This is a genomic window from Sphingomonas crocodyli (assembly GCF_004005865.1).
Taxonomy (GTDB): domain Bacteria; phylum Pseudomonadota; class Alphaproteobacteria; order Sphingomonadales; family Sphingomonadaceae; genus Rhizorhabdus; species Rhizorhabdus crocodyli.
In genome coordinates this window covers 340,238-395,789 of the sequence record NZ_SACN01000003.1, presented here as the reverse complement: position 1 = coordinate 395,789, position 55,552 = coordinate 340,238, and the positions used below count along the sequence as shown (strand labels likewise).

The window sequence follows — 55,552 nt, the reverse complement described above, 5'->3', positions numbered from 1 at the left end:
AGTCTGTCGAGGGCTTGCTGGGCGGTCATCTGTCGATTGTCCGAAAGCTCGTGCAGGACCGATTGCGATATGGCAGCCAATACCCGCCCCAGGCCAGTCTCAACGACGAAGTATAATTGCTCGCTCACCCGACCGTTAAAGCGGGGTCGTACCGGATTGTCCTACACTCAGGTTTATGTGTCGAACGTCCAATTCTCTGCTCAGCGTCGCACACTGGACGGCCCGGCCCCAACGCGGCTGGCGCCGACGAGCGCGACAGTCGCCGGCGCCTCACCGACAATATCCTGAAGCAGATCGCGGCCGACGACGCTTGGGCGCGTGGCCCTCAGCGCGACGGCCCGGTCCACTATCCAAAGCTTTGGATGGATGTCGATGGTCGTGGGCAAAAGTCCCTTGAGGACGAGGGCGGGGGAGCGACCGCTAAGATGCCTGGATGTCGGGGACGAGCAGCGCACGCACCATGCCGAAGGTTCGCCTTATCACCCGTTGACGATCGTTCCGCCGTTGGGATGAAGCACCTGGCCCGACATGTAGCTGCTGTCCTCGCAGGCCAGGAACAGGAAGGCAGGTGCGACCTCATTGGGCTGTCCCGGCCGGCCCATGGGGGTGCTCTCGCCAAAATGCTCGAGCTTCTCCGGGCTGGCGCCGCCACAGGGATTGAGCGGGGTCCAGATCGGACCGGGCGCGACGGCATTGACGCGGATGCCTTCGCCGATGAGGTTCTCACTGAGCGACCGGGTGAAGGCCGTGATCGCGCCTTTTGTCGAGCTGTAGTCGAGCAGTTCCTTGCTGCCCTGATACATGGTCACGCTGGTGCAGTTGACGATCGCGGCACCCGATTTCAGATGCGGTCGCGCAGCCTGCACCAGAAAGAACATCGCAAAGATGTTGGTCTGGAATGTGCGGCGCAGTTGTTCCTCGGTGATATCGGTGATGTCTTTGTCGGGATGCTGCTCACCGGCATTGTTGACGAGGATGTCGATCCGCCCAAATGCCTCGATGGTCTCGGCGACGACGCGGTTCGCGGTTTCCGTCTCGCCGATATCGCCGCGGATCAAGATCGCATTGCGACCCTCGCTTTCGACGATGCGTTTCGTCTCGGCGGCATCATCGTCTTCGGATAGATAGCTGATCGCGATGTCGGCGCCTTCGCGGGCATAGAGCGCCGCGACGGCACGACCAATACCGCTGTCCGCGCCGGTGATGATCGCGACCTTGCCCGCCAGACGGTCCGAACCCTTATAGCGCGGCTGCCATTCGGGCTTGGGCTCAAGCTTGCTTTCATGGCCCGGCAATGCGTCCTCGTGGATCATCTCGACGGTCTCGGTCATCGCGTATCTCCTCGACCGTCAAAACCCGTTGATCTCTAAAGAGTTCTGGGATCGTCAAACGATTGGCCGCACCAATGCTTCGGTTAGTGCCGTCGGGAAGATGTCTTCGCCCGGAAGGTGATGACGCGGTAAATATAGATCAGCAGGATTGCGGCCATGATGGTCGTGCTGACCGGCCCCAGCCACCGCTCGACTGAGGAGAAGTTCCGGCCGAGCCACCAGCCCGCCATCGCGAGCGCGCCGGTCCAGATCCCGGAACCCAAGATCGTCAGCGCAGCGAACCGCAAGGGACGCATGGCAAAAACACCAGCGGGGATCGAGACCAGGGTGCGGATGCCGGGCAGGAGATGCCCCACCGGAATTGTCCATCCGCCATGTTTCTCGAACCAGCTATCGAGCCGTTCGATGTCATCGGGCGACAAGGTGATCCATCGGCCGTGGCGATACGCCCACTGCTTGAGGCGTTCTTCCCCCAGCCATCGCCCCAGACTATACCAGCAGCCAGCTCCCGCGCAGGTTCCGGCGACCCCTGCGGCGATGACGAGCGGTAGCGACGTCCGCCCGTCGGCTGCGGCATAGCCCGCCAGCGGCATGATCAGCTCGGACGGAATGGGCGGGAAGATGTTCTCGAGGAACATCAGCAGGGCGACGCCGGCAGCCCCGAGCGTCTCGATCAGCGAGTTGATCCAGTCATCCATAGCATGCGAAACCGAGATCGATCGCCCGAAATCCTCGGATGACCGAGATGAAGCCGTGTCGGTTCAACGGGTTGCCTCGACCAGTGCGAGGTTCCTCGTGCCGGACGAAACGTCCCACCGCACCCATGGTAGCGGGTCGTTCAGCCAGCGGCCTTTTTGCGGCGGGTCTCCCAACCTTTCTTCGCGGCGGCGGACCGTGACGCGTGGCTCTGGCTCGAACCGCTTTTCCGACCACCCTTGCGCGCTGCCTCATGCGTATCCGGCTTGCCCCGACCCGATGCCGATTTATTGCCGCCGCCGGATTCCTTGTTCACCGTGGCCCAGGCGCGCCGCTCGGCTTCGGCCTTGCCGACACCGCGATCCTCATATCCCTCCTCGATATGCGCGGCCTTGCGCTTCTGCTTGTCGGTGTAGCTCGATTTGTCACCGCGGGGCATATTGCCGTATCCTTCTTGCTTGCTGGCGAGGAATCGCTCGCATCACACGCACACTTTCAGACCGCTCGCTGAGATTGGCTGATCGATCGGGCGATCGGCCCAGTAGAGGTGGCAAGGTGGAATATTGAGCCATTCATAATCCTGATCGATACGCGCGAAATGACGCTCGATCAGGGGACGGATCGCGGTGCGCATCTGATAGGCGGCAAGCATACCTGAAGGTTGAAGCGCGATCGCGGTCTCTCGCATTATCGCTTCGGCTTGCTCGGGCGGCAGAGTCGAGAAGGGCAGGCCGGTCAGGATGCAGTCCGCATTTTCGAGGCCGTGGTCGGCCAGATGCCGATTGACGTCGCATGCATTACCTTCGATCACGATGAGGCGCGGATCGTCGTTTCTTGCGCGCAGGCTTTCCACAAAACCGGCGCCGGTATCGATCGCCAGCAAGGTGGCATCGCAACGCATGCGGTCGAGCGCGGCGAACGTGAAACGCCCGGTGCCGGGGCCATATTCGACCAGCACCGAAATGCTCGACCAGTCGAGCGGGGCGAGCATGCGATCGACCATCATCGTGCTTGCAGGAAAAGCCGAGCCGACCATCGCCGGATTGCGCAGAAACTCGCTGGCGCCGACCCAAAAGTCATTTCGTTGCACCTATTTCACCTCCGCCTATGCTGTTGGGCGCCGCAATGGCTTCACTGCTAGGCCACATGAGGTCCTCGCGAGCTTATCGCTGGAGCAAACACCCGACATCCGATCGAAACACTCGAAATCGTGCGTTCTGCGTGAAAGCTGGCCTGCCAACGCCCATCCCTTTTTATCTCCTCGTACAACCGATCGAGCGCGCGCGGGTTGCGGTGTCTTGGCGCTAACTGATTTACATCAATGCATTTTGTGATGTGTTCGGGGTGAGTTTCGCAACAAGCAACACGATTAGCGGCACGTCCGGCGCCACCGATAGCGATAGTTCCTCCGTCGGAACTCGGACCAAGACATCGCGGTGGACAGCCCCTGCAACCACATTGCGACATAGTTCGATCGTGCAGGATTGCCGATCCGGCTGGTGGCGGCGCGCTTCACGACACATCGATCGCGATGATCGAGCTTTATCGGTCCCTCGATCGACCGGATCGAGCGCGTTTCTTGTGTGTTAAGGCCGGAATGGCTATATCTTTTGACGGATCCCGATGGATATGCGGGCAGTGGACATGATGACAGGCAATATCGCGACCCAGGTTCTGACCACCGTCAACGCTCCTTATGGAGCGGACCTGTCCGCGCATCAACTTGCCGAGCTGGTCGCCGATGTCGAGGCTGCGGGCAATTTCAATGCTTCGGTGTTCGCCTTCTATTCGGAGGTCGACCCCGTCGTTCAGTCGCAGTTCCTGAAGGCGATGGGCGTCGACCTCGCCGCGGCGGGGAAGGTGGCGGGGCTCTTGTCGCAGCTTTCGGGATATCGGTTGCCGTTGGCTGCCTGACGGGTGTCGGTATCACGCGCGAGTGAGTGGCCCACGCTCTTCGGCCATGCGATGCGCATCTTCGAGCATTTTGAGCAGGCGAATGGCTTTGCGCCCGACTGGACATTCGGGGGCGGCACCGCGCTCATGCTGCAGATCGATCATCGTGAGAGCCACGACATCGACCTGTTCCTCGACGACCCGCAGATCCTGCCCTTTCTGAACCCCGATACACAGGGGATCGTGCTTGACCGTCAACCCGATGGCTATGACAGCGACGGGGCGGGGGTACTCAAGCTCGTCTATGCCGAATGGGGCGAGATCGACTTCATCTGCTGCGCCTCGATCACCGAACATCCTGCCGCCGCCCAGATGATCCACGGCTGGAGTACCGCCCTGGAGACGCCTGCAGAGATCATCGCGAAGAAGGTCTATTATCGCGGCTGGAATTTTCAGCCGCGCGATATGTTCGATCTGGCCGCCGTCGTGGAGCGGCTCGGTCGCGATTATGCGGCAGCGGCTCTGGAAGCTTGCGGGGCCGAGCGTCTGGCGACTGCCCTGGACGTGGTCCAGGCATCCAATCCGGCGTTTGTCGAAGCGATCAACGGCCAGTTGATGGTGCGGTCGGGAGCCGAGCATCTCGTGAATGCGGCTCGGGATATCACCTTGGACGTCTTGCGTAGATTATAAGCGGTCGCCCGCCCCCCCCAAGGGGCTCGAACCCGCATTTTCGCCTTCGAGAGCGATTGCAAAGCGATTGGCGCTTCACTGGAACGTCGACTTATGATGTTCGTCTGGAACTTAGCGGGCGCGGCGTCACACTGGCCGACGCTGGTATCGCTGTTCTTACAATTGGCAGGCCAATCATGACCACGAGCACCCAATATGCCGTCGACCGGATCGTGCTCATTCCCGATGATATCGATTTATCCCGGTCGCCTCTCGCCGGGGCGATTGAAGCCGAGACCTATGTCCTTGGCGCATTCAACCCAGGGCTGACCCGCCTCGATAACGGCAATCTGCTGATGATGGTCCGCATCGCCGAAGCGTTACGCGAACCGATATATGACGGCCAGGTCCACGCGATCCGCTGGGCGCAGGATGGCTATCATCTCGACGCATGGCCGCTGGAGCTCGCCGACACCGCCGATCCGCGCAAGTTCATGCTGCGCGGCGGGGGGTGGAAGATCATGGCGCTGACGTCCTTGTCCTGGCTGCTGCCCGTCGAGATGAGCTCAGACGGCTTGGAGGTCATCGCGATCCACTATGACCGTGCGATCGCGCCGCAGCGTGATTACCAATGCTATGGCGTGGAGGACGCGCGGATCACGAAGGTGGGCGGGCGCTATCTGATGACCACCTGCTCCGTCAGCCCCGAACGCCATTCAACCACGCTCTACAGCTCAGCCGACGCACTGGACTGGACCCTCGAGGGGATTGTCCTCGATCATCAGAACAAGGACATGCTGATCTTTGAAGGCACGATTGACGGCGAATATTGGGCGCAGACGCGACCGCTGGGTGATCTCTATTTCGCATATCCGCCGGAAAGCGAATGGCGGGCCGGACCCTCGATCAACCTCGCCCGCTCGCCCGACGCGCTGCACTGGAAGCCGCACGATCTTCCTGGCATCCGGCCGCATGCGGGCACGGTCGCGACGGCGCGGATCGGTGGCGGTACGCCGCCGGTGCTGACCAGCGATGGCTGGCTGACCCTCTGGCATGGGGTTGAGCCCAAGGAGATTGTCGGGATCTATCGGACTTACTGGTCGCTGCTCGACCGGGATGACCCATCCAAGGTGGTACGAACCGACCATAAGCCACTACTCGAAGCCAATCCGGCGCTGACCAGGCCGATCGAAGATCAGATGTATCTGCGGGACGTCGTGTTCACGACGGGCATTGCGGACCATGGCGATAGCTATGTGGTAGCGTCGGGCGAAGCTGATCTGGCCTGCCGCATCACGCATATCCCCAAGAGCCGTTTCGGCTGAGATCAGCTCATCGCCTTGAGCAACGATGCGATCGGGACGAAGCAGAAGGCGACCGAGCTGTCGGCCACGCCATAAGGCATGAACAACAGGTCGCCGTGACGGATTGCACCACACGTATAGACCACGTTGGGCACATAGCCTTCGCGATCCTCGTCGGCCGCGGTGAGGAGCGGGTGGACGGTGCGGCCGATGATCCGGGACGGGTCGTCCTTGTCGAGCAGGATCGCGCCAATCGAATATTTGCGCATGGCGCCAACGCCGTGGGTAAGGACCAGCCAGCCTTCATCGAGCTCGATCGGCGCACCGCAATTGCCGATCTGGACGAGTTCCCAGGGATATTTGGGCGCAAGAAGCAGTTCGCCCTCGCTCCACTCGTCGATTTCGCCGGACTTGATGAGGAACAGGTTCTCGCCGTCCTGCCGCCCGATCATCATATATTGGCCGCTGATCTTGCGCGGGAACAACGCCATCCCCTTGTTGCGTCCGGCGGATCCACGGATCGGCTGCATCCGGAAGCTGCGAAAATCCTCGGTCCGCAGAAACTCCGACCGGATGTGGCGGCCATCATAAGCGGTATAGGTGCCGATCCACTCGCGGCGGCCGTCGTCATGGTCAAATTCGAGCAGGCGCAGATCCTCAAGGCCATTCGATTGCGCCGAGGTGATCGGGAAGATCAGCGTGCCGGAGATCGTTGAGTCCTTGTCGCGATGGATCTCGATAATCTCGCCGACCGGCTGGGTGTGGCCGCGCAGCATGGCGGCCGTGGCGAAGGGCGGTTCGGGTGCGAGAGCGAAAAGGCTGCCGGGCGACAAGATGCCCTCTCGAAAAGCGATCGAGCTTATATGTCCCTCGCCCACCGCGCGCAGCGACATGATGATCCGCTGGGATCCCTTTGAGAGGCCGGACTGATCGGGATGCCGGACGATACTGGGGTTCATCAGCGCGGCCGCGGCATAGCTATATTCATGGCAGAAATAGGCGCCGATCAGCTGGTGTTTGATCGGAGAGATGCCACCGTTTAGTGCCAGCGCGTGTGCGATCTGGTCGTAACGCTGGTTGAAGACGCTGCGTGTTTGCCAATGGCGCGCCTCGAAATCGCGCAGGACGGCTTCGAGCTCACGCTCGGCGGCCCGTTCATCCAGCGCGAGAACCTGCTCGATGATCCGGCCCACGCGGCCCTTGGACGGATTGTCGGGGTCGAAAGGGATGTGGAAAGGACGCACCACCACCCGCGATGCGTCAGCCTGCAGCCGCAGCGGCGCATGTGTCACGTCCTCAAGAATTGCCCGGCCCTCCCGAAAGCGCAGCGTTAACCTGCAACCGTTTCGGTGTCGGATTGTTCCACTGCTCCAGCGGCCTGCACACGCGCGATCGAACAGCAGGCCAGCTGGAAGGCGAGTACCGATTCCGCCCCGGTATTGAGATTGGCCCGGTCGCTCATCAGCCCGTCAAAACAGATGCCCGCATCCAGCGAGGCCATGGGCTGTCCCAGATCATTGTCGCCCAGATACCAACGCCAGGCGCGCAGGGCGCAGGCATGCCAATGGCGATCGCCCGTGACGGCGGCGGCCGTCATCGCGGCGTCGATACTTGCCCACGCCTCCAGTGGCTGCTGATCATAGGGCAGGGGCGGCGCGAACCGACGACCGAAGCTTTCGGTGCCGACCGCGCGATAATAGCCGCTCTCAGACGTCTGAAGACGATCAAGCCAGCTCAACGCGTCCAGCGCATCGTCAACCATCGCTTCGTGGCCCACAATGTCACCCGCGATCAACAAGGCTTCGGGCAGTCGGGCATTGTCGTACCCAAGCACCGGCTCGAACCAGCGCCAGTCTTCGCGCCGGTAAGCCAGCAACTCGGCATGGAGACGCTTACCAAATTTCTCGACGATCAGCTTTGCGCCGGAATGGCCAGGTGAAACCCGCAACAGTGAGGCGGCCCCCAAAATGGCAAAGCCACACGCGCGGATGCTGCGCAATGTCAGGGCATGGGGTGCCACCTGATCGAAAAGGTGGATCGCCCAGCGCTTGAGATCTTGGCGCTGCGCCTCATGCGCGGTGACGCCCACTGACCATAAGGCGCGGCCGAAACTGTCTTCTGAGCCGACCTCCTCAAGCCAATGCCGATCATAACTCATGAAATTGCGGAAAGCCCCGCGCGCGCCGTTCCAGGCATGTTGGACGAACGAGGCGTAGATGGTGGCGAGCGCGTCACTGCGTTCGCTTCGCGCGTCACCCAGACGGTGCATGAGGATCAGCGCGCGGGCGTTGTCATCGACGCAATAGCCGTGGTTGCGATCGGGCACCGAGAAGATCGAATGCTGCATCATACCGCAATGGTCACTCAGCCGCTCGACCGCATCGAGACGCGGTACGGCTGCAACGTCGCGCACACCTACTGGAAGCCGCACCGTGCGATCGGACACGACATCGTCGAAGATCGCCAGATAGGCTTCCGCAAGGCGCTGCCAGATCATCGTCCGACCAAGCGCGTAGGCGTCGTTGCGCGCGGCATTGCGACGGTCATCGTCGGCCAGCAGGGCGCAGATTTCGCGTGAGAAGCCGGCATGGTCGCCAAAGGGGACCAGCGCGCCACGCGCGGGCGTGATGACCTCGACGGCGTGCCAGAAGGGCGCCGACACAACCGGCTTTCCCAACGCGACCGCGTAGGAGAGCGTGCCGCTCGTGATCTGAGCTTCATTAAGATAGGGCGTCACATAGATGTCGACGGCCTCAAGGTAGTCGAGCAGACGATCCGTCTCGGTATATTCATTGACGAAGCGGATGTGGTCCAGGACGCCGAGCTCATCGGCCAGCGCCACAAGACTTTCGCGATAAGCCTCTCCGTCGCGCGACACCAATGTGGGGTGCGTGGCTCCCAACACGACGTAAAGCGTGTTGGGATGCTCGGCGACGATCGTGGGCAATGCCCGGATGATCGTTTCGATACCTTTATTCGGCGACAGCAATCCAAAGGTGAGAAGGACGCGGTGCCCCTCATAGCCGAAGCGGCGCTTGGCCGCGTCAATGTCGGCGAGCGGGCGATCGGGAACACCATGGGGGATAACCATGATCTTTGCCGGTGCGATACCATGGACTTCTTCGAGGAATTGGCGGCCCTTTTCGGCCATGACCACCAGCTTCGATGCGCGGCGTGCAAGCCGTTCGATCACCAGACGCTGTTCGGGGCTGGGATTGTCGAGAACCGTGTGCAACGTCACCACGACCGGGCTGTGGGTGCGATCGAGAATCTGCAGGAGATGCGCGCCGGCAGGGCCGCCGAAAATGCCATATTCGTGCTGGACGAGAATGATCTGCGCCCCGCTCTCATTGATGCGGCGTGCAGCGGCGCGGTAATCGGCGAGATCCGACTGACCGATCTGACAGACCACCTCGGACGGATAGGCGTGCAGCCCGCCCGGCTCGTCCATCGCGTAAACATCGGCTTCCAGTTCGGGGCGAGCGTCCACGAGCGCCGCGCGTATATCTGCGGTGAAGGTGGCGATCCCGCACATTCGGGGCGGGTGATTGCCGATGATCGCGATATGGGTGGTGCGCCGACTTGCCATTTCCACTGATTGATCCCTCGCCGAGCGCCCACGCAACGGGCCTCCCACTAAATGTCCGCGGGCCGTAAAAGTTGCTTGGTCAGCAAGGAGAAACCACAGACTTTGCCGAGATTTAATCCAGATCAGTCAGTTTGACCGAAATGTCCGGCACCAGGTCTGGATGCGCCGCCGTGCGAATTGCATGGCCCACCAACAATAAGGCTTGTCGCGGCATTCCTTGCTGATCTCCACAATAAAGGGTGCAGGATCGTCAACTGACAATCGTCCTTGTCAGGATATTGTTCGACTGCTCCTGACGGAGGGCGACAGGCGCGCCCGGTCTCGCCGTCCCGACCGCGAATCCAACCACTCGCCATGAGCATGGCGATCGGCGGCTTTTGCAACATGCTATCCGCCAAAGGGTGGCGATGGGCGTCAGAACCGTCGGGCAATCGACCGGTGCGTCGCGCGTCAGACACCACGTCGGAGATTGTGAGCGCCATCCGCATATTCTGTTGCGCATGGGCGCATGTTCGACCGAGCAGCATCCATCGCGGACGGTCAAACGCGTTCGCCGGGGTTGAGCGCGACCGTTGCAACGACATTTCCGGCGGCCCGTCTCGCGCACTGACCAAGGTTATTGCGCCGCCGGCGTCAACCATCATTGTGGGATGCGAACATGTCCTGTTCTCGGGCTGGAGATCTTTATGGCGAGCAATGATCCGATTACGCGGACGCGCGAAGACCACCGGCGCGTAGAAGGCAGGCTGTGATGCCAGGTCGTGTCGAATGGACCCCGGCCGACCTCGATCTGATACAGAGCCTCGACAAGGCTGGCGAGCCCGTCGCGGTCATCTCCCGCCGTGTCGGACGCGCGGAGCATCTGGTCGAAGCGGCGTTGCCCGACGTGCGCAAGCGGCCGCAGAAACTGCCGACACCCGCGCGGCGCGAAGTCGATGACTGGCTCGGTCCCGACGAAGAGGGTGAGGTTCTCCCACCGAGCGGCCCGGTGGATGATGATCACGCGGCTTGGGTCCATGGAAAGCCAGGGACTTGACCGGTTTTCCGTGCCCATTGCGGCGGTACCGGGTCAGCTTGCGGCGACCAGATGCGCGGCGCTCGCCAAACTCGAAGTGGGCGAGGGTGGGACTTGCTCGACCTCGATGCTCTGAGACTGCAGCTGGGCCGTTCCGAAGATCGTCATAAAGGCGATATCGGTCGCGTCGCGTCCGACCGCGATTTTTACGAGGCCATCGAGGGGGGCCAGCCGTGTGGGATCGACGAGATGCCATTCGCCCCCGAGCCAGACCTCGACCACAGCGTGGAAATCCGACGGCTCCAGATCATATGCATAGGCTGAAACCAATCGCGCCGGTATGTCTGCCGCCCTTGCGAAGCTCGCCAGCAGATGCGCGAAATCACGGCATACGCCCTGACGCTTTACGAAGGCATCGACCGCGGTGGTAGCTCCGTCGCTCGTGCCGAGGCGATAGTCCACATTCCGATAAATCCATTCGGCCATCGCCAGGATCTTGCGACCGCCAGCGACAGCGGCGAACTCGCGCGCGACGAAGGCCTCGAACCGGTCGGCTTCGCAATAGCGGCTTGGCCAAAGATATGGGATGACGTGGGCGGGCAGTTCCGCAGGCCGACAGGCGCGCATGTCCGCCAGATCGACCGAAGCCCGCAGCAGGTCGACCTCGGCGGCGTAATGAACGTTGAATGGCCCATGGGCCCGAGTCCACACGCGACGGCCGAAATGGTCCTCTCCTGCAATCGGCCGCAAGGGGCCGGACCCGACGACGTCGAGACGATCGGCGAGCACGATCTGCTCTGCCGTTCGTGCCGCTTCGACTGTCAGCAGGATGTCCGCCTCATCGGGAATACAATAATCGAGGGTGGCATTGATACGCAGGCGCATCGCACCAGAACGCACATTGGCGCCGTCTGCTCCTTGACCGTCTCGCCGCTCGTCGCGTGGTCGTAGCCATCGGACATCAGGGGTCCGCCAACTGCTCGCCTCTGCGACCACAAAATAACGGCATCGATCGGCCATGATGACAAATCGAATGCCTGGTGGGAACGGACCTGTCTGCCCCCGGTTTTCGGAAGCATGAAAGAGGCTGGCTCCACATCGCCCGATGGCATCAGCGATCAGCATATCGAGGCGTCACACTGGGTTCAGCGACACGCCAACCCGACATCGTTGATCGTGATTGCGCTGCTGTTGGCAAGCACGTGGCTGGGCATCCTCGGGGGACGTCCAAATCCGGTGTCCGTCGTCGAAACCGGCGAAGCACAGCTTACGATCAAAAGTCCGGCGACATTGCGCAACGGCACCTTCTACGAAACACGCATAACGATCGAACCCAAGATATCGATAAAGCAACTCACCCTCGCCATTTCTCCCGCATTGTGGCGCGACATCACGATCAATTCGGGAATCCCCGCCGCCGAGAAGGAAGAGTTCAAGAATGGAATGTTCCGGATGAGCTTCGGCCCGGCAGAAGCGGGCAAGCCCGTCGAAATCAAGTTTGACGGGCAGGTCAACCCACCGCTCGTCGGACGCAATAGCGGCTCGATCGCAATTCTTGATGGCGAGGTGGAGATCGTCAGGACAAACCTGTCCATGCTGGTGCTGCCCTGATGGACATCGTTCTGCGCGCAAGTCTGATGTTCTTCATCCTCTACGTCCTGCTCAGGGTGCTGGGGAAACGTGAGCTCAGCCAGATGACCCCGTTCGAGCTCGTCACCCTCATCGTGCTTGGCGATCTCATCCAGCAAGGTGTGACCCACAATGATTTCAGCCTCACCGGCGCGCTGCTCGCGATCAGCACCTTCGCCTTTTGGGGACTTGCCATGAGCTGGGGGAGCTATTTGTCACCCAGGCTCGAGCGGCTCTTCGAAGGCCAGCCCCGCGTCATCGTGCGACATGGCGAGTTGCTCAGCGCCAATCTGCGGCGCGATCGTCTAACCCGCGCAGAGGTCGAAAGCGAAATGCGGCTGGCGGGCATCGCGCATATTTGCGACGTCGACTGGGCGATCCTCGAGACCAATGGCAAGATCAGCTTCATCGGCAGGGACAACCGGACCGAACACAGTCAGCGAGATGACCAGGATGTCGTATAAAAGAAATTGGTTCTGTTAGCGGGCGCGGGCTCCGCGAGCCGTTCGTCAGGGGAGACCGGTCGAGGGCCCAAGCGCGCGAGATCGCGGCCCTTAGGGACCCCGCCGAGAACGGGAAGCGGGGCGGGGTGAGGCTGCGGTGGTGCGCGACGCAACCTCTACCCAACGAACCGGCCGCGCAGCACCATCTTCCCGTTACAGACAGAGGTGAACGGTTCAGTCATCCAAGGCCCTATCGATCATCTCGAGCGCGACCCGGACCGCCGCCAGCCGGATCGGCCCACGACCAAGGTCGCCGAAATGCTCAACGCGATGGCGAACCGCGCCGGTGCGATCAGCACAGCCGAAATGGACGAGACCGGCCTCGTCTCCGGGTGCGCCCGCGCCCGCAAAACCGGTCACCGAGACCGCGATGTCCGCCTGCGACCGCGCGACCGCGCCGGTGGCCATGGCGCGCGCAACCTCGGCACTCACAGCGCCGCAACGGCGGATCAGATCGGGGCTGACACCGAGAAGGTCACATTTGGCCTCCTCGCTATAGACCACGAAGCCACGCTCGAAGGCGTGACTTGCACCCTCGATATCAGTCAGGAGCGAACTGAGCAGACCACCGGTGCAACTCTCGGCGGTCGCGAGCGACACACCACGATCGCAGGCGCGTTCAAGTAACCTTGCCGCCATGTCTTCGACATCCTTGGGTATAGCGGGAGAGAGGGTTTCGGCGGACATGGCATCTAGATCCGGGCGTGGTGGCGCACCAGGGCGGTGGCAGCTTGGCCCCGCGCGCCAGCACGTCATAGGGCTAACAGCCGCCTGAGGACGCCGTTCCAGAACTGGAGCAGGAACTTACATAGATCAGAACGATTCTCGATCGGCGCCTGGGTGGTGACCCCGCCCGGCTGCCGGTTGGACAGTCGACGGGTCTCGACCCGGTTTCGCGCGTTACGACTTGTTCCTGGCGCGCGAACCGCGCGACCAGAGGCGTCGGATGGGAGCGCGGCCATGACGGGAGAAAATGACGGAGGCTGTGCCTGTGGTGCGGTGCGGTTCGTGGCGATCGGAGCCCCGTTACGCGCCGGGCTCTGCCACTGCCGGACATGCCAGAAGGCGCATGCAGCCCCCTGTTATCCTTTCGCTGTTTTCCCGATCTCGAAGGTTCATCTGCGGGGGCCGGTCAGGAGCTGGTCGAGCAGTCCTGGCTATGATCGCCGCTTCTGCGCAATGTGCGGATCGCGCGTAGCGGGCGTGCTTGCCGAAGAGATCGAACTCAGTCTGGTTCAGTTTGATCAATCCGATCTCATCGAACCGCAATATGAAAGCTGGGCCGGCAAGCGCGCGCGCTGGATGCAAGCGCTCGACCTGCCGCAATATGATCAGAACCGCGAGGCGCCAGACCTTTGCGTCCTTCGACCGGCGCTCAGCGATCCGGCGCGGTGAAATCGATGCCGCGCCTGGTCATCTCCCGGGCCAGGTGATCAACGTCGGCATCACCGGCCACCTTGGCTTCGTAGCGTTTGATGAGGTCGACGTCGGTCATCTGACCAACGGCGGAGGCCTCCTCGCGCGCGCTGCGGGCATCGTCCGCAGCGCGCTTGTCGAATGGCTCAGCTTGCACGAACATTCCCGGCGGCAAACTCGTTGAAGGCTTCGCGCACCTGGTTCGCCTGGGCCTCGTCCTGAAGATCGACCGACAGGGTGATCGGTCCCGCGACACTGGCGTCCCCCCGCGCAGGCGGACTAGGATCGGCAGCCTGCGCGTCCGCGCCCGCGCGCCGCGTCCCGACGGTGTTCGCATCCTCGCCACTGATGAAGATGGCAGTGCGCTCGATGTCAAATTGCTGCACGAGGCGCTCGACCGTCATCTCGGCTTCGCGACGCGTGTCAAACTGGGCAGTCAGGGTGGCGCTCATGAAAAGCCTCACATGTGAAAGAGGTCGTAAAACACCGCGTAAGACCGAAAGATGCGTCTGTGTCAGTCCCGAACCGAACTCGGGCGCGCTCGCATCGCTAGCCAGATCGGCGAGGGTTTTCGGTCCTGGTGTTCCCAGCTCATCAAGCGCTGCGAAGCACCGCGAGCCAGGCGAGGGCGAGATAGCCGGGGCTGCTGCCCCGGCCGCTATCCGTCACTTCATCTTGGCGAGAATTTCGATGTGGTGCTGCACCACCGGCACGATCTCACCCGCCGCCGTCTTGAGCGGCACGGACGTTCCGGATTTGCCGTAGCTCTGATGCAGCGCCAGCGCCTCTTGATGAGCCGCCTTTTGCTGACTGATATAGAGTGCGTCGCGGGCGGGGCCTTTGGTGGCGCGCAGCGCAGCGATCATCGACTGCTGCTTGGGCTCGAGCACCGGCGGCTTGACGGTCAGCCCACTCTTGGCGGCGGCTGCCTTGACCTTGGCGCTCGACTGGCTGTGATCGCTGACCATCATCGTGGCAAAGCTCTTCACCCCCGGATTGGTCGTCGACTCCAGCGCGATCTGGCTGGCGGTCTTCTCGTACAAGTCGCTTGCGCCGGCTTTCATCACGTAAGTCTGTGCACTCACCATCTGCGCCGATGCCGGCGCAGTCGATCCCACTGCCACGATCAGGCAGGACAGTCTGACAATACTGTTCATGATGTTCTCCCGCGGGCCCTATCTGCCCAGCGGCTAAACCGCCGGAGGTTCCGTCCGTTGCGTGCTTACCGGCGCTGGCGGCTCGACTCTGATCCAGGTTAGAACGATTTACGTGGGGCATCATCAATGCCCTGACGCCGCATGGTTGCGTCGCACCGGGTCGATCATGTCTTTACCAGGTCTTGCGCATGGCGGCGGGCATCCGGTAAAATTGACTATTGGTGCACTCGGGTGGAGGCGATGCCGCACTATCAGCTCTATCGGTTCAGCGGATTATCGATTATCGACGAATCCGACATTGAGGCCGACAGCGACCAGGAGGCCATGGCTCTGGCCTGTCTCGGCCTGCGCGGTCGAACGTGCGATCTCGAAATCTGGTTGGGGCGGAGACTTGTCGCAACCCTGCCGCGGGGGCGCCCGCCAATCCTCGATGGTCCGCGTCGCTGGTGCGACAATGCCTCGATGGCAAAGCCGGCATAACTGGGGCAAGATTGATCGACTTGGCCGCGACATTTCCGATGCCCATCGCGCCCGATGATTGCACTCGCATCTGCCGCAGCCGGCTTTTGGTAGTTTGGCTGCAAACGATGCGGAACGTAGCCCGGGGCACACTTTCGGATCAGAAGAGAGCCTCCACAGGGGTGCGTGGGCCATCCGAATGATAATGGATCATGAAGCGTCCATGAACCGAATCGAGTGCCAGCCGCATGATCGGCAGGCCAAGATCGTCGCAAACTTCGAGCTTCCAGTGATAAGCAGCCGACCGCCATCCATCGCTGGCCGCAATCAGCTCTCCTGCATAGCGCATCGCCATCTGCCGGGCCGCCGCGATGTCGGCCAGATCGACTCCGCACAGGTCGGGACAGTCCGCACCATCGTGCACGTCAAAATAATATCGCGGCATAAGCAACTCCTGGATTCGAAATGGTCTGCAGGCCTGGCCTGACTGCGCCTCGCGTTGAACATCTGCCGAGCGTCGGTATTCGGTGCTGCCTTCGCTACTCTATCCAGCCGCTTGCCGAGCGATCTTTCGATCTTCATCGAATTGTCCTCAACCCCGGTCGCTGATGCGCGCGGTGATCAAGCGCTTCGTGGCCCGATAAGGTCCATATAAGTCGTTGAAATGTGGGAAACGGCTGCCGCGGGCGGCTCGTGCGACCTCAGCCGCGATAGCGGCGCAGCGGCCAACTGGCACCTTCCATGGAAGCGTTCTTCTCGCCATCCCTCCATGCCGACCGGCGGCGCCGCGTGCTAAGCGGCGGCAACAGAAAGGGCGGGCAGCCTGCGCTACCCGCCCTCCCTTTCGAGCTTTCGCTGCGATCAGAAGCGGTAGCTGACCGTCGCGAGGAGCTGGTGGAAGGCGAACTTCGAGAAGGTCCGACGGAAGTCGGTGCCCTGCGGGTTGGTCGCCGTGAAGGGCGCAGCGCCCGTCTGGCGAACGACGAAGTCGTCATTGTCCATCACGGTGAACAGATAGAGCGCGCCGACCGAGAACTTGCCGACCTTCTGCTCGATGCCGCCGCCATAGTTCCAGCCCCACTGCCACTTGCTGCGGTCGTTGACCGAGAAGGGCAGGTTGTTGGCGTTGCGATAGCGGTTACGGATCTTGCCGTAGGTCGCGCCGCCGGTGCCGTAGATCATCGTGCCGGTGCTGGCCGCATAGCCCGCGCGGCCGCGCAGGGCATAGTTTTCGGTCAGACGCGAGCCGATCGTGTAGGCGTTCGGGGTGGTGCTGAACGCGGTGACATAGTCGTACAGGTACGACACGCCGCCTTCGGCGACCGCACCGACGACGAAGCCCGACGGGCCGGCGCCGAACTGATAGTCGTAACCGGCGTGGAGCTTCCACGCGGTCGCGTCATTGTCCTTGCGGCAGCCGCCGGCGCGGGTGCCATTGTTGTAACGGCCGCCGCAGAAGCCCGGCGAGAAGGCGTTGGCGCCGGTACCGGTGACGACGGTGTCGCCGAAGGTGCCGTCGAGGCCGCGATCGAACGTGATGGTCTCGTCGCCATCCGAAGGCTGCCACGAATAGCCAAGCTGACCGCCGACATAGGGGCCGGTCCAGCTGGTCGAAGCAGTGTCCTGCGCCGCCGCGGAGGTCGCTCCGAAAGCGAGGACGGCAAGCGCCGCCGTGGTGGTGAGTTGAAGCCGCATGAGGTCATCCTTGCGATTGTTGGAGCACGCCCCCGCCCAACCGCCGCTATAGAGCGAGGATCCATCCAGAGAAGCACAGGCGGCACAAAGTCTCCCCCTGTTGCGCAAACGCAACAACTCCTTGGATCGCCTGCCGGTCCTTTTCGAGGCGCATCGACCAAGCGCGTCTAGCCATGATCTGGCAAGGTTTAACGGTGATCCGAGCAGGTTGTCGTTCGCGCAGTGCTATGGCGAGACCCGCCGCCAGGGTTACCAATATCCGGATCAACGGCGAGCCTCGCTCGCACAATTGGGCCAGAGCTCGCCCAATCGCCATAACGCAGATCAGGATCTGGAACGGGCCGGTGAAAGAGGCGGTTCGCGCGAAGAAGCCGGCATGCCCCCCGGCAAAGCGCCGTCTTCTCCTGCCCCGTCTCCCCCATCCTCCGGGCGGGGCAGGATCCGCCCGGAGGTGGCGCGCTACTGTTGTAGCCAAGGCGACCCGCCGGTCTGTTCCGCGCGCATATCGCTCGTCCAGCTCTCTATCTGATCTTTGACCAGCAACTTTTGCTTTTTGAGCGATGCGATCGCCAGCGAGTCCACGACAGGATAGCGGTGCGCGTCCGCTATCGCCGCCTCGAGACGGGCATGTTCCCGGTGCAGATAGTCAAGGAACTTGTTGCGCATGTTCGCTCCCCTCATCCATGGCACACAGCGCCGAAAAAATGTCGTCGACAGGGACAGGTCGGGCTACGCCCGGCGGCTGGCGTAAGGCTGGTTTGTCCTGAACCGCAGCGCGGTCCGACGCCCATGATGCCAGGATCGCTCTTTTGACTTCAGGCTCGAAATGTGGGTGTCGAACGATGTCGAACGGATGATCAAATTGATCGACAGACATGGGTGATGAACCTCCTTTCCACCGTTCATTCTGCCAGGATCGCGTCGATGTCCGGGATTGCCAAACCGCGCATCAAGCGGCGAGGGACCGCGTCATGACGTAACATTGTCCCGCGCGTGTCCGCATCACCAGAGCGTCCAGACCGCCGTCAGCGCGCCGCAGCGTAAACTCGTCTCCGACCTGATGCGTCAGAACCCATTGACGTGCCCATTGCTCGGCGGCGAAATCGTTGGCGAGATTTGCTTGCGCCAGTGCCTCATCCGGGGCGCCCGGCGCGTACAGATTGTACAACATCTTCTCCCTTTCTCCTGTTGTGGTACTGCAGGCGTGCCGCGAGCAGCCGCTCGCGCGCGGCGGCCTGCTCGTGGCTGTGCGCGAGGCTGGCATGGGCGCGACGAGCCTCGGCGCACGCCGCTGTCGCGGCTGCCTCATGCTCCTGGCGCGCACGCCGCTCGAAATAATCGATCTTATCCAGCACCGTCATTGGCATCGTACGTGTCCCTGCTCAGGAACGCCGGCGGCCAGCGCCGCCGGCGACCAGTCAGGCAGCGCGCTCCGCCTCGCGCGGCCCCTCGATCAGGTCGTTGGCCACGGCGCCTATCTCAATGCGGCGCGGTTTCATCGCGTCGGGCACGTCGCGCGCCAGCTCGAGCGTCAGCAACCCATCGACAAGACGTGCCGAGCGCGCCTCGATATAATCGGCGAGCTGAAAGCGACGTTCGAAAGAGCCATGAGCGATGCCGCGATGCAGGAAGCGGTCGCGGTCCCCGTCGTCCTCGCGCCTCAATCCTTTGATAATAAGCTGATTGGGCTGGGTGACGATCTCGATCTCGTCGCGGGAAAATCCCGGGACGGCGAGTGTGATGCGATATTGGTCGTGTCGGGTTTTCTCAAGATTGAAGGCCGGAAAGCCCTCAGTCCGGGATTGTGAACCGCTCTCCAACAGATCGAACAACGTGTCGAAGCCGACGCTCGAGCGGCGAAATGGGGTGAAATCGAAATTGGTCCTCATATCCAAATCCTCCAAAGAGCAATCTGTGTATGAGAAGCGCCGGAAAGAGCCGGCGCCCTCTCGTGACACCGGGCCCAGCGGCGCCCGGCGGCGAGCGAGATAATTTCACTGGTCGCCGCTTCAAGTCCCTGATGTGGAAATCGGACAAAAAATTTATTCACTTATTCTAGCGGGATACGGCAGCCGAACGAGGATCAGCTCGCGAGAGCCGGCCGGCCGGCTCCGGCTGTTTGCGCAGGCGTCCTGTGGACTCCCGCAGGCGATCGCGTTCGCCGGGCCACGCGACGGCTCAGTTCTCGTCGAACCCGCCCCGACGGCAAAGCCCTGATCAGGCCGACGTTCCGGCTTAACATAGGCTATGCAAGTGTCTGGGTCGCTGAAGGAACGGGCGACGCACTGGCCGGTTGATCCGGGTATCGGCAGAATATCGGCGTTTTGCGCTTCGTTGATCGGACCGCGCGCCCGAGAGGAGAGGGACCATGGCGCGGGGTCGAAATGCGGGACGCCGGGGGGCACCGGTCAAACTTCTTATCATATCAGCATCGGCCGCCATCGGCGCGGTGGTCGTCGCGCTGATCTATCTTGCCGCTGAGCCGGGCCCCCTCCACCCCCATGTCATCCTCGCCACCATATTCGGTGTGGGGCTGAGCGTGCTGTTTGCGGGTGTTCTCATGACGCTGATCTACTGGAGTGCGGCTAGCGGTCGCGACGATGCGGTCGGCGGAACGCGCAGGCCGCCACGCGACTGAACGCCCGCTGCGCATTGCTCTCAAGCGCTGACCTGCCGATCGGGCCACGGGGGGCGCTCCGCAGGATCGGTCAGTAATTGCCGTCCGACTTTCTTTCGGCCCGCGCGCAAATCCGGTTGATCTGTGACCTTATGGCCGGGCCGCTCAGATGATGGTCGACCAAAGCAAATCGCTCGCGCTTCAGGATCTGAGAGACATCCTGCCAGTGGCGGCAGGAGCCATCGCCAGCAAGCTGGAAGGCGCGTTCGAGAATAGTGGGGAGCGATAACATGGTACCCATCCAGCATGTCAGGCACGGTTGCGCTCTAACCTATGACAGCGCGAAACACGCAGGAGCGATCAACCGGCTGGTTTCCGCTTCAGCCTGCAATTGCTTCGGGCCATCGACCATATCCGCGTCGATCGAACCGAATGGCGGACCGGACACGGCGGCATCTCGGTGAACGACCGTATTGGGGCCGCCCGGCGATAGCTCATTTAAGCGGGCGTCCACCCGATTTAAGACTCCCGCGCCAAAATGGTGGCCGTCGCACACGCGCAGATGGATGATGCCACCGCTCGCGTTTGATTGAGAGGCCGGAGCATCCCAATCTCGAGGCGCGTACTCGCCCGGTGCGGGGGTGGCCCGTCCATTCTCCTAAAGCGGGCGCCCCCCGGCCATTCAGATAAGCCGAGTTCGACCTGGGCAATGCGCTGGCGATCGCACCGGTGCCCGTAAACGCACGCTGAGGGCATTGCGCGCCGGCTCGCCCGGAGGAGATCCGATACAGGACCGTTAATAGCTTCGATTTGACGGCGCTGATCCGCCTAGGCGAGTTCGATCCATTCGATTTGGTCTGTCGGGCGTCCGGAAAGCCAGAGCGCGCGATGGTCGACGGTGTGGAGAAGGCGGGCAAGATTGAGAGCGAGCTCGCAAAGCCTGCACGCCTCGGATCGCGTCAGGGACGACGTCGCCAGGACCAGACAAGCCCCGAAAGGCTCGACAAAACCGCGGCCAATGCCAGCAAGAAGGACGCATTAATATCACCCATTTCATTCTCCAATCTATACTTATATAACCATATTGGCTATCTGTAGGAAAGGTGCTCGTAATCTCTCATCGCCAGCATCGAAATTCGCTCGGGGCCTCCAGGGAAAGCGCCTCGCATATCCGCTGTCCCGCCCGGGCGACGATCTCGAGATATCCAGCGCGTGTGGCAGCCCACGCCTTTCTTCGCGAAGATGATGGAACCGGTCGTAGCCTTACGAGTTTGGGGGTGGTCCGACCGGCTGGCGTTCGCCATTCTTGCGCCGGTAAATCTGGACTTTCGGGGCGGGGAAATAGGTGATCAGCGACACTCCAAGGCTCATGACGCGCATCTGCCAGATGGCGGGCTGAAGTGACGGGCGCTCCCAGAGATGCGGCGACGGCGCTGAATGAGAACAAGTCCTCATTTTTGGCCTCGCCAGGCGGCACACTGCTGGGCGTCGGCGTGGCGCTTCTCTTTTTCGTCCTTACCGGCGCGCTGTCCTACTCGAACATTCAGATGATCAAGACGGACAATGCCAAAGTTGTCCACTCGCATGAGGTCATCGTTGCGCTAAACGCGCTCCTTTCGGCGACGCAAGACGCCGAAACCGGACAACGTGGCTTTCTGTTGACGGGCAGCGAGCGATATCTGGCGCCCTATGAGGCCGCGCGATCTCGCATCGAAGCACAGCTCAGCGCCATTTCCCAGCTTATCGGCGACAACCGCAACCAGCAGATCAATCTTGTTCAGCTGCGCCCGCATATCGATGCGAAGCTTGCCGAGCTGAGGCAGACGATTGACATTCGACGCGAAAATGGTCCCGCTGCGGCGCTCGCGATTGTCGCGACCGACCGCGGCAAGATCGAGATGGACGCAATCCGGGACCAGCTGGGCGTAATGGGGCGCGAGGAAGCCCGACTGCGCCTGAGCCGGCTCGCGGAGATGGAAGCGGCTTCGCGTACGGCTATATTCAGCGGCATCCTCGCCGCGCTGCTGGGCATGGCGCTGACAATTTTGGTCGGGACGCTGCTTCACCGGTCGAACCGGGCGCGACGGCGTCAGGACTGGCTTGCCAGAGGGCAGGTCGGTCTTTCCCAGGCAATGCTTGGCGACAAGACGGTTCAAGAGCTCGGCAACAGCATCCTCGATTTCCTCGCTCCCTATGTCGGGGCGCAGGCGGGCGTGCTCTTCAAGGGCGAGGGCGGCGTTTTCGAGCGCGCGGCGCAGCTCGGGGTCCCCGCAGACGCACAGATCGCCATGCGCTTCGAGCTGCGCGAAGGCCTCCTGGGGCGGGTCGCAGCCGAGGACCAGTTGCTCACCGTCGACGATGTTCCCGAAGGTTATCTCAGTTACGGGTCGGCGCTGGGGCGCGATACACCAAAACATCTGCTGATCGCCCCGTTCAGAGCTGATGGGGTCATCAACGCGGTAATCGAACTGGGCTTTGTCCGTCCGATCGACGAACGCGTGCGAGCCCTCCTCGAGGATATCGCATCGGCCGCGGGCGTGGCGCTACGATCAGCGCGCTACCGGACCGAGCTTCAAAATCTGCTGGAAGAAACCCAGCGTCAATCCGAGGAACTCCAGGTTCAGAGCGAGGAACTTCGCGTCTCCAACGAGGAGCTCGAAGAGCAGGGACGCGCGCTCAAGGATAACCAGGTGCGGCTTGAGCAACAGCAGGCCGAGCTCGAGCAGACCAATTCACAACTCGAGGAGCAGGCGCAACTGCTCGAAACCCAGCGCGACGACCTGGCGAAATCGGGCGCTGCGATCGAGATCAAAGCGCGCGAGCTCGAGCAGGCAAGCCAGTACAAGTCGGATTTCCTGGCCAACATGTCGCACGAGCTGCGCACGCCGCTCAACTCGCTTCTGATCCTTTCCAAATTGCTGGCAGACAACGCCCAGGGCAATCTGTCGACAGAACAGATCCAGTTCGCGCGCACAATCGAGTCGTCGGGAAATGATCTGCTTTCACTGATCAATGATATTCTCGACCTGTCGAAGATCGAGGCCGGGCATGTCGAGATTCGTCCCGAGGCGGTGTCGCTCCAGCGTCTGGCTTCGGACCTGCGCAAGACCTTTGATCCTGTGGCAGCCGAGCGCAAACTCGATTTTGTGGTCGACATTGCCGCCGCCACGCCGGCGCGCTTTACCTCTGATCGTCAACGGCTCGAGCAGATCCTGAAGAACCTACTGTCCAACGCGTTCAAGTTCACCGCTCAGGGGCAGGTGCATTTGCGAATAGCACCGATCGGCCGTGACCAGCTGAGCCTGGCAGTGTCGGATACGGGGATCGGAATCTCCGCCGAGCAGCATGCTGCCATCTTCGAAGCCTTTCGCCAGGCGGATGGCGCGATAAACCGGCGTTATGGGGGGACGGGTCTCGGTCTTTCGATCTCACGCGAGCTCGTCCGGCTGCTGGGCGGGTCGATCGCGCTGGAAAGCGAGCCGGGGCACGGCAGCACCTTCACCGTAACTGTCCCGCTCGACTTCGACCCCAATGGCGTTGCGCCAAGGACCGCGCCGGCACCGGCTGAGGCCTTGGCGTCGGCCACGATGTCCCTGGCGCGGATGGCGGCAAAGTCTTTCGATGTCGAAGATGACCGCGAACGGCTCGAACCCGCTCGGCGGATCCTGCTCATCGTCGAGGACGACCAGGCTTTCGCGACGATCGTGCGCGATCTTTCGCGCGACGCCGGCTTCCAAAGTCTTGTCGCAGGAACCGCGGAGGACGCACTGGATCTCGCCAAGCGTTTCCGGCCCAGCGCGATCGTTCTCGACATCGGATTGCCCGATCAGTCGGGCCTGGCGGTTCTCGACCGGTTGAAGCGCGACGACATCACCCGCCACATCCCGATCCATGTCGTGTCGGCGGCCGATCATGCGCAGACGGCACTCTCGCTGGGTGCGGTCGGCTATCTCGTAAAGCCCGTGAAGCGCGAAGAGATCGTCCAGGCTATCGAAGCGCTCGAGCACCAGCTTACCCGAACGATGCGGCGCGTGCTCATCGTCGAGGATGATCCTGTTCAGCTGGCGGCGGTCAGGAAGCTGCTCCAGTCGGGTGAGGTAGAGACTGTGGGCGCGGGCAGCGTCGCCGAATGTCTTGCGCTCCTCAAGGAGCAGACGTTCGACTGCATGATACTCGATCTGACGCTACCCGACGCTTCCGGCTTCACGTTGCTCGAGACCTTGAGCACGCAAGGTGACTATGCCTTCCCGCCGGTAATCGTTTACACAGGCCATGATCTGAGCGCGCACGAAGAGCAAACTCTGCGGCGCTATTCGAGTTCGATCATCATCAAGGGAGCAAAGTCGCCAGAGCGCCTGCTCGACGAGGTCTCGCTGTTCCTTCACCAGGTCGTCGCCGAACTGCCGGCCGAGCAGCAGAAGATGATCCACGCCGCGCGCAATCGTGACGCGGTCCTCGAGGGACGGCGGATCCTGATCGTCGAGGACGATGTTCGCAATGTTTACTCGCTGAGCAATATTCTCGAGCCGCGCGGCGCGCTTATCGAGATCGCGCGCAATGGCCAGGAAGCCCTCGACGCGCTCGATCGTCACGACCAAAAGACAAACGGCCCGATCGACTTGATCCTCATGGATGTGATGATGCCGGTTATGGACGGCCTCGACGCAACCCGGCGGATACGGCTTGATCCACGCTGGACGAAGCTTCCCGTCATCATGCTGACCGCCAAGGCCATGCCGGATGATCAGGAGCGTTGTCTGGCGGCCGGCGCCAACGATTATATGGCCAAGCCCATCGATGTCGACCGGCTGCTGTCGCTCGTCCGGGTCTGGATGCCGCGGTAGAGTGGCTGTGCACGACCCGATCGAGGACATCGAAGTTCACCTTCTGCTAGAGGCGCTCTATCGCCGCTATCATTACGACTTCCGGCATTATGCCCAGGCGTCGATCAGGCGGCGTCTGCGACAGGCGCGTCAGCAACTGGGCTATGCGAGCTTTTCGCTGCTTCAGGATGCGGTTCTGCGCGACGAGACCTTGTTGCCACGTCTGCTCGACTATCTCACGGTCCAGGTCAGTGAAATGTTTCGCGATCCCAGTTATTTCCGCGCGATACGCGAGATGATCGTGCCGCACCTGCGGACCTATCCTTCGCTCAAGATCTGGATCGCGGGATGCAGCGCGGGTGAAGAACTGCATTCGTTCGCGATCCTGTTGAAGGAGGAAGGCCTTCTCGACCGGACGATCCTTTATGCCACCGACATCAATCCTGTCGCGCTCGAAGCAGCCGCGTCCGGCATTTATGCTCTCGATCGGATCAGAACCTTCACCCAGAACCACCAGCGTTCAGGCGGCAAGTCCTCGCTGTCGGATTATTATACCGCGGCTTATGGGCGGGCGGTGTTCGACAAGAGCCTTCGCGCGCGCGTCGTTTTTTCGGATCACAGTCTGGTGACCGACGCGGTCTTTGCTGAGATGCAGTTCATTTCGTGCCGCAACGTCATGATCTATTTCGACCGCCCGCTACAGGATCGCGCGATCGGGCTGTTCCGGGAATCACTGGCGCGCAAGGGCTTTTTGGGACTTGGGTCGAAGGAGAATCTGCGCTTCTCGGCCCATTTCCAGGCCTTCGACGAATATGTCGCCGGGGAGAAAATCTATCAGCGGCGCGCCGCATGACCCGGCCGATCGAGGCGATCGTCGTCGGAGCGTCAGCCGGGGCCGTGCAAGCGCTGTCACGTCTGCTGCCGAACCTGCCGGCAACCTATCCGCTTCCCATCCTGGTCGTCGTGCACGTGCCCCCCGAGCGCTCGGAGCTAGCCACCTTGTTTGGCGCCAAATGTCGCCTCCGCGTCAAAGACGCCGAGGACAAGGAAAGCATCCGGCCCGGATATGTGTATTTCGCGCCATCGGATTATCATCTGCTGGTGGAAGACCAGCGCACGCTCGCGCTCTCGGTCGATGAGCCGGTGCTCTATTCGCGACCCTCGGTCGATATATTGTTCGAAAGCGCCGCCGATGCTTTTGGCGACGCCGTTGCGGGCATTATCCTGACCGGCGCCAACGAGGACGGTGCCGCGGGGCTCGCGGCGATCGCGAACGCTGGCGGGCGCGCCATCGTCCAGCAACCGCACGAGGCTTTTGCGTCAGCAATGCCGCTGGCCGCGCTCGCCCGCTGCCCTCAGGCCGAGCCACTCACCCTTGATGCGATCGCGCGGCAGATCGAGGCGTGGGCATCATGACCACCACGAGCCGGCCTATCCATTTCCTGATCGTTGACGATCTCGAGGAGAATCTTCTTTCGCTCGAAGCGCTGCTCCGGCGGGACGGCCTGGCATTCCTGCGGGCACGATCGGGCGAGGAGGCCCTGGAGTTGCTGTTGCAGCACGACGTCGCGCTCGCGCTTCTGGATGTGCAGATGCCGGGGATGGATGGGTTCGAGCTTGCTGAATTCATGCGCGGGAGCGAGCGCGCGCGTCGCATCCCGATCATCTTCCTGACGGCCGGCACAGCCGATCTCAACCGCCGGTTCCGCGGCTACGAGGCAGGCGCGGTCGACTTCATTCAAAAGCCGATCGAGCCCGACATCCTGCGGAGCAAGGCCAATGTGTTTTTCGATCTTCATGAGCAAAGGCTTTTGATCCAGGAACAACGTGACGCGTTGGAGACGACGAGCCGGGCCCTGGCAAAGGCGGCGAACGACCTTGAAGCGCAGGTGGAGCAACGCACCGGCGAGCTGGAAAATGCTCTTACCCAGTTGCGCGTCGAGACGGCCGAGCGCGAGCGCGCAGAAGCATCATTGCGCCAGAGCCAGAAGATGGAGGCGGTCGGCCAGCTGACCGGCGGCATCGCGCATGACTTCAACAATATGCTGACCGGCGTCATCGGATCGCTCGACCTCATGAAACGCCGCATAGCCGCGCAGGATTATGACAAGCTCGGGCGCTACATGGACGCGGCATCGACTTCGGCGAGCCGTGCGGCGGCGCTCACCCAGCGGCTTCTCGCCTTCTCACGCCGGCAGTCGCTCGATCCCAAGCCGACCAATATCAACGCGCTGATCGAGTCGATGGCCGATCTGATCGACCGTGCGGTCAACGAAAGCATCAGTCTGACGGTCCGTCTTGCGCCGGATCTCCCGGCTGCAATCGTCGATCCGCACCAGCTCGAGAACGCCATCCTCAACCTGGTCATTAACGCGCGCGACGCGATGTCGCAGGGTGGCACGCTCGATATCGAGACCGAACTGGTGGCCGGATCTTCGGTGCCAGGGCTGGAAGGCGAAGACGCACAGTCACCATTCCTCAAAATCGGCGTTGCCGATAGCGGCATTGGCATGCCGGCCGAGATCATCGAGAAAGTTTTTGACCCCTTCTTTACGACCAAACCCCTCGGGCACGGCACGGGGCTGGGGCTGTCGATGGTTTATGGCTTCATTCGGCAGAGCGGCGGGCACGTCGCCATTTCAAGCGAGCCGGATCGCGGTACGAAGATGGACTTGTACCTGCCGACAACCCAGCAGCAGCCCCTCGATCTCACGGACGCGCCGCCGGCCGCGCGCTCGGGGCGTGGTCAGCGCGTACTTGTGGTCGAGGATGACGAATCCGTCCGCATGGTCGTGCGCGAAGTGCTGCGCGAGCTGCACTACGAGGCGATAGAATATGGCGACCCCGTTGCCGCCACAGCGTGTCTGGCATCAGCCCAGCGGATCGACCTGATGATTTCAGACATGGGGCTGCCCGGAATGACGGGCAGGGATCTGTTTGCGCAGGCGCGCACCACGCGTCCCGACCTCCCGGTCCTGTTCATTACGGGATACGATGCGGACGCCGCCGCTGGTGGCGCTGTCGCCGGCGAGGGTGTGGCGATGATCACCAAGCCTTTCTCGCTCGACGCGCTTGCCGCGACAATCAGCCAGCTTCTGCCTACATGATGTGCGGCGCGCCGGATCGAGGGCGCGTGGAAGGGAACCATAGCCCGGCTTCGGCGATAATGGTCTGGTGGCGGAAGGAAGCACGATGTCGGGTGAGCCACCCTGGTGGGCCAGCGGCGTAATCTACCAGATCTATCCCCGGTCGTTCCAGGACAGCGACGGCGACGGCATCGGCGACCTTCGTGGGATTGAGCAGAGGCTGGACTATATCGCAGCACTCGGGATCGACGCCGTCTGGCTTTCGCCGATCTTCTGTTCACCAATGCGCGACTTTGGTTATGACGTCGCGGACTATACCGGGATCGAACCCTTGTTCGGCGATCTCGCCGATTTCGACCGCTTATGCACGCGCCTGCATGAACGCGGTCTCAAACTTATCCTCGATCTGGTGCCCAATCACAGCTCGGACCAGCACCCTTGGTTCCAGGCGAGCCGACGCAGCCGGCTCGATCCCAAGCGGGACTGGTACATCTGGCGCGATCCGGCACCCGATGGCGGTCCTCCCAACAACTGGATCAGCGATTTTGGCGGTTCAGCCTGGGAGTGGGATGATCTCACGGGGCAATATTTTCTGCATGCCTTTCTGAAGGAGCAACCCGATCTGAACTGGCGCAACCCGCAGCTGCGCGAGGCGATGTTCGACGTGATGCGGTTCTGGTTCAACCGTGGTGTGGACGGCTTTCGCATCGATGTGCTCTGGCACATCGTCAAGCATCAGGACTTTCCCGATAATCCGCTCAATCCAGCCTGGACGCCAGATCGTACCGAGCGCGACAAGGTCCTCCAGCTCTATTCGACCGATCAGCCCGAGGCCCACGCCATCGCAGCCGAGATGCGCCGCCTGGCCGATACCTATCGCGAAAAGGTTCTGATCGGCGAGATCTTCCTGCCCAACGACCGCCACGCGCGCTGGTTCGGTACCCCCGAGCAGCCTGAGGTCCATCTGCCCTTCAACTTTCAGCTTATCGAGACCGAGTGGGACGCACGCGGCCTCCATGCGATGATTTCAGCATATCTCGAGTCCCTGCCGGCGCACGGCTGGCCCAACTGGGTTATGGGAAGCCATGATGCGCCGCGCATCGCGGCCCGGCTGGGCGAGCCGCAGGCGCGGATCGCAACGATGATGCTCCTTACGTTACGCGGCACGCCGACCCTCTATCAGGGGGACGAGCTGGCGATTGGCCAGGTCGTCATTCCCAGGGATCGGATCCGCGATCCACAAGACCTGCGGCAGCCCGACCTGGGGATCGGCCGCGACCGCTCTCGCACACCCATGCCATGGGGCGAGGGGGCTTTTGCGGACTTCAGCACGGCCGAGCCCTGGCTCCCGCTTAACCCCGACTGGCCAACACGCAATGTCGCTTCGCAAGAGGAGGATCCGGGTTCGATGCTGCACTTCGTTCGCCGCATTCTGGCGCTACGGCGGGCCGAACCTGCGCTCGCGGTGGGCAGCATGACATTGCTCGACATGCACGAGGATCTCATCGCATTCGAGCGCCGCCATGACAGCGAGCATCTGCTTGTCGTCCTGAACCTGGGGACGCGAGACTGGAGGCTACCGGTTCCGCCGGGATATCGCGCCGGAGACGTCCTCGCCTCGACCCTGACGGTGCGGGCGGTTGATGACCGGATCGGACCTGATGAGGGGCTGATCATAAGGCTGGAGGAGATCGACGGATAATGCGCATCGCCATGCTAGCGCCGATCGCCTGGCGAACCCCGCCACGCCATTACGGTCCGTGGGAACTCGTCACCAGCTTGCTGACCGAGGGCCTCGTCGCACGCGGCATCGACGTCACCCTGTTTGCGACGCTCGACAGCGTGACTTCGGCAAAGCTCGATGGCGTTGTGCCCGCCTCATACAACGAGGATCCTGCAATCGATGCAAAGGTCTGGGAATATCGCCATCTCGCGCATATTTTCGGTCAGGCCGACCAGTTCGATATCATTCACAACCAGGCCGATTTTCCTGCCCACGCTTTTGCGCGCATGGTGGCCACCCCGATCGTCACGACAATCCATGGTTTTTCATCGGAGCGGATCCTGCCGATGTACAAGCCGTTCGAGAAACGGATTCATTATGTCGCGATCAGCGACGCGGACCGTCACCCGGCGCTGGAATATGCCGCTACGATCCATCACGGAATCCGCTTCGAAGACTTCCCGCTGGATACTGCGGGCGACGATCGACTCCTGTTCTTCGGCCGTATCCATCCCGACAAGGGGGCTGCAGAAGCAATTAGGATAGCTCAGGAGGTCGGGAAACCCCTCGATCTTTATGGCCTTGTCCAGGATGGCGAATACCATGCGCGCTCGGTAGCTCCCCATGTCGATGGAAAAAGGGTGCGCTTCCATGGGGTGGTCGGCGGCGCGGCCCGCTATCAGGCGCTCGGTCGAGCGCGCGCCCTGCTTCATCTGATCAACTTCGACGAACCATTTGGTTTATCGGTGATCGAGGCGATGGCATGTGGGACACCGGTGATCGCCCGCAGGCGCGGTTCGATGGCAGAACTGATCGAACATGGTGTCACGGGCTTCCTGATCGATGATATCGAAGAGGCGGCGGCCGCGATCGAAGGCGCGGCACAACTGGACCGCGCAACGATAAGAAAAAGGGCGCGCGAGCGCTTCGCGGTGGAGACGATGGTCGACAATTACATCGCGCTGTACAACCGCATTCTGACAGCAGGCACTGCTTAAGCCCCCCCCTTGCAGGGCGGGGACGGGGACGCTCTATAATCCTCGCCGGGTGGTCCGATGCGGAAGATTCACGGGGCTTCTATCATGTCGGGCGGTCACCTGGCGCGTGTAATGAAGCGGCGTCTGGTTGATCATCTTGGAAGCGACCTTGCATTCGACAAAGGTGTCTGTAGGTCCGGAGCGATGAACCAGTACGAAGTCTATTGCGCTCAGGCAGAGACCCAGCGACGCGCTGCCGCCCAGGCGACGCTCGTCAATCGGCGCGAGATGCACCTTCGGGCTGCAGCAACATGGGAAGCCATGGCAGAGGCCGCGAAAGATAATGTCGAGCGTGCTATGGTGAACGAAGCGGCCAAGATGGCGGGGCCCGCCGTCTCCTGAATCACCAGACTTTCCGCAAGTGACGGAGCTCGCCGGTTCAGATTTGTGAAGCGGCAGACGACGAGCTCGTGGCCAGCGATCGGACCGATTTCAGGAGGCCAATCCTGGGTCTCATTTCATCTGGCGTGAAAACCTCCTCTCGGTTGCTGCCCGTCGATAGCTGCTACAATTTCGGGCCAGCAAATCTGATCTGAATCATAGCGGTAAAATCGAAACGGTGCCATAACGGCTTGAGGCTCTTGCAGATTTCCCGGGAAGGACTGGCAAGAGCCTCGCCCGGACTTAATGCAGATGTCTCTGACGGCTTGGTACGCGCGCGCGGACCCCGGTCAGATTTGTCATTCCCGCCTCGGCCATGCTGGATCCAAATCCACCCATCGAGGAACATCACGGCGCCGAAATCATTTCTGTATCGAGCCGGAGAGGGGAATCATGGAGCGCGACGAACTCATCCGAAAAATGCGGGGCAGGGTGGAGCAATGCCGACGCCTCGCGCGCTCGACCACCGATCAGGAAACCGCCACCATCCTTCATCGAATGGCTGATGAAGGTGAAGCCGATATCGCCAGACTGTTGCTCGAGGAGGCGTAATTGGTGAGCGATACAGACCTTCAGGCTCATAACCTGAAGTTCGCTGGTTCAAATCCAGCTCCCGCAACCAAGATTCCAGACAGATCAATAACTTCGAAAGCCACGCATGTTCCCTGCGGGGCTTCTACACGGCGCACCAGGCTGTCGCGGTCGCCTTGACCGACGATCCAGGCCATCGGCAGGATCAGTTGCTTTATCATCGCCTCCGGGGTGACCGAGCCGCAAAAGATTCGCAGGGCGGCGGGGAGCGCCTCGTCCTGGGCGAGGAAGGCAGCGAGCTGCACGGCGTCGGCGCCGGTGCCGCCCAGCTCCTCCTGGATGCTGGTCCAGAGACCGAGGCCGGGACGCGCGGGGCCGAAGGGCGCGCCCTGCTCGATCCCGATCTCGGAGGTGGTGAGGTAGCGAAAGCCGGTTCGATAATTAGGGTTCTGTCGGCGGTGATCCCAGAAATGACCGATCGCGTCCCGCACCGCAGGGGTCCTGAGCGTGATCGTGCCCGAGCCCGCGGCATCCTTGATCTGCTCGATCGAGGCCTCGTCCCCGCTGACAAGATCGAGGTCCTCCGCGCCCTCGAGGGTGAGTTCGTCGCGGTCCCCGAGATCGGTCCAGACGAGGAGGCCCCGCAGGATCTGGTAGATTTAGCCGCACAAGTCATCCTTCGGCCTGAGCAAGGCGGTCGTCCTCGAAGGTGAAGCTCTCGGCGATCAGCCAGATGTCGAAATAGTCCTTGAGGCGCGTGTTCGCTCGTCCGAGATCGACCATTGCCTGGAACTTCTCGGCGATCACCGTCTCGCGGGCATAAGCGCTCAGGCGGGGCGGGGGAGGTCGAGCAGCGCCGGATAGTCGATCTCCTCGGCGCCCGGCTCGATCGCGTCGCCGAAGCCGACATCGATCACGACGGCCACGACGGCGCCGTCGATGTTCGCCCGTGTCCGAAGGCGGACCCCGCCATAGGCGAGATGATCGCGGATACGCTCGACGCGGAGTCCTTCCCGGTCGAAGACCACCCCGTCATCGACCTCGACCATCAGGATCTCGCGGAAGGTCTCGAGCATCGCTTCGCTGTCGGCATCGCCGAAGCCAAGCAGGTCTATGTCGCGTGTCGGGCGCGTCGGAAGGTCGAACCAGGAGGTGAGGAGCATAGCGCCTTTGAGGACGAAGCGCCCGGCATGGTCTGACTTTCCAAGCCGGTAGAGCAGGCGTTCGAGGGCAAAACGGGTGAGGACGAGCTGGAATGGCTGGCCGCCCTCCTTCGAGAGCATCAGGAGGCGAGCCCTGACGGACGGTGCGATGTTGCGCGGCGGCCTAGCCATCGATCGTATAGGCCTCGAGATACGGCCGGATGATCGTCCAGCTGCCGGACTGATGCGCGCGATCGGCAATCTCCGCGGCGGTCGTGCGTCGGGTCTTGAGCGCGTCGCGCAGGGCTTCGACCGCGACGCTCAGCCCGACCGATTTGCGGAATCGGAAGCAGTCAACGAGGGTTCGGGGGATGTTGAAGATCCGGACGGGTACGCCGTCGATCATGTGGGTTTGGATATCGCGCTGGAGCAGCGTTTGTGTGAGGCGAATGATCCGTAGGCTAGGCCCGTTGTCGCTTGGCTGCCAATCCTTTGCGCCGATCGCGAGCCAAATGCGGTGTGGAATCTGATCGGTGAGTTCGTGGAAAGCGAGCGCTGACGTCAGGCAAATAACCCCCTTCGGCACCCTTTTAGCGGCCTCCGCAAGGTCATGGTTGATGTCGGTCGCCGCATCGCTGCGTTGATAGAGGCCGCGCGACAGCCGTTGGATGATGCCGTCCTTTTCCATGCGGCTGAGCGTGGTGGCGGCGACCCCTCCGGCGACCAGTTCGCGCGTTCGCATTATGCCATGTCGATCGAGCAGAATTAGGGCGCGCTTGCTCTGCGTGCCCTTTGCGTTGTTAGTTTTCCTCGGAGTGCTGCTCATAATCTCCGAGGATTTATAACATTAGGAGATGCGGTGCTAGAGCGAGCATTGCTATGCTCTCCCAATCCCGGTCGGCATGCGCATTAAACGGGCGATGACCCCGGCAGGGCCTCAAAAAAGTGTCCGCCCGATCAGTATCCGAGGGCTCTCGCGCTCGCAATGCGAACACGCTAATACTTCACCGTAAGGCGCTTGCATTCGCGCGGCCTTTGGGCCTTCACGCGTTTTCCAGCCGCCAACCCTAACGGCGGTCAACCGCCCCATTCCAGCCGTAGAATGTCCGGGTCATGCTGATGGCGGTCGCGCAAGCATCCCACTGCGTTGGCGTTGGACATATCTAGATAGCTCCAGAGTGTTGCCTTTGGATGCGGGTCACGGCCTGCGTCGAGGCGCCAGCGTCTCTTCCATTTCTGATCGTCTCGGCCGCGCCTCTCGGTGGCATTTCCCTGGAGGCTGGAAAGATGTGCGGACGCGCCGCCAACGTCCGACCTCCTACTCCGCTCCAACGATCAAGTTGCCGACATCGATTGTTGTGATCGGACGGGCCTCTGCAGACGGAGAAATCCATTGGAATTCACGGGTCGGACATTCATCGATGATGTCGTCTATCTGGATGGCAACACTTTCACCAACTGTACTTTTGATGGATGCGTCATCTGCTACGACGGCGGCGCGGTTGCCTTCGCTGGCACGACGAGGTTTCAAACCGAGAATATTTTTGAATGGGGACCTCGCGTAGACATGACGCACCCGTTCTCTAACTGGGTGTACGCTTGCTTGAAACAGGCCAGCGAACAACGGGTGACCGACCTATCAGGCAGGGCATGATTGCTATGATGATGAGGCGAATTGCACGGCACGCCTCGTTGATTTCACCGCGAGCCTGACCCGCCTGCAACGCCGCGCGGTCGGTTTCGACAGCCTGCGTAATGCTGGCTTCTGGCGTTGCATAAATACGCTGTGCGGGATGGCCCTGATGCTGGAAGCCGGTCCAGCTCACCGATCGCGCAGACACTGCACGCAACCCGATCAGGGGCTGCGAATGAGCGCGTTAGAGGAAGGGAGCGCCACCCTCGATTACGAGTGGGCCGAGCGTGACGAGCAGGTTGCGGGCGCCATCAAGTTTGCGCCAGGCACCATCAGGCGCGAGCGCGGCAACGGCCTTTGCTGCATCTCGAATGTCAGGATTGCGATCACGCAAGACGGTCCACGCCAACAGATTGATGTCGATCGAAAGCGGCCCGTGGCGGTCGACAGCATTGAAGCGAACCACGTCGCCAACGACGGCTCGTCCGGAACGGCTATCGTCGATGATGATGGTCTTCGGCATAGCGGGTTGAATGACGTCGCCAATGGCGACCCGCAACTAAGGAGTTTCGCTTTAAGGGTCCGACCGGGCCGGCTGTTCAATACTTGCGACGGTCGGCGCCGTTAGTGTTGTGACACCGCTCCCTCCGCGCTCAGCAACCTGATCCAAAGCTGCAAAAACACTGGCGTCGCGGCAGGCCGGGCAGGAAGATCCGTGAAATTCCGCGCACGCGCTCACGACGAACGGCGCACCCGGCCGAGATGATTCGAAGTGATGCATGTTCAGTCCCTGCTGCTTAATAGCCGTTTACCCAAAACGAGTATCCAAGGAAATGTTTGCAACCAAGAGTTTAGGCATCGATCTTTAGACTATCGGGGAAAAAGTCTTGTCCTTTGCTCTCGAAAACTTGCTGGATGGGCTAGCGGCGTGGGATCGGGACGCGGCGCCAGCATACACGTGGGTCGCGCTGAAGATTTTCACCCCGCTCGGGCGTAATGGCTCCTGGGTCGGGAAGACTACGGCTGGAACGGCACCAATATTTACGAGCTGAGGGTGCTCGACTGTGTGCGCCGCCGCCTGATCAGCCAAGTCGAGGCGATCGGCATCGACGACGAGTTTGCCGACGTTAGCTAAGGCCCGCCTTCCCAGCTGTGTCTGCGTTTAACCGGCGAAAGGTGCCGGTGCGTATGAGAAAGCCGTTGTTCAAAACCCGCCCCGATTATCGCGGATATATGGTCAGAAATGGTTCCATCTGAGGACGTTTGTGTTCGGCGACCGCCCCGCGTCGAATATCTCGGCTCCGCACGGCAGCAAGCCTTACAGCGCTCTGCAGAAGGCGCACGGCAGGCGCGCGGCGGCACTTATTTCTTGAAGATGAGAGGGCGCGTCTGAAATGAGGACGTTCGCCACGGAAGGGTCAAGAGGCAGATCGTCCTGAGCGACGACAACAGGCAGCGATGTGACGATGACCATGCCAGTCGCCATCTTCCGCAAGATCCGCGATGCGGCCGCACAGCCGAAGGAAGTGACGATGACCGGGTTGCGGTATGGCGACGCGCCTCAGCTGGGTGACGCGGGGGGTCTTCGATATCCGCCCCGTGTCGGGGCAAAAGACGCTGCAGGAGCCGGCGACCTATATCAAGGCAAGGACAAGGCGCGGTATGCGGGTACGCAGCGGCGTACGCAGTCGGATGCTCGCTTAAGCACACCGAGCTATCTCGTCGCGCCCACACAGCGTTAATCAGGCCATGCTGCCCGAAGTCTGGCAAAGCTGCGAAACAGCGCGCGAGTGTTGGGCTCAGGGATTGTTTCAGTGAGCGCATCGACGGTGCCTACGATGTCGCCCTTTCCTATTATCGGGCCAATCACCTGAGAGGCCATAGCCCATCCGCCGAACTGGCGCGCGTTGACGGACCGCCGCGAGAGCTCGACCACGGCCCTGTGTCGCGTATCTGCACAGATACGCAGATACGTGTCTTCTACCGGAATTTGATCGCCTTCGAGGGCTTGCAGGAATCGGGTTCCGTCGAACACCAGCAGCCCGGTGAGGCCGGCATGGCTATTATTGCGACGGGACGTCTCCAGGATCATCTCGGCATCGTAGATGGAAAGCGATGGGGCCGCGGTGCTTATGTAGGTTAGCTGGAGCATAATTTCTCCGGCGCCGACCCTAAAGCTCAGGCCAACGGCAAGTGGGGATGGATTTATCGGCAATCGCCAGGAGCGATCGGCCGATCAGACTTTTTCGGTGCGCGACCTACTCTCGATATCTGCACATCGCTTACGGTGGAGCTCTGCCAAGGAAAGATGAATGCGCGTTTGCGCAGCATCAGTGCATTGCTCGGCCAAACTGCGGCAATGCGCCTCGCGGGCGCGATAATATTCCAGGTCGTTCCCCGCCATCGGTAGCCCCTCCGGCCGGCGTGCTGCTGGCCTCTTCCAACATACTATTATGACGTGGTGAGCACAATTGCTGCAGAGCAGTGGACCGGTATTCGGTCCCGGATCAATTTCGCCGCTTGCCGCAGTACAGGTGATGGCCCCATAGCCTGCCGCGTTAAACGGATGAATGCGCCTAGCGTCGTCCGGGGTTGCGCAGGGGGCTCAGATTAAGATTGGTCGCTGGGTAGGCTTGTGGCTGGCCGTCTTGCTCGTGAGCACTCTGGCGGTGCCCCTAGTGGCCGCACGCGGTTCTGAGCAGGCCATAGATTGTACGGTTTATCTTTGGACGGTCCTGCTTGCCTCCGGCCTGTTCCTAGCCGGGATTTCGATCGTGACGGCTTGGCGGAGCCGACGGCAAACGCCGCTGCTTGCGCACTATCTGGCAATGGCCGCCCTGATCCTGCTCATGCTAGCAGCGGTGCCGGTGCTCGTGACAGGCTTTCAAATGCTGGAAGGGCGGTAGGGTCGAGACCGTGACGGTTTACGCTCGCCGTCCGATTGAAAATCGGCCGTATTGGGCGTCGCGGCCGTCTCGCCATTGCGTGAGCGGGGGCGCGACTGGTTTGACCCCGTCTCAAAATCTATCTGATTGAAAGACCGACGATCTGTATACATTCCTTGCTGCCGATTTTTACGTTGGCTGATCGCAGCCGATCTGTCCAAGGAAGCCAAAACGCCCCGCCATGAGGCGAGGCGTCTATATGGTAAGCGTTAGTCGACAGGTTAACGCTGTGCACCGCGCAGCGTCTGGATAAGGCCGATTGCGGCGATCCCCAGGAAAGCGGCGCTCGTCCACGGCCGAGCCTTTGCAAAGCTGCGCGCCTTGTCGGTGAGCGGCGCATTGCCCGAGAAATGCTCTCTGAATGCGTCGGTTAGAGCCGTCTTCTTATTCGAAATTGACTGGACTTTGGAGGAAGCGGTTGGAATGCTGCTGATGTCATTCATGGTCGTATCCTTTTTGATATAGAGCTGTAATCTGGGATAATATCCGCGCGGGGGTCTGCTGCTATTCCCGGGTCAGGGCCGACGGCTTATGCGCTGCTCTGGAACCCTTTTTGGTCTCGACAATGACCTGGGGGTTGTCATCCGAAGCGGCGACCTTGTGGTTCTTTATCCTGGTCTCGCTCGTCACCTTCTTCACGACCTTGCCGTGCGCGATGCCACCGCTGCTGTTCCATTTTACCTTGGTGCCTTTGCGAAGCGCTTCAGCCATCGTCAGCTCCTCTCGAGTGCGTGAGGCAAAACCGAGCACGGATGGGAGACGTTCCCTCGCAAGTAGCGGTGTGCGGCGACAAAGCGCTGGACTGCTATATACGGCGGCACGACTGAAGGCGGCATCGATGACTGGATGATCGGACGGGAGATATCTTGCCGGCCAAGCCCGCGCAGATCATTCACCTCGCGAGCGTTGCTGCCACGTGCACGGCGACCGATTGACTGGCGCCTATTCGTATCTCCGACACCATGCACATAAGATGCGCGGAGCCTAATACGAGGACTTTCGCGGAGTACAGCTATCTGGAAGTCTGGACGGGCCAGATTACGCGCTTCACTCGTGACTTTGGAATTGGTTAGGTCAACGCGTTCTCGCAAGCCCACCCCAGCATATTATTCTATTAGTTATTTACAGCTTGCAGCCAATCGCAGCGGGCAAGCTCGAATAAGACCAATGAGGGTAGCCTGATCCACGTTGTTTTAGATCCGATGCCCTTTAGCTAGACCGTGAGAATGGAACATGCCTGCAGTGGGTGCCGCGACGGCGCGGACTTTGAAATTCCCTTTGCCATGGCTTTCCAGCCCATCGTAGACGTGCAGGCGCGCTCGATCTTTGCCTATGAGGCGCTTGTGCGTGGCGTTGACGGCGCAGGCGCGCACCGCATTTTGTCGAGTGTTACCGAAGTCAATCGCTATGCTTTCGATCAAGCGTGCAGGGTCAAGGCGATTGAGACAGCGATGGGTGCCGGTCTGATGCAGACCGACGCCAAGCTGGCGATCAATTTTCTTCCGAATGCGGTCTATTCGCCTCTCGCCTGCATCCAGCTAACCTTAGCAACCGCGCGTCGTGTCGGCCTAGCAATCGATCGATTGATTTTCGAGTTTACGGAAAATGAGCAGATGGGGTCACCCAACCACGTCCTGGCGATCATCGACACTTATAAGAAGATTGGTTTCACCGTCGCGGTCGACGATTTCGGAGCCGGTTACTCGGGCTTGGACATGTTCGCGAAGTTTCAGCCAGACGAGGTCAAACTCGACATGGAGTTGGTCCGTGGGATTGATTCCGATCGGCGGCGCCAGGTGATCGTGCGCGCAATCGTGACGATGTGTGAGGAGCTCGACACCCAGCTTATCGCTGAGGGGATCGAGACAGAGCAGGAGGCTTCGACCCTAGCAAGGCTGGGCGTGCGATATCATCAGGGCTATTGGTATGCGCGCCCGGTATTGGGCGTTCTGCCGACAGTCAGTCATGACCGTTTCGCGGCTTGATCTGTAAGGCTGGCCCATTTTCCCTGTGCCACCTGCGAATCGATGTAATGATAGCCTGGCGCTTCGAGGCCGCACTTTGCGTCGCCGCGCCGTCATTCGGTGAGACGCACTTTGTGCCACAGCAAGATTCCGAGAAGTTGAGATCGATCAGTATCCATTGGGCCCGACCGAACGGCGATTGACTGCTTCGCGTCACCGCGAGGTTCCATCATTCCATGATTGCTGCGTTTCCGCCTGCCGCCGGAACCCCATTCTCTGCTCCGGATTTATAATCAGCCGCGCCGGCAAACCCAACGAGCGCAAACCCAACGAGCAAGGAAGGTGGGTTGGCTAGAAAGCTGAAAGTGTTCCGGACTTCCACCGGCTTTCATGACGCGTTCGTGGCTGCCCCGAGCCGCGCCGCCGCTTTGCGCGCCTGGGGAAGCACCAACGATCTTTTTGCCCGCGGCGGAGCCAGCGAGGTGACCGAACCAGCCCTGATGGAGAAGCCGCTCGCGCGCCCCGGTGAGGTTATTCGCGTGTCGCGTGGCTCGCTGACTGAGCAGCTCGCGGCCTTGCCGCCACACGAAATCGAAGCGCAGCCCAACGCCGACCGCTCCGACCAATCCCATCCGGGGAAAAATGGTGTGAGCCGGAAGAAGCTGCCTCCAAGACCCAGCCGCGCCGCGGTCGAAAAGGCTTTGGCGCAGATGGAACGCCTTCGAGCGCGCCAGCGTGAACAACTTGCCGAACTGGATGAGCGCGAGGCAAAACTACGTGATCAGCGGCGGGCATTAAAGGCCCGGCAAAGTGCGCAGCTGACGCGCGCGGAGCGTGCCGTGGAAGAAGCTCAAGATAACTATAGCCGCGCACTCGATCGATGGCGGTCGCGCGACTAATTTAGATCCTACATGGGCGTGATGCGGCTCGAGCGACCAGCTGGTGAGGACAAAGCCTGAAGCCTGGTCCGGCGGCAACCCCCTCGGCGACGCCCTGACGCATACGATCTATTTAACATAAGATATGTTATCGGACTGGCCTTGCGACGACCGATATCACCACAGGCGCTTTGACCTGCAACCCAATCCCCAACTCCCCTATTTGATCCTCCTCAGCCGATTTCTTCGTCGGCCAGCGAGTAACTTGTGCTCCGTCCACCTCCCTCGTCACGAAGAAGGATTCCTTTGCCCATCAGATCTTGGATGTCGCGCAACGCGGTATCATTCGATGTCTTGGTGAGCTTAGCCCATTTCGAACTGGTGAGCTTGCCTTCAAAGCCATTCAATAGGCGGTTTATGACCGCGCGCTGACGCTCGTTGATCGGGGTACCTTGGTGCCGATTCCAGAAGCGGGCTTTTGTCAGCACCGTTGCGAGGGCTTGTTCGGAGCCTTCAAAAGCACGGCCAAGACAGTCGAGAAACCAGCTCAGCCAAGGCGAGATATCGAGATCGCCCTTCTGTGTCCGCTCCAAAAGCTCGTAGTAGGTCCGCCGCTCCGCTCGAATCTGGCTCGACATGCTGTAGAAGCGCTGGGCGCTCTCGTCCGAGCGTGCCAGGGCCAGGTCAGCGATCGCGCGCGCGATCCGCCCGTTGCCATCCTCGAAAGGGTGGATCGTCACGAACCAGAGATGAGCGATACCGGCTTTCAAGACTGGATCGAGTTCCTGGCGACTCTCGAACCAGTCTAGGAATGCTGACATTTCGGCGTCGACGGCGGGCGCTCCCGGTGCCTCAAAATGCACCTTCTCATGGCCGAAAGCACCCGAGACGACTTGCATCGGTCCATTTTCGTCGCTGCGCCACGCTCCCACGGTGATCGCCGTCATCCCGCTGCGTGCGGTTGGGAACATGGCGGCATGCCAGTCGAACAGCCTTTGGGCGGTCAGAGGCCTGGCGTAATTCTGGGTGGCATCGAGCATCATCTCGACAACGCCCTCGACGTACCGATCGGATGGGATCAGGCCGGCGATGTTCATGCCTAGTCGGCGCGCAATCGAAGAGCGCACCTGCGCCTTATCGAGATGTTCACCCTCGATTTCGCTGGATTTAAGAACCGTCTCGGTGAGAGTAGTGAGTACAGCTTCGCTGCGTGACTCGAAACCGAGCGCCCCCATCCGGCCCAAAAGGAACCCTTGGCGGTGACGCACGGCGGCAAGCTTGGTCGCGAGCGCGTCGCCATTCCAGCGGAAATGGGGCCAGTCTTCATGTTCGTAAATATAAGGCATATTCACCGCGTCATTTGCGGCGAAAATAGCCATTAATCGCCGCATCGGCAAAGCCTAATATCCGTAAGTCCTGCGGCGAATGCAATCGCTATTCGCCGCATTGGCGGGGCACAAGCTGGCGGTTGACCTTCTGTGGAAGGTGCCGGCAACTATTTCATTGCTACAATGAATGACATTCTGTTCAACAGGGTGTAAGGAACCCCGACGACGATAATGAGCCGCCTTCGCCGGTTAAAGCGTGGGAAGAACTCGTGAAGCTGCGCGACGAAGACGGGAAGCTTTACGGGCGCCGCGCAATCGAAGCGCATGACGGTGCTTCGCCTGCTCGAGCGCAAGAGGCAGGATGTCCGCCTGCTCGTGACCGACGTAATCATACCCAACATTTCTGGTTTGGAACTCGCCGCGGCCGCGTAGCTGATCGCGCCCTCGTTGCGGATCCTCTTTACGTCCGGATATCCGCGCGACGCGATCGCCACGACGGGCGGCTTAGTCCCGGCGTCGAGCTGCTGTCCAAGACCTTCACAGTGGGTGGCCTCGCTCGCAAGCTTCGCGAGTTACTCGATCGTTCCTGACGAGCGGCGCCTTACTGGAACAGTCCCTCGATCGCGCTGGCGATATTGTGGGTTGTATAGGGTTTCTGGACGACGGGCGCATTGCGATGTTGCATGGGGAGGCTCGCCTGCTCGCCATAGCCCGAGGCGAAAAAGAAGGGGATGCCGAGTTCGCTCAGACGGTCGGCGACCCCGAAACTCGTTTGGTCGCCAAGGTTGATATCGAGAATGGCGAAGTCGATGCCGCCACGGTCGAGAAGATCGTGGGCCGCCTCGGGGGTTGAAGCCGTGGCGACATCGGCGCCGAAGCGGTCGAGAATGTCCTCGGCATCCAGCGCGATGATAAGGCTGTCCTCGACCAGCAAGATCGTGCGGCGGTCGAGCCAGTGCGGCTTGACGACCTCCTGGCTGGAAACCGATGGTCGTGCGGGCCTCGCGGGCGCGGTTCCGTAGCTTTTGGGCTCGGATACGTGGCGCGCCGGGATGCAGAACACCGCGCGCACCCCGTCCGGGGCATAATCGATGCTCGCGCTCCCCCCCAGATCATAGGGCACTGACCGGTTGACGATGGTGGTGCCGAACCCCTTTCGCTTCGGCGGGACGACCGTCGGGCCACCGCTTTCGAGCCAGGCGAAATCAAGATCGCCCTGATCGTTGCGCGACCATTCGATATGGACTTCGCCCCGACCTGACAGACTGCCATATTTGGTCGAATTGGTGACCAGTTCGTGGATCACCAGCGCCATCGTCGAATAGGCTTGCGGATTGAGCAGGACGGGCGGCCCCTCCGCCACGATCGCGTTGCGCTTGTCGGCAGCGAAGGCGGCCGCTTCGGCCGCGATCAACGCTTCGAGCGGCGCTGGCCCCCAATGATCGTCGGTAATCTGGTTGTGCGCGCGCGCCAGGGCATGGATCCGGCCATCGACGAGCCGCACAAATTCTTTGACTTCGGCGCTGTCGGGCTGCGACTGCCGGATAAGACCGCGGATTACGCCCAAAATATTGCGTACGCGATGGTTGAGCTCGGCAATGAGCATCTCCTGGCGCGCGGTCGACTGGCGCCGCTCGGCGGCCGCTTCGTCGGCCAGTCGCAGCACCACTTCGATCAGCGTTGCGCGAAGCGTTTCAGCGACCCGCAGCTCGGACGGGGTAAATGGCTCGCTGTGCCCGTCGACGGTTTCTTTCCACTCTTCGAAGCTTTCGCGCGGCGTGAGCCTGGGGCCGTTGGGGCCATATTCGACCGGCTTATGGGGGTCTCCCGCCCAGCGAACCGATTGTTTGAGCTCGGCGCGAAACAGGATGACATAATCGCGTGGAGAGCGCGAAATCGGAATGGCGAGCAGGCCGGCCGCGCGATCGGCGAAGCTGCTCGCGTCGGGGATGAGGCTCCCGATATGATCGGTCGTGTAAACCCGGCCCGCCGCGGTGCCGTTGAGGGCTCGCACGATGCGGCGAAAGTCCTCGGTCGGCGGAGTGATGCCGGAGAAAGCATAATTGCCGTTGATCCACACTCCGACACCCGTCGCCGGGATCGCGCTGGTCAGAATGTCACCGAGCCAGTCGGGATCGTTGAGAAGGGTCTCATCGGACGCGACTGCGCCCAGCAGCTGGTCGGAAATATCGCGCGCGCGCCGCTCATAGTCCACGATCTGGCGACGCTCGCGGCTCTCAAGGCGCATCGAGAACATCTGCGCGAACAGCTCGCACACCGACCGCCGCTCGAACGTCGGCGATCGCGGTGAATAATTGTGGCAGGCGAACAGACCCCACAGCTCGTCATCGACGATGATCGAAATAGACAGGGTGGCGCCGACCCCCATATTCTTGAGATATTCTATGTGGATGGGCGACACAGAGCGCAGGATCGACAAAGACAGGTCGAGCGGCGCGCCCGCGACGTCGAGCGCGGGCACAACGGGGATCGGGTGTGCATCCACATCGCGCACGATACGTACAAGATTGCGCTTGTAGAGCGCGCGCGCCTGGCGCGGGATGTCACTGGCGGGGTAATGAAGTCCCAGAAAGCTCCCAATGCCAGATTTCACGGCCTCGGCAACGACCTCGCCCGCGCCTGAAGCCGCGAACTTATAGACCATGACGCGATCATATCCGAGCAGCGCGCGTACCTGACGCGCGCCTTCGCGGTAGAAGGTCTGCAGGTCGCGCGTCTGATCGAGCCGCGCCATCATGGCGCGAACCGAGTTGGTCGCATCTCCGCCATAGGCGGTACCGGGCTCAGCCTCGATAACGATCTGACCATTTGAGAAATGGAGGGCCACGTCGAAGGGCTGCCCGGACGTGCCGATCTGACAGCCGAACAGCCGTTCGACCATGTCGGGCGTCGAGAGGTAGGAGACCTTGTTGCGCAGGTCGTGCAGGAATGCACCAGGGATGTAATCGGCAAGCGGCATGCCGATAAGTTCATCGGGGTCATGCCCGAGAAGATCCCGGATATTCTGCGACACCCGGCCAATGATCCAGTCGGTGCTTACCGCGATCAGAAAGCCGCCGGGCTGGATTGCGCCTAGAAGGTGGATGGGTTCGCGATCGCAGTTGGTCAGGTCGACCTTATCAAACTCGCTCACCACGTCTCCATCACGATTGTCGGGGCGCTGCACGGGGCAGACAGAGGCGTAACGCTGACAGGCGCTCCTGGTTCATCGCCGCGCGCAGTGCCTCAGTCGCGCCGATCGCGGACGTTGCGCTTCCCGTCGGATTGGCCGGATCGACCGATCGGGGATTGGGAGTCGATCAGCGGCTCGTCGCCGGCCATCTGCGTCAGAAAGGCGCGCGTGGCGTAGCGCTCGGCAAGAGCGCGGTGCACGGTTGCGGCACTGGGATGCTGGGCGGCGACAGCCTGCTCGCGCTCTTCATGCGCGCAGCGCAGGAGATATTCGGCTTCTTCGTCAAGATCGGGCACGGTGTCTTCCTGGAGCTGCTCATGCGCGCGCGCCACTACGATTGCAACCGATTGAGCGGGATCTTTTCGAAACACTGCGGATCTTCGGGACGATGCCTGTTGGCGCGCAACACTCCCGTCGCATTCGCCCTGCCCGACTTGTCTAACATACGTTAAAGCCACGATTTTACCGGAACCGGCAAACCACGCGGGGTTTGTATCCAGGGCAGACTTTTCCCCTCAGCAGGCGAGACGAGGAATGATGGCACCCGCCGCACGACGCCGGTCGACCCGCTCGCCCTCGGTCGGCGCGCCAACTTTCGCGCAAACGGCCATCGGTGAGTGGCAGCTGTGGCGACAGACCTTGCCGAGACTTTCCATGCGCAATGCCTGCGCGATGCCAGCCGCTTCCTTACCTCCGAGCATCGATCTCGTCTGGATCAGACGCATTCCTTAGGAGACTGACATGTCCAGCCCATCATCTGAAGTCCGCGATGCCCATACCGAGGCGCCCCCGTTAATGGGCCGCCGCGCCATTGTGACCGGGGGAAGCACCGGGATCGGCCGCGCGATCGCGGTGCTGCTGGCCGCCGAGGGGGTGCGCGTCTTCATCTGCGGTCGCGACCCCGATCATCTTTCCGATGCGCTCGGGCGGATCCGCGAAGTCGGCGAAGGCGACGGTATCGCGGTCGATCTTGCCCGGCAGTCCGATATCGACCGCTATTTCGCCGCTGCCGATGCCTATCTGGGAGGACTCGATATCGCCGTCATCAATGCCGCGGTGCCGGCCGAGGGCCTCGATGCGACAGCGGATGAGGATCTCGATTATCAGATTGCGGTCGACTTCACCGCATATCTGAAGACGACCAAGGCGTCGCTCGAGCGGATGGGCGCGGGAGGCGATGTCGTTCTGATCGGTTCGATGTCGGCGGTGTCGCAATCGGCGGGAAGTTCGGTCTATGTCGCCGCGAAGACTGGGATCGAAGGCTTCGCCCATGCGCTTCGCCAGGAGGTCGCGGACAAGGATATCAAGATCGGCCTTATCGAACCGGGATTCACGGGCGCCGACTTCCAGTATCCGGATTTCCCCCCCGACAAGCAGCGCGCGCTGATCCACGCGGCCCAAATGCTGCGCGCCGAAGATATCGCAGCCGCAGCGCACTTCATGCTGACCCAGCCTCGCCGCACGGCAGTCTCGCTCATGCGCGTCGAGACCCGCCGCGAACACCCCTAGGCTCCAAGAGCGAGTCCGCGCGGGCCGCCGCACGTTTCTCGAATTTGGAACGCGAACGCGCGCATCGGGGTTGGGCGCCCTATGCTGCCCACCGCTATTGTGATCGCGCGCGACCGCGCACGTTTGCGCCAGATCGCGAAAGTCGCGACGCGCTTCGGCCTCGGCCTGCTGGTCGACCGGCTGGGGCTCACAGCGACCTTCCAAGCCGCGCAAGGTCCTGTGGACGGGTTGCCTGAGCGGACCCGGCGCGCGCTCGAGGCGCTGGGGCCGACCTTCGTCAAGCTAGGACAGATCCTCGCGACGAGACGCGATCTGCTGCCGCCCGAGTGGATCGAGGCGCTCGAGCACCTTCACAGCCGCGCGCCGACCATCGCTTTCGACCAGCTTCGTCCCGCGGTCGAAGCCGCACTTGGAGACGCGCCTGAGGCGATCTTCGCATCCTTCGATCCCATGCCACTTGCCGCGGCATCTATCGCCCAAGTCCACCGGGCCACCTTGCATGATGGCGCCGAGGTCGTGCTCAAATTCGGCCGGCCCGGCGCCAGAGCGAAGATCGAGGCCGATCTGCGGCTCATCACCCATCTCGCCGCGATGGCTGAACGGGCGAGCGCCGAGATGCGACGCCTGTCCCCCTCGCTCCTCGTCGCGCAACTGTCTCGCGACATCCTCGAGGAACTCGATTTCACCAATGAGGGGCGCAATGCCGATCGCCTCCGTGATGATTTCGCCGATGATCCCCGTGTGACAATTCCCCGCATCCACTGGCCGCTGACCTCGAGCGGACTGCTGGTGATGGAGTTCATCGACGGTGTCGCGCCGGTGGATGGTGAGACCTTGCGCGATGCCGGTCTAGACCCGCGCGCCATAGCGGATCTCGGGGCCGATGTCGTGCTCGACATGCTGCTGCTCCACGGCCGTTTCCATGGCGATCCGCATCCGGGCAACCTGTTGTGTCTGCCCGGGAATCGCCTAGCGCTTCTCGATCTGGGATCGGTGGGTCAAATCAGCGCACGGCGCCGGTCGGAATTTCTTAGCTTCGTCCAGGCGCTGATAGCGGGCGACGCGCCGATGGTCGCCGACACATTGCGCTTGTGGTCGGGCCCTGACAGTCCGGATCACCTTGTGGTCGAGCGCGCCGCAGAGCGCATCATCGCCAGACATGGCGGCGGTCCGCTTGTCCTGAGCAGGCTGGTGGGTGACCTGTTTCCGCTTCTGCGCGAGGAGGGTCTGGTGCTGCCGCCCGACCTCCTTCTCGTTTTCAAGGCCTTGATCACGATCGATGGCGTTCTCGCTTCGATCGCGCCAGGCTTTGACTTGTCCGAACCGATCCGCCGCGCGCGCTCACGTATCCTGATGTCCCGTCTGTCGCCGCCGCGCGCAAGAGACCCCGCTGGAATGCTGCTGGAAATTGACCGGCTTGCGGCCAGTAGCCCGCGTCTTCTGCGCGCGGTCATCAGGCGGATCGAGGCCGAGCCATTGCCGTCCGATGGGCTGCGGAGGATCGAAAAGGTGATCAGCGCAGGCGCCAGGTGGGTCGGTATCGCCATCCTGATAGCCGGAGCCGCGATCGCCGGCGCGCTGCTCGTTTGATATCGCCTGAGGCCTTGAACAGAAGCGACACGGCGGTTGGCGAGATCCTCGCGCTTCTGGCCGACCGGGCCGACAATGCGACCATCTGCCCCAGCGAGGTCGCCAGGCGGCTGGCGCGTGACAATCCGCGTGGCTGGCGGGCTCAAATGCCGATCGTCCATGAGGCGGTCGACCACCTCGTGGCGCAGGCCGTAATCGCGTTGTCGTGGAAGGGGCGGCGGCTCGCGCGGCGCTGCGGCCCCTACCGTATCAGGCGGGAGCGCGCGATGGCATAGACCCGATCCTCGCCGCTAATCCTAATGCGGATTAGCATGATTTTCCCGAGCGCGACGGGTCGGCCACGCATCTATTCCGCGCGCCGAGCATTTGCATATCAACCATAAAATCAGGGAGTGACCTTGAGCGCTTTGCCCGACCGCCTTGATGGCGGCACCCCCTACCCGCTTGGCGCCACCTTTGACGGGCTCGGTGTCAACTTCGCCGTTTTTTCAGCACATGCCGAGCAGATGGAGCTGTGTCTCTTCGAGCCAAGCGGTCGTCGGGAAATTGCGCGCCTGCGCCTGCCCGAATGCACCGATGAGGTGTGGCACGGCTATCTACCGAATGCGCGGCCCGGCCTGTTATATGGCTATCGGGCTCATGGCCGGTTCGAACCCGAAAACGGGCATCGGTTCAATCCGCATAAATTGCTGCTCGATCCCTATGCCCGGCGTCTGCACGGAAACCTCAAGTGGACCGACGCGCTTCATGCTTATCCGTTGCGAAGCCGGCGCGCCGATCTGGGGTTCGACAAGCGCGACAGCGCACCGGCCATGCCCAAGGCCGTGGTGACGCACGACAGCTTCGACTGGTCGCGCGACGTGCGTCCCAACACGCCCTGGTCTCACACCGTGATCTACGAAGCCCATGCCAAGGGCCTGACCAAGCTAATGGAAGAGGTGCCAGCGCGCGAACGCGGGACCTTCGCGGCGCTCGCCCATCCCCGGGTGATCGATCACCTCAAGCGCCTGGGCGTCACCGCGCTCGAGCTCCTGCCGATCCACGCCTTTTCGCAGGATCGCTTCCTGCAGGAAAAGGGCCTGCGTAACTATTGGGGATATAACAGCCTCAACTTCTTTACGCCTGAGCCGGGTTATTTCTCGGAGGATAATCAGGACGAACTGCGGGTCGCGGTCCGGCGCCTGCATGCTGCAGGGATCGAGGTCATCCTCGACGTCGTCTTCAACCACAGTTGCGAAGGCAGCGAGTTGGGACCGACCTTGTGCTGGCGTGGCCTCGACAACGCGACCTACTATCGGCTCGCGCCCGAGGCTCGACGCCACTGCGTCAACGACACCGGAACGGGAAACACCTTCAATCTCACCCATGCCAGGGTCATCCAGATGGTAGCAGATTCGCTGCGATACTGGGCGACATCCTATGGCATTGACGGCTTCCGCTTCGATCTCGGGCTGACCCTGGGTCGGACCGACCATGGCTTTGATCCCAATGCCGGTCTGTTCGATGTTCTGCGGCAGGACCCCATTCTGGGGCGTCTCAAGCTTATCGCAGAACCCTGGGACGTTGGATTGGGCGGATATCAGCTCGGTAACTTCCCGCCCGGTTTTGCGGAGTGGAACGACAAATATCGCGATACCGTGCGGCGATACTGGCGGGGTGATCCGGGCCAGCGCGCCGACCTCGCCGCGCGCCTGTCGGGGTCGGGCGATCTGTTCGACCGCCGCGCGCGCCGCCCCTGGGCCAGCGTCAACTTTCTCACCAGCCATGATGGCTATACTCTTGCCGATCTGGTGGCGTTCGAAGAACGCCACAACGAGGCCAATGGCGAGGATAATCGCGACGGCCACGACAATAATCTGTCGCGTAACTGGGGCGTCGAGGGCGCGACCGATGATCGTTCAATCCTCGACATGCGGGCTCGGGTTCAGCGCTCGTTCCTGCTGACGTTGCTGGCTTCCCTGGGAACCCCGATGCTGGTGGCCGGTGATGAGTTTGGCCGCACGCAAGGGGGGAACAACAACGCCTATTGCCAGGATAACGCGATCAGCTGGATCGACTGGTCGCTGCTCGACAGCGAACATGGCGCAGCGCTCAGCGCTTTCACCGCGCGGCTGATCGACCTGCGCAAGCGTCACGTCGTGCTGCGGGCACCCGTCTTTCTCTATGGCGAAGGCTCGCCGGGGCACGGCATCAATGATGTCGAATGGTGGGACGAGCGCGGCGAGCGCCTCGCGCCCGAGGACTGGCACAATCCCGAAGGCCGGGCGCTTGCAATGCGACGTGCGATCCGGCTCGACGATGGACAGGTCGAAGCGGTCACCCTGCTGCTCAATGCGAGCGACGATCCGATTGGCTTCTCCCTGCCCGGCGTGGTCTTCGAGCGCCGGTTGCTCATCGACAGCGCCCGTCCGGATGCGGGTGAGGAGCCGATCGGCGATCAGTACGAACTTGCCTCCCATAGCGCCGCGCTGATCCTGTCGATCGCGGACTTCGGCGACTGATGACGCGCTGGGGCCCCCACAGGCTCACTGCCGAGCGATGGCGTTTCGCGCTGTGGGCGCCGTCGCAGAAAGTCCCTTCGCTGGAGGTCGAGGGCGCTTCCCCCCTCGCCATGGCGCCCCAGGGCGACGGCTTCTTTCATGTCGACGCGCCCGCGCGGCCGGGATCACGCTACCGCTTCCGGCTTGACGATGGGAGGGCGGTGCCCGATCCCGCATCGCGGGCGCAGTCGGGGGGCGTGCACGGCTGGAGCGTGGTGGTCGATCATGCCTATGGCTGGCAAACGCCCGGATGGCTCGGTCGACCCTGGGAAGAGGCGATCATCCAGGAGGTTCACGCCGGCGTCCTCGGCGGCTTCGGAGGCGTTGCCCGCGAACTCGAACGCCTCGCGGCGCTGGGAATTACGGCAATCGAGCTTATGCCGGTGGGCGCCTTTCCCGGCACACGCAACTGGGGCTATGATGGTGTCCTGCCCTTCGCGCCGGCGGAGGCCTACGGCTCACCGGACGAACTCAAGGCGTTGATCGATACCGCCCACAGCCTGCGCCTGATGGTTTTTATCGATGTGGTCTACAATCACTTCGGACCCGACGGCAATTATCTCGAAGCTTTTGCACCCGATTTCTTCCACGCCGAGGCCAAAACGCCATGGGGCGGAGCGGTTGCGGTCGATGAGCCGGCGGTTGCGGCTTATTTTCGCGAGAACGCGCTCATGTGGCTCCACGACTATCGGGTCGACGGACTGCGCTTCGATGCGGTCCATGCGATTGGCAACCCCATGTTCCTCAACGGGCTGGCGCGCGATCTGCGCGAGACCGTCGGCAAGGATCGCCACGTTCATCTTGTCCTGGAGAATGAGGCCAACGACGCCGCACATCTGGGTGCGGGTCGCTTCGACGCGCAATGGAACGACGATGTACACAACATCCTTCACGTCCTGCTGACCGGAGAGACGAGCGCTTATTATCGGGACTTTGCGGATCGGCGCGAGCACCGGCTCGCGCGCGCACTGAGCGAGGGGTTCATCTATCAGGGCGAGGTGTCGGTCAACCAGGATGGAAAACGCCGAGGCACAGCGAGCGGGCACCTCCCCCCCAGCGCCTTTGTCGGCTTTCTTCAAAACCACGATCAGATCGGCAACCGGGCATTGGGGGAGCGGCTCACTGTTCTGTGCGACATGGATCGGCTGCGGGCCGCTACCGCACTGCTCTTCCTGAGCCCCCAGATTCCGCTCATCTTCATGGGCGATGAAGTCGGATCGCAGACCCCTTTCCTTTTCTTCACCGACTTTCACGACCAGCTCGCCGACGCGGTGCGCGAGGGCCGACGACGCGAGTTCGCCAAGTTCAGCGCATTCAGTGACGAGACGGCCCGCGCGCGCATCCCGGACCCCAACGACCCTGCCACCTTCGCAGCGTCGCGCCCCCTCCCCGGACCCGATGCCGCGACGTGGGAGGCGCTTTACCGCTCGCTGATCGATATCCGCGCCACATGGCTGGTGCCGCGCCTTCGCGGCACCACGTCGATGGGCGCCGAGCCCATAGGCGACATGGCCGTGGCCGCGGCCTGGCGCATGGGCGATGGCCGTCAGCTTCGTCTGGCGATCGACCTGGCCAAAGTCCCGGCAGGCCTCCCCGACATGCCCGGCAAGGATATCTTCCGGGAGGGCGAACGCTTCGTTGCCCGACTGGATCACACGTGACACCGCTCGACCGGCTGGCGAGGCGCGTTGGCGTGGCGCGCCACTGGCGGGATGCTGACGGTGTCGATCAGACCGTCGAGGATGACGCACTGATCGCCATCCTGACAGCGCTTGGTCATCCCGCGAGCGATCTGCGCGCCATCAATGCGAGCCTAGCGGCGCATGACAATCTCGACCGGCAACCTCCTGTATTGCTCACGGCGGACGTGGCGCATTCCTGTCCACTGCCCGCTGCTTTCGAGCAGGCGAGCATGGCCGAGATCGAGTTTGAGGACGGAACATGCCGAAAGCTGACGGTCTCGCGAGGTCGGCTGCCACCGCTTGACCGGATCGGTTATCACATGCTGCATGTAGCCGGCCAATCCATCAAGCTCGCGGTCGCCCCTTCCCATTGCCCCTTACCGCCGCAGCGCGCATGGGGGGCAGCGGTCCAGATCCCCTCGTTGCGTGGCGATCGCACCAAATGGCATGGCGACTTCGCCGACCTCGCCCAGATGGTGGTGGGACTGGCGGAGCTCGGTGCGGACGTGGTCGCCTTGAGCCCGGTCCACGCCACAATCCCAGGGGCAACCCACTTCAGCCCTTATGCGCCATCGAGCCGCTTGTTCGCGAACACTGGTCTTATCGAGGCGCCACGGGGAGATCCGGGTGATGGAGCGCTCATCGACTGGGCGACCGTCTTCGACCTTGCGCGACAGTCTCACCGCGATGCCGCACACTATGGGGTTAGCCTTCCCGGCCCTGCCGAGACCGATCCAAGGGATCGATTGGCATTGGCGCGTCACGCGCTGTTCGACACCCTCGCCCGGCGTTTTGAAAGCCCTGACTGGAGACATTGGCCACCTGCTTATCATGATCCGGCGGGTGAAGCCGCGACACGTGTCGCAACGCAGGAAGCGGCCGCGATCTCACGTTTGTGCGCAGCCCAGGCGCGCGCGGATGATGCGCTCGGCCGGGCACAGATCACAGCAAGGCGCGCGGGAATGGCGATCGGCCTGATCAGTGACCTGGCGGTTGGCGTCGACCCCGGCGGCAGCGACGCCTGGGCGATGCAGGGTACGATGCTCGAGGGCGTCTCGATCGGTGCGCCGCCCGATCCGCTAGGTCCCGATGGACAAAATTGGGGGCTGACCAGTTTCTCACCTGCGGGTCTGCGAAAGACCGGCTTCGCGCCCTGGATCGCAATGGTCCGCCGTGCGCTCGCTTTTGCCGGTGGCGTGCGCATCGACCATGCGTTCGGTCTTGCGCGGCTGTGGGTCATACCCAAAGGCGAAACCGCGCAGAACGGTGCCTACCTTCACTACCCCTTGGTTGACCTGCTGCGCCTGCTGACCCTCGAAGCGGACCGCGTCAAAGCGATCGTCGTCGCCGAGGATCTGGGCACCCCCCCGGCTGGATTTGCGCAGGCCGCGGCCGACCGGCATATGCTGGGCATGCGCGTCCTGTGGTTCGAACGCGACGCCGCAGCCTTTCGCGACCCCGTTGACTTTACAGAGGCGAGCGTCGCCATGACGGGCACCCATGACACCCCGACCGTCGCGGGATGGTGGAGCGGTCGCGATCTCGTGTGGAGCCGGTCGCTGGGTCGAAGCGGCGTTGAGGAGGCCGAGCAGCAGCGAGCAGTCGATCGCGGGCATTTCTGGAGGCTGGTGGGCGACGCAGGGCCCCAGCCCGCGCCCGACGCACCCGAACGCGTGGTCGACGCCGCGATCGCGGCCGCGGGGCGGGCGGGATCCACGCTGACAATCGTTCCGATGGAAGATTTGCTCGGACTCGAAGAACAGCCCAACCTTCCCGGGACGATCGATGAACATCCCAACTGGCGGCGTCGTCTTGGCGCACCGGTCGATATCTTGTGCCGCGACCCGGATGTCCAACGGCGCGCGACGCTGCTGAACGAGGGACGGCGATCATGATCCCCACCGCCACCTACCGACTCCAGCTCCACGCAGGCTTCGCCTTTGCCGACGCCGAAGCGATCATCCCCTATCTGGCAGCACTCGGGATCAGCCATATCTATCTCTCGCCGGTGACGACGGCAGCGCCCGCCTCCCAGCACGGCTATGACGTCGTCGACCCCACATGCATCAATCCCGAACTCGGCGGCGAAGAGGGGTTGGAGCGTCTCGTCGAGACTGTCAGGCGCCACAAGCTCGGGGTCATCATCGATATCGTGCCCAACCATATGGGTGTTGCCGGAACCACGAATGCCTATTGGTGCGATCTTCTCGCTCGCGGCGCCGACAGTCCGCACGCGCGCCTTTTCGACGTGGACTGGCGTGTCCCGATCATGCTGCCCGTGCTGGCGACATCTCTGGAAGAGGCGCTCGAGGCGGGCGCAATCCGACTGATCGACGCGGCCGGACCCCTCGCACTCGAACTCTATGGCTCGACCGCCTATCCGCTGCGCTGCGATGATCCGGTTCTGGCCGAGGATCGTGCGCGCGCCCTCGCTCGACACGATCCGGCACGGCCCGACGGACGGCTGGCGCTCGCAAACCTCATCGACCGGCAGCATTACCGTCTGATCCACTGGCGCGCAGCGAACGACTGTCTCAACTGGCGCCGTTTTTTCTCGATCAACGAGCTGGCGGGGGTCCGGATCGAGGATCCCGATGTCTTTGAGTGGTCCCACCGCCTCTACTTCGATCTCTTTGCCAGGGGATTGATCGACGGCGTCCGTGTCGATCATGTCGATGGGCTGACCGACCCGGCAACCTACTGCCAGCGACTGCGCGCGCGTTTCGAAACCCTGGCACCCGGCCGCCCGGCCTATATCGTGGTCGAGAAAATCCTCGGGCCGCAAGAGCGCCTCAATCCTGACTGGCGGACTGATGGCACCACAGGCTATGATTTCATGCGTGAGGCCGGCGAGCTCATTCACGATCCTCACGGGTGGAAATCGCTGTGTCGCCTCTGGGAGAGCCTGAGCGAACGGGCCGGCGATTTCGCGACCGAAGCGCTGGTCGCTCGGCGCGAACTGCTGGCCTGGCAGTTTGAGGCCCAGCTCGACGCTTGCGTCGAGGCGTTTGCCGCCCTTGCTGGCGCCTGTGGCGAACGCTGGATCCCCAGACCGATGCTGCGCCGTGCGATCGAGCGGCTTTTGTGGGTTTTTCCGGTCTATCGAACCTATGGCACCGGCACCGACGCCCCGTTGAGCGACAAGCCGGTCCGCGAGCTCGCTCACAAGGCCGCTTTGCCCCTGATGCCGCCCGGCGAGGAGCCGGTGCTGATCTTCATATTGAAGCTGCTCGCAGGCACGTTGGCCGCACCGGCCGACCTTGCGTGCGACGCCGCGCGCCGATTTCAGCAACTGTGCGCGCCGATTGCAGCCAAAGGCGTCGAGGACACGGCATTTTACCGCTACGGCGTTTTGCTGTCGGCGAACGACGTCGGCTCGGATCCCGGTCGCTTTGCCAGCGACATTGCGACCTTCCATGCGGCATCGAGCGCCCGCGCGCGCCATCATCCACACGCGATGCTGGCGCTGTCGACGCACGATCACAAGCGCGGTGCCGATGCGCGAGCGCGCCTCGCCGTTCTCAGCTCGATTCCCGACATATGGGCGGATCTTGTTCAGCAGTGGCTGAGCCTGATCGGCCCTGCTGCATCGCG

At 62.1% G+C, this 55,552-nt stretch carries 57 protein-coding genes, 1 tRNA gene and 1 pseudogene (1 of these 59 only partly in view); 31 read left to right on the top strand and 28 right to left on the bottom strand.

Translation table 11 applies throughout. The annotated features are described in order from the left end of the window. Window positions 1-479: 479 nt before the first annotated feature. The 4 genes from EOD43_RS19540 to EOD43_RS19525 all read right to left on the bottom strand — a co-directional run bounded on the left by EOD43_RS19540 (window position 480) and on the right by EOD43_RS19525 (window position 2,985). The gene (locus EOD43_RS19540; protein WP_127745700.1) at window positions 480-1,331 is read right to left on the bottom strand and encodes an SDR family oxidoreductase; all 852 of its coding nucleotides are present in this window, start codon (window positions 1,329-1,331) and stop codon (window positions 480-482) included. An 83-nt stretch (window positions 1,332-1,414) separates the two neighbouring features. Beyond that, window positions 1,415-2,029, bottom strand: coding sequence for a DedA family protein (locus EOD43_RS19535; RefSeq protein WP_127745699.1), 615 nt, complete (start codon window positions 2,027-2,029; stop codon window positions 1,415-1,417). Between the two features lie 140 nt (window positions 2,030-2,169). Next, window positions 2,170-2,466 carry a plasmid stabilization protein gene (locus EOD43_RS19530; protein WP_127745698.1) on the bottom strand — a complete coding sequence of 99 codons (297 nt, stop codon included), beginning with the start codon at window positions 2,464-2,466 and terminating at the stop codon, window positions 2,170-2,172. Window positions 2,467-2,508: 42 nt separating this feature from the next. Next, window positions 2,509-2,985 (bottom strand): class I SAM-dependent methyltransferase, encoded by a 477-nt coding sequence (locus EOD43_RS19525; RefSeq protein ID WP_240653376.1) that lies wholly within the window; start codon window positions 2,983-2,985, stop codon window positions 2,509-2,511. Between the two features lie 31 nt (window positions 2,986-3,016). Between EOD43_RS19525 and EOD43_RS23800 the strand changes: the two genes are divergently transcribed. The 4 genes from EOD43_RS23800 to EOD43_RS19510 all read left to right on the top strand — a co-directional run bounded on the left by EOD43_RS23800 (window position 3,017) and on the right by EOD43_RS19510 (window position 5,914). Beyond that, complete coding sequence (locus EOD43_RS23800; protein ID WP_164857298.1) at window positions 3,017-3,361, top strand: hypothetical protein; 345 nt, start codon at window positions 3,017-3,019, stop codon at window positions 3,359-3,361. 310 nt (window positions 3,362-3,671) lie between these two features. Further along, window positions 3,672-3,941, top strand: a complete 270-nt coding sequence (locus tag EOD43_RS19520; RefSeq protein WP_127745696.1) for a hypothetical protein — start codon at window positions 3,672-3,674, stop codon at window positions 3,939-3,941. 51 nt (window positions 3,942-3,992) lie between these two features. Then, on the top strand, window positions 3,993-4,610 hold the full coding sequence (locus EOD43_RS19515; protein WP_127745695.1) for a nucleotidyl transferase AbiEii/AbiGii toxin family protein: 618 nt from the start codon (window positions 3,993-3,995) through the stop codon (window positions 4,608-4,610). Window positions 4,611-4,786: 176 nt separating this feature from the next. Further along, window positions 4,787-5,914, top strand: a complete 1,128-nt coding sequence (locus EOD43_RS19510; protein WP_127745821.1) for a glycoside hydrolase family 130 protein — start codon at window positions 4,787-4,789, stop codon at window positions 5,912-5,914. Window positions 5,915-5,916: 2 nt separating this feature from the next. On the opposite strand, the gene EOD43_RS19505 is transcribed toward EOD43_RS19510, so the two are convergent. Beyond that, window positions 5,917-7,185 carry a glycoside hydrolase family 130 protein gene (locus tag EOD43_RS19505; RefSeq protein WP_240653375.1) on the bottom strand — a complete coding sequence of 423 codons (1,269 nt, stop codon included), beginning with the start codon at window positions 7,183-7,185 and terminating at the stop codon, window positions 5,917-5,919. 38 nt (window positions 7,186-7,223) lie between these two features. Continuing rightward, window positions 7,224-9,482: a glycosyltransferase family 4 protein gene (locus EOD43_RS19500; protein WP_127745694.1), complete on the bottom strand. Its 2,259-nt coding sequence runs from the start codon at window positions 9,480-9,482 to the stop codon at window positions 7,224-7,226. A gap of 751 nt (window positions 9,483-10,233) precedes the next feature. Here EOD43_RS19500 and EOD43_RS19495 point away from each other — a divergent pair. Further along, window positions 10,234-10,518 (top strand): hypothetical protein, encoded by a 285-nt coding sequence (locus tag EOD43_RS19495; RefSeq protein WP_127745693.1) that lies wholly within the window; start codon window positions 10,234-10,236, stop codon window positions 10,516-10,518. Window positions 10,519-10,551: 33 nt separating this feature from the next. Here the strand turns inward: EOD43_RS19495 and EOD43_RS19490 are convergent, their stop codons facing one another. Continuing rightward, window positions 10,552-11,382, bottom strand: a complete 831-nt coding sequence (locus EOD43_RS19490; RefSeq protein WP_127745692.1) for a transglutaminase-like domain-containing protein — start codon at window positions 11,380-11,382, stop codon at window positions 10,552-10,554. Between the two features lie 192 nt (window positions 11,383-11,574). On the opposite strand from EOD43_RS19490, the gene EOD43_RS19485 reads away from it, so the two are divergent. Both EOD43_RS19485 and EOD43_RS19480 read left to right on the top strand, forming a co-directional pair. Further along, the gene (locus tag EOD43_RS19485; protein ID WP_127745691.1) at window positions 11,575-12,108 is read left to right on the top strand and encodes a hypothetical protein; all 534 of its coding nucleotides are present in this window, start codon (window positions 11,575-11,577) and stop codon (window positions 12,106-12,108) included. Further along, entirely contained in the window at window positions 12,108-12,590 is a 483-nt protein-coding gene (locus EOD43_RS19480; RefSeq protein WP_127745690.1) for a DUF421 domain-containing protein, read from the top strand. The genes EOD43_RS19485 and EOD43_RS19480 overlap by 1 nt, the downstream gene beginning before the upstream one ends. A gap of 213 nt (window positions 12,591-12,803) precedes the next feature. On the opposite strand, the gene EOD43_RS19475 is transcribed toward EOD43_RS19480, so the two are convergent. Continuing rightward, the gene (locus EOD43_RS19475; protein ID WP_127745689.1) at window positions 12,804-13,316 is read right to left on the bottom strand and encodes a CinA family protein; all 513 of its coding nucleotides are present in this window, start codon (window positions 13,314-13,316) and stop codon (window positions 12,804-12,806) included. Window positions 13,317-13,589: 273 nt separating this feature from the next. Here EOD43_RS19475 and EOD43_RS19470 point away from each other — a divergent pair, with 273 nt between their 5' ends. Next, window positions 13,590-14,024 carry a GFA family protein gene (locus tag EOD43_RS19470; RefSeq protein WP_127745688.1) on the top strand — a complete coding sequence of 145 codons (435 nt, stop codon included), beginning with the start codon at window positions 13,590-13,592 and terminating at the stop codon, window positions 14,022-14,024. Here EOD43_RS19470 and EOD43_RS19465 read toward each other — a convergent pair. The 3 genes from EOD43_RS19465 to EOD43_RS19455 all read right to left on the bottom strand — a co-directional run bounded on the left by EOD43_RS19465 (window position 14,005) and on the right by EOD43_RS19455 (window position 15,202). Beyond that, window positions 14,005-14,208 (bottom strand): hypothetical protein, encoded by a 204-nt coding sequence (locus EOD43_RS19465; RefSeq protein WP_127745687.1) that lies wholly within the window; start codon window positions 14,206-14,208, stop codon window positions 14,005-14,007. The genes EOD43_RS19470 and EOD43_RS19465 overlap by 20 nt on opposite strands. Then, window positions 14,192-14,497, bottom strand: coding sequence for a hypothetical protein (locus EOD43_RS19460; protein ID WP_127745686.1), 306 nt, complete (start codon window positions 14,495-14,497; stop codon window positions 14,192-14,194). The genes EOD43_RS19465 and EOD43_RS19460 overlap by 17 nt, the downstream gene beginning before the upstream one ends. A 213-nt stretch (window positions 14,498-14,710) precedes the next feature. After that, window positions 14,711-15,202: a DUF4142 domain-containing protein gene (locus EOD43_RS19455; RefSeq protein WP_240653373.1), complete on the bottom strand. Its 492-nt coding sequence runs from the start codon at window positions 15,200-15,202 to the stop codon at window positions 14,711-14,713. Window positions 15,203-15,442: 240 nt separating this feature from the next. On the opposite strand from EOD43_RS19455, the gene EOD43_RS19450 reads away from it, so the two are divergent. Continuing rightward, a complete protein-coding gene (locus EOD43_RS19450; RefSeq protein WP_127745685.1) occupies window positions 15,443-15,682 on the top strand; it encodes a hypothetical protein in 240 nt (79 codons plus the stop codon). A 139-nt stretch (window positions 15,683-15,821) separates the two neighbouring features. Here EOD43_RS19450 and EOD43_RS19445 read toward each other — a convergent pair whose 3' ends face one another. The 6 genes from EOD43_RS19445 to EOD43_RS19420 all read right to left on the bottom strand — a co-directional run bounded on the left by EOD43_RS19445 (window position 15,822) and on the right by EOD43_RS19420 (window position 19,245). Continuing rightward, complete coding sequence (locus tag EOD43_RS19445) at window positions 15,822-16,106, bottom strand: DUF6894 family protein (protein ID WP_127745684.1); 285 nt, start codon at window positions 16,104-16,106, stop codon at window positions 15,822-15,824. Between the two features lie 416 nt (window positions 16,107-16,522). Beyond that, complete coding sequence (locus EOD43_RS19440) at window positions 16,523-17,356, bottom strand: outer membrane protein (RefSeq protein WP_127745683.1); 834 nt, start codon at window positions 17,354-17,356, stop codon at window positions 16,523-16,525. Between the two features lie 459 nt (window positions 17,357-17,815). Beyond that, complete coding sequence (locus tag EOD43_RS19435) at window positions 17,816-18,022, bottom strand: YdcH family protein (protein ID WP_127745682.1); 207 nt, start codon at window positions 18,020-18,022, stop codon at window positions 17,816-17,818. Continuing rightward, the gene (locus tag EOD43_RS19430) at window positions 18,003-18,233 is read right to left on the bottom strand and encodes a hypothetical protein (RefSeq protein WP_127745681.1); all 231 of its coding nucleotides are present in this window, start codon (window positions 18,231-18,233) and stop codon (window positions 18,003-18,005) included. The genes EOD43_RS19435 and EOD43_RS19430 overlap by 20 nt, the downstream gene beginning before the upstream one ends. Before the next feature lie 256 nt (window positions 18,234-18,489). Beyond that, the gene (locus tag EOD43_RS19425) at window positions 18,490-18,723 is read right to left on the bottom strand and encodes a hypothetical protein (protein WP_127745680.1); all 234 of its coding nucleotides are present in this window, start codon (window positions 18,721-18,723) and stop codon (window positions 18,490-18,492) included. Between the two features lie 51 nt (window positions 18,724-18,774). Further along, on the bottom strand, window positions 18,775-19,245 hold the full coding sequence (locus EOD43_RS19420; protein WP_127745679.1) for an Hsp20 family protein: 471 nt from the start codon (window positions 19,243-19,245) through the stop codon (window positions 18,775-18,777). Between the two features lie 479 nt (window positions 19,246-19,724). Here EOD43_RS19420 and EOD43_RS19415 point away from each other — a divergent pair, with 479 nt between their 5' ends. Beyond that, window positions 19,725-19,994, top strand: coding sequence for a hypothetical protein (locus EOD43_RS19415; protein WP_127745678.1), 270 nt, complete (start codon window positions 19,725-19,727; stop codon window positions 19,992-19,994). A gap of 70 nt (window positions 19,995-20,064) precedes the next feature. On the opposite strand, the gene EOD43_RS19410 is transcribed toward EOD43_RS19415, so the two are convergent. Next, window positions 20,065-20,265 carry a hypothetical protein gene (locus tag EOD43_RS19410; protein WP_127745677.1) on the bottom strand — a complete coding sequence of 67 codons (201 nt, stop codon included), beginning with the start codon at window positions 20,263-20,265 and terminating at the stop codon, window positions 20,065-20,067. Between the two features lie 518 nt (window positions 20,266-20,783). Here EOD43_RS19410 and EOD43_RS23795 point away from each other — a divergent pair. The 11 genes from EOD43_RS23795 to EOD43_RS19355 all read left to right on the top strand — a co-directional run bounded on the left by EOD43_RS23795 (window position 20,784) and on the right by EOD43_RS19355 (window position 32,267). Then, the gene (locus EOD43_RS23795; protein ID WP_164857355.1) at window positions 20,784-21,071 is read left to right on the top strand and encodes a hypothetical protein; all 288 of its coding nucleotides are present in this window, start codon (window positions 20,784-20,786) and stop codon (window positions 21,069-21,071) included. Window positions 21,072-21,520: 449 nt separating this feature from the next. Continuing rightward, the gene (locus EOD43_RS19400) at window positions 21,521-24,817 is read left to right on the top strand and encodes a response regulator (protein WP_127745818.1); all 3,297 of its coding nucleotides are present in this window, start codon (window positions 21,521-21,523) and stop codon (window positions 24,815-24,817) included. A gap of 7 nt (window positions 24,818-24,824) precedes the next feature. Then, window positions 24,825-25,649, top strand: a complete 825-nt coding sequence (locus EOD43_RS19395) for a CheR family methyltransferase (protein WP_240653372.1) — start codon at window positions 24,825-24,827, stop codon at window positions 25,647-25,649. Then, on the top strand, window positions 25,646-26,212 hold the full coding sequence (locus tag EOD43_RS19390) for a chemotaxis protein CheB (RefSeq protein ID WP_127745674.1): 567 nt from the start codon (window positions 25,646-25,648) through the stop codon (window positions 26,210-26,212). The genes EOD43_RS19395 and EOD43_RS19390 overlap by 4 nt, the downstream gene beginning before the upstream one ends. Then, complete coding sequence (locus EOD43_RS19385; protein WP_127745673.1) at window positions 26,209-27,903, top strand: response regulator; 1,695 nt, start codon at window positions 26,209-26,211, stop codon at window positions 27,901-27,903. Before EOD43_RS19390 ends, EOD43_RS19385 begins: the two co-directional genes overlap by 4 nt. A gap of 85 nt (window positions 27,904-27,988) precedes the next feature. Next, entirely contained in the window at window positions 27,989-29,584 is a 1,596-nt protein-coding gene (locus tag EOD43_RS19380; protein ID WP_127745672.1) for an alpha-amylase family glycosyl hydrolase, read from the top strand. Continuing rightward, window positions 29,584-30,603, top strand: a complete 1,020-nt coding sequence (locus EOD43_RS19375; protein ID WP_127745671.1) for a glycosyltransferase family 4 protein — start codon at window positions 29,584-29,586, stop codon at window positions 30,601-30,603. The genes EOD43_RS19380 and EOD43_RS19375 overlap by 1 nt, the downstream gene beginning before the upstream one ends. A 111-nt stretch (window positions 30,604-30,714) precedes the next feature. Then, on the top strand, window positions 30,715-30,984 hold the full coding sequence (locus EOD43_RS19370; protein WP_240653371.1) for a hypothetical protein: 270 nt from the start codon (window positions 30,715-30,717) through the stop codon (window positions 30,982-30,984). A gap of 432 nt (window positions 30,985-31,416) precedes the next feature. Continuing rightward, on the top strand, window positions 31,417-31,575 hold the full coding sequence (locus tag EOD43_RS23790; RefSeq protein WP_164857354.1) for a hypothetical protein: 159 nt from the start codon (window positions 31,417-31,419) through the stop codon (window positions 31,573-31,575). Beyond that, window positions 31,561-31,645: transfer RNA gene (locus tag EOD43_RS19360), tRNA-Met, on the top strand. Before EOD43_RS23790 ends, EOD43_RS19360 begins: the two co-directional genes overlap by 15 nt. Before the next feature lie 85 nt (window positions 31,646-31,730). Next, window positions 31,731-32,267, top strand: a complete 537-nt coding sequence (locus EOD43_RS19355) for a hypothetical protein (protein ID WP_127745668.1) — start codon at window positions 31,731-31,733, stop codon at window positions 32,265-32,267. On the opposite strand, the pseudogene EOD43_RS19350 reads toward EOD43_RS19355, so the two are convergent. The 4 genes and pseudogenes from EOD43_RS19350 to EOD43_RS19335 form a co-directional block, all read right to left on the bottom strand. Then, window positions 32,227-32,717: pseudogene (locus EOD43_RS19350) on the bottom strand (nucleotidyl transferase AbiEii/AbiGii toxin family protein). The gene EOD43_RS19355 and the pseudogene EOD43_RS19350 overlap by 41 nt on opposite strands. 163 nt (window positions 32,718-32,880) lie before the next feature. Then, window positions 32,881-33,522, bottom strand: a complete 642-nt coding sequence (locus tag EOD43_RS19345; RefSeq protein WP_127745667.1) for a type IV toxin-antitoxin system AbiEi family antitoxin domain-containing protein — start codon at window positions 33,520-33,522, stop codon at window positions 32,881-32,883. A gap of 492 nt (window positions 33,523-34,014) precedes the next feature. Beyond that, window positions 34,015-34,272 (bottom strand): hypothetical protein, encoded by a 258-nt coding sequence (locus EOD43_RS19340; RefSeq protein ID WP_164857353.1) that lies wholly within the window; start codon window positions 34,270-34,272, stop codon window positions 34,015-34,017. Window positions 34,273-34,573: 301 nt separating this feature from the next. Next, window positions 34,574-34,852: a hypothetical protein gene (locus EOD43_RS19335; RefSeq protein ID WP_127745665.1), complete on the bottom strand. Its 279-nt coding sequence runs from the start codon at window positions 34,850-34,852 to the stop codon at window positions 34,574-34,576. 943 nt (window positions 34,853-35,795) lie between these two features. Here EOD43_RS19335 and EOD43_RS23785 point away from each other — a divergent pair. Beyond that, the gene (locus EOD43_RS23785) at window positions 35,796-36,071 is read left to right on the top strand and encodes a hypothetical protein (protein WP_164857352.1); all 276 of its coding nucleotides are present in this window, start codon (window positions 35,796-35,798) and stop codon (window positions 36,069-36,071) included. Here the strand turns inward: EOD43_RS23785 and EOD43_RS19330 are convergent. The 3 genes from EOD43_RS19330 to EOD43_RS19315 all read right to left on the bottom strand — a co-directional run bounded on the left by EOD43_RS19330 (window position 36,068) and on the right by EOD43_RS19315 (window position 37,985). Beyond that, window positions 36,068-36,481, bottom strand: a complete 414-nt coding sequence (locus EOD43_RS19330) for a BLUF domain-containing protein (RefSeq protein WP_127745664.1) — start codon at window positions 36,479-36,481, stop codon at window positions 36,068-36,070. The genes EOD43_RS23785 and EOD43_RS19330 overlap by 4 nt on opposite strands. A gap of 1,014 nt (window positions 36,482-37,495) precedes the next feature. Beyond that, on the bottom strand, window positions 37,496-37,717 hold the full coding sequence (locus tag EOD43_RS19320) for a hypothetical protein (protein WP_127745662.1): 222 nt from the start codon (window positions 37,715-37,717) through the stop codon (window positions 37,496-37,498). 61 nt (window positions 37,718-37,778) lie between these two features. Then, on the bottom strand, window positions 37,779-37,985 hold the full coding sequence (locus EOD43_RS19315) for a hypervirulence associated TUDOR domain-containing protein (protein ID WP_127745661.1): 207 nt from the start codon (window positions 37,983-37,985) through the stop codon (window positions 37,779-37,781). 515 nt (window positions 37,986-38,500) lie between these two features. Between EOD43_RS19315 and EOD43_RS19310 the strand changes: the two genes are divergently transcribed. Both EOD43_RS19310 and EOD43_RS19305 read left to right on the top strand, forming a co-directional pair. Continuing rightward, window positions 38,501-39,259 carry an EAL domain-containing protein gene (locus EOD43_RS19310; protein WP_127745660.1) on the top strand — a complete coding sequence of 253 codons (759 nt, stop codon included), beginning with the start codon at window positions 38,501-38,503 and terminating at the stop codon, window positions 39,257-39,259. Window positions 39,260-39,585: 326 nt separating this feature from the next. After that, window positions 39,586-40,137, top strand: a complete 552-nt coding sequence (locus EOD43_RS19305; protein ID WP_127745659.1) for a hypothetical protein — start codon at window positions 39,586-39,588, stop codon at window positions 40,135-40,137. Window positions 40,138-40,349: 212 nt separating this feature from the next. Here the strand turns inward: EOD43_RS19305 and EOD43_RS19300 are convergent, their stop codons facing one another. From EOD43_RS19300 to EOD43_RS19290, 3 genes are all read right to left on the bottom strand, one after another. Then, entirely contained in the window at window positions 40,350-41,495 is a 1,146-nt protein-coding gene (locus EOD43_RS19300) for a Fic family protein (protein WP_240653370.1), read from the bottom strand. A 550-nt stretch (window positions 41,496-42,045) separates the two neighbouring features. Beyond that, a complete protein-coding gene (locus EOD43_RS19295; protein WP_127745658.1) occupies window positions 42,046-44,598 on the bottom strand; it encodes an HWE histidine kinase domain-containing protein in 2,553 nt (850 codons plus the stop codon). Window positions 44,599-44,690: 92 nt separating this feature from the next. Further along, the gene (locus EOD43_RS19290) at window positions 44,691-44,969 is read right to left on the bottom strand and encodes a hypothetical protein (RefSeq protein ID WP_127745657.1); all 279 of its coding nucleotides are present in this window, start codon (window positions 44,967-44,969) and stop codon (window positions 44,691-44,693) included. A gap of 409 nt (window positions 44,970-45,378) precedes the next feature. Here EOD43_RS19290 and EOD43_RS19280 point away from each other — a divergent pair, with 409 nt between their 5' ends. The 7 genes from EOD43_RS19280 to treY all read left to right on the top strand — a co-directional run. Beyond that, the gene (locus EOD43_RS19280) at window positions 45,379-46,146 is read left to right on the top strand and encodes an SDR family oxidoreductase (RefSeq protein ID WP_127745655.1); all 768 of its coding nucleotides are present in this window, start codon (window positions 45,379-45,381) and stop codon (window positions 46,144-46,146) included. Between the two features lie 81 nt (window positions 46,147-46,227). Beyond that, window positions 46,228-47,736 (top strand): ABC1 kinase family protein, encoded by a 1,509-nt coding sequence (locus tag EOD43_RS19275; protein WP_127745654.1) that lies wholly within the window; start codon window positions 46,228-46,230, stop codon window positions 47,734-47,736. Window positions 47,737-47,750: 14 nt separating this feature from the next. Beyond that, window positions 47,751-48,011, top strand: coding sequence for a DUF3253 domain-containing protein (locus EOD43_RS19270; RefSeq protein ID WP_240653369.1), 261 nt, complete (start codon window positions 47,751-47,753; stop codon window positions 48,009-48,011). Between the two features lie 132 nt (window positions 48,012-48,143). Continuing rightward, entirely contained in the window at window positions 48,144-50,237 is a 2,094-nt protein-coding gene (glgX, locus tag EOD43_RS19265; RefSeq protein WP_206363600.1) for a glycogen debranching protein GlgX, read from the top strand. Continuing rightward, window positions 50,237-51,937: a malto-oligosyltrehalose trehalohydrolase gene (gene treZ, locus EOD43_RS19260; RefSeq protein ID WP_127745652.1), complete on the top strand. Its 1,701-nt coding sequence runs from the start codon at window positions 50,237-50,239 to the stop codon at window positions 51,935-51,937. The genes glgX and treZ overlap by 1 nt, the downstream gene beginning before the upstream one ends. After that, window positions 51,934-53,853, top strand: coding sequence for a 4-alpha-glucanotransferase (malQ, locus tag EOD43_RS19255; protein WP_127745651.1), 1,920 nt, complete (start codon window positions 51,934-51,936; stop codon window positions 53,851-53,853). Before treZ ends, malQ begins: the two co-directional genes overlap by 4 nt. Then, window positions 53,850-55,552: the 5' portion of a malto-oligosyltrehalose synthase gene (treY, locus tag EOD43_RS19250; RefSeq protein WP_127745650.1), read on the top strand. It continues 745 nt past the right edge of the window; 1,703 of the gene's 2,448 nt are visible here — the first part of the coding sequence; the start codon lies at window positions 53,850-53,852; its stop codon lies beyond the right edge, outside the window. The genes malQ and treY overlap by 4 nt, the downstream gene beginning before the upstream one ends.

Excerpts from the sequence above, each read along its gene's own strand:
- EOD43_RS19540 (WP_127745700.1), bottom strand. The coding sequence starts at position 1,331 with ATGACCGAGACCGTCGAGATGATCCACGAGGACGCATTGCCGGGCCAT.
- EOD43_RS19535 (WP_127745699.1), bottom strand. The coding sequence starts at position 2,029 with ATGGATGACTGGATCAACTCGCTGATCGAGACGCTCGGGGCTGCCGGC.
- EOD43_RS19530 (WP_127745698.1), bottom strand. The coding sequence starts at position 2,466 with ATGCCCCGCGGTGACAAATCGAGCTACACCGACAAGCAGAAGCGCAAG.
- EOD43_RS23800 (WP_164857298.1), top strand. The coding sequence starts at position 3,017 with ATGCGATCGACCATCATCGTGCTTGCAGGAAAAGCCGAGCCGACCATC.
- EOD43_RS19520 (WP_127745696.1), top strand. The coding sequence starts at position 3,672 with ATGATGACAGGCAATATCGCGACCCAGGTTCTGACCACCGTCAACGCT.
- EOD43_RS19515 (WP_127745695.1), top strand. The coding sequence starts at position 3,993 with ATGCGCATCTTCGAGCATTTTGAGCAGGCGAATGGCTTTGCGCCCGAC.
- EOD43_RS19510 (WP_127745821.1), top strand. The coding sequence starts at position 4,787 with ATGACCACGAGCACCCAATATGCCGTCGACCGGATCGTGCTCATTCCC.
- EOD43_RS19500 (WP_127745694.1), bottom strand. The coding sequence starts at position 9,482 with ATGGCAAGTCGGCGCACCACCCATATCGCGATCATCGGCAATCACCCG.
- EOD43_RS19495 (WP_127745693.1), top strand. The coding sequence starts at position 10,234 with ATGCCAGGTCGTGTCGAATGGACCCCGGCCGACCTCGATCTGATACAG.
- EOD43_RS19490 (WP_127745692.1), bottom strand. The coding sequence starts at position 11,382 with ATGCGCCTGCGTATCAATGCCACCCTCGATTATTGTATTCCCGATGAG.
- EOD43_RS19485 (WP_127745691.1), top strand. The coding sequence starts at position 11,575 with ATGAAAGAGGCTGGCTCCACATCGCCCGATGGCATCAGCGATCAGCAT.
- EOD43_RS19480 (WP_127745690.1), top strand. The coding sequence starts at position 12,108 with ATGGACATCGTTCTGCGCGCAAGTCTGATGTTCTTCATCCTCTACGTC.
- EOD43_RS19475 (WP_127745689.1), bottom strand. The coding sequence starts at position 13,316 with ATGTCCGCCGAAACCCTCTCTCCCGCTATACCCAAGGATGTCGAAGAC.
- EOD43_RS19470 (WP_127745688.1), top strand. The coding sequence starts at position 13,590 with ATGACGGGAGAAAATGACGGAGGCTGTGCCTGTGGTGCGGTGCGGTTC.
- EOD43_RS19465 (WP_127745687.1), bottom strand. The coding sequence starts at position 14,208 with ATGTTCGTGCAAGCTGAGCCATTCGACAAGCGCGCTGCGGACGATGCC.
- EOD43_RS19460 (WP_127745686.1), bottom strand. The coding sequence starts at position 14,497 with ATGAGCGCCACCCTGACTGCCCAGTTTGACACGCGTCGCGAAGCCGAG.
- EOD43_RS19455 (WP_240653373.1), bottom strand. The coding sequence starts at position 15,202 with ATGAACAGTATTGTCAGACTGTCCTGCCTGATCGTGGCAGTGGGATCG.
- EOD43_RS19450 (WP_127745685.1), top strand. The coding sequence starts at position 15,443 with ATGCCGCACTATCAGCTCTATCGGTTCAGCGGATTATCGATTATCGAC.
- EOD43_RS19445 (WP_127745684.1), bottom strand. The coding sequence starts at position 16,106 with ATGCCGCGATATTATTTTGACGTGCACGATGGTGCGGACTGTCCCGAC.
- EOD43_RS19440 (WP_127745683.1), bottom strand. The coding sequence starts at position 17,356 with ATGCGGCTTCAACTCACCACCACGGCGGCGCTTGCCGTCCTCGCTTTC.
- EOD43_RS19435 (WP_127745682.1), bottom strand. The coding sequence starts at position 18,022 with ATGCGCAACAAGTTCCTTGACTATCTGCACCGGGAACATGCCCGTCTC.
- EOD43_RS19430 (WP_127745681.1), bottom strand. The coding sequence starts at position 18,233 with ATGTCTGTCGATCAATTTGATCATCCGTTCGACATCGTTCGACACCCA.
- EOD43_RS19425 (WP_127745680.1), bottom strand. The coding sequence starts at position 18,723 with ATGCCAATGACGGTGCTGGATAAGATCGATTATTTCGAGCGGCGTGCG.
- EOD43_RS19420 (WP_127745679.1), bottom strand. The coding sequence starts at position 19,245 with ATGAGGACCAATTTCGATTTCACCCCATTTCGCCGCTCGAGCGTCGGC.
- EOD43_RS19415 (WP_127745678.1), top strand. The coding sequence starts at position 19,725 with ATGGCGCGGGGTCGAAATGCGGGACGCCGGGGGGCACCGGTCAAACTT.
- EOD43_RS19410 (WP_127745677.1), bottom strand. The coding sequence starts at position 20,265 with ATGTTATCGCTCCCCACTATTCTCGAACGCGCCTTCCAGCTTGCTGGC.
- EOD43_RS19400 (WP_127745818.1), top strand. The coding sequence starts at position 21,521 with ATGATCAAGACGGACAATGCCAAAGTTGTCCACTCGCATGAGGTCATC.
- EOD43_RS19390 (WP_127745674.1), top strand. The coding sequence starts at position 25,646 with ATGACCCGGCCGATCGAGGCGATCGTCGTCGGAGCGTCAGCCGGGGCC.
- EOD43_RS19385 (WP_127745673.1), top strand. The coding sequence starts at position 26,209 with ATGACCACCACGAGCCGGCCTATCCATTTCCTGATCGTTGACGATCTC.
- EOD43_RS19380 (WP_127745672.1), top strand. The coding sequence starts at position 27,989 with ATGTCGGGTGAGCCACCCTGGTGGGCCAGCGGCGTAATCTACCAGATC.
- EOD43_RS19375 (WP_127745671.1), top strand. The coding sequence starts at position 29,584 with ATGCGCATCGCCATGCTAGCGCCGATCGCCTGGCGAACCCCGCCACGC.
- EOD43_RS19370 (WP_240653371.1), top strand. The coding sequence starts at position 30,715 with ATGAAGCGGCGTCTGGTTGATCATCTTGGAAGCGACCTTGCATTCGAC.
- EOD43_RS23790 (WP_164857354.1), top strand. The coding sequence starts at position 31,417 with ATGGAGCGCGACGAACTCATCCGAAAAATGCGGGGCAGGGTGGAGCAA.
- EOD43_RS19345 (WP_127745667.1), bottom strand. The coding sequence starts at position 33,522 with ATGAGCAGCACTCCGAGGAAAACTAACAACGCAAAGGGCACGCAGAGC.
- EOD43_RS19335 (WP_127745665.1), bottom strand. The coding sequence starts at position 34,852 with ATGCCGAAGACCATCATCATCGACGATAGCCGTTCCGGACGAGCCGTC.
- EOD43_RS23785 (WP_164857352.1), top strand. The coding sequence starts at position 35,796 with ATGACCATGCCAGTCGCCATCTTCCGCAAGATCCGCGATGCGGCCGCA.
- EOD43_RS19330 (WP_127745664.1), bottom strand. The coding sequence starts at position 36,481 with ATGCTCCAGCTAACCTACATAAGCACCGCGGCCCCATCGCTTTCCATC.
- EOD43_RS19320 (WP_127745662.1), bottom strand. The coding sequence starts at position 37,717 with ATGAATGACATCAGCAGCATTCCAACCGCTTCCTCCAAAGTCCAGTCA.
- EOD43_RS19315 (WP_127745661.1), bottom strand. The coding sequence starts at position 37,985 with ATGGCTGAAGCGCTTCGCAAAGGCACCAAGGTAAAATGGAACAGCAGC.
- EOD43_RS19310 (WP_127745660.1), top strand. The coding sequence starts at position 38,501 with ATGGAACATGCCTGCAGTGGGTGCCGCGACGGCGCGGACTTTGAAATT.
- EOD43_RS19300 (WP_240653370.1), bottom strand. The coding sequence starts at position 41,495 with ATGGCTATTTTCGCCGCAAATGACGCGGTGAATATGCCTTATATTTAC.
- EOD43_RS19280 (WP_127745655.1), top strand. The coding sequence starts at position 45,379 with ATGTCCAGCCCATCATCTGAAGTCCGCGATGCCCATACCGAGGCGCCC.
- EOD43_RS19275 (WP_127745654.1), top strand. The coding sequence starts at position 46,228 with ATGCTGCCCACCGCTATTGTGATCGCGCGCGACCGCGCACGTTTGCGC.
- treZ (WP_127745652.1), top strand. The coding sequence starts at position 50,237 with ATGACGCGCTGGGGCCCCCACAGGCTCACTGCCGAGCGATGGCGTTTC.